At 68.0% G+C, this 57536-nt stretch carries 49 protein-coding genes and 1 other RNA gene (1 of these 50 running past the window's edge); 28 read left to right on the top strand and 22 right to left on the bottom strand.

Annotation, left to right across the window (positions count from 1 at the left end):
* From LK533_RS13095 to LK533_RS13075, 5 genes are all read right to left on the bottom strand, one after another.
* Positions 1 to 800, bottom strand: partial view of an ammonium transporter gene (locus LK533_RS13095; protein WP_229363488.1) — the 5' portion only. 556 nt of this gene lie to the left of the window's left edge; the window shows 800 of its 1356 coding nt (coding positions 1-800); it begins with the start codon at positions 798 to 800; the stop codon falls past the left edge of the window.
* Between the two features lie 14 nt (positions 801 to 814).
* On the bottom strand, positions 815 to 1153 hold the full coding sequence (locus LK533_RS13090; protein WP_229363487.1) for a P-II family nitrogen regulator: 339 nt from the start codon (positions 1151 to 1153) through the stop codon (positions 815 to 817).
* Between the two features lie 219 nt (positions 1154 to 1372).
* Positions 1373 to 1576, bottom strand: coding sequence for a DUF2007 domain-containing protein (locus LK533_RS13085; protein WP_229363486.1), 204 nt, complete (start codon positions 1574 to 1576; stop codon positions 1373 to 1375).
* A complete protein-coding gene (gene tldD / locus LK533_RS13080; protein WP_229363485.1) occupies positions 1576 to 3000 on the bottom strand; it encodes a metalloprotease TldD in 1425 nt (474 codons plus the stop codon). The genes LK533_RS13085 and tldD overlap by 1 nt, the downstream gene beginning before the upstream one ends.
* A 19-nt stretch (positions 3001 to 3019) precedes the next feature.
* Positions 3020 to 3247, bottom strand: a complete 228-nt coding sequence (locus LK533_RS13075; protein WP_229363483.1) for a zinc-finger domain-containing protein — start codon at positions 3245 to 3247, stop codon at positions 3020 to 3022.
* A 114-nt stretch (positions 3248 to 3361) separates the two neighbouring features.
* On the opposite strand from LK533_RS13075, the gene LK533_RS13070 reads away from it, so the two are divergent.
* The 5 genes from LK533_RS13070 (at position 3362) to LK533_RS13050 (ending at position 11880) form a co-directional block, all read left to right on the top strand.
* Positions 3362 to 4282, top strand: a complete 921-nt coding sequence (locus tag LK533_RS13070) for an ABC transporter ATP-binding protein (protein WP_229363482.1) — start codon at positions 3362 to 3364, stop codon at positions 4280 to 4282.
* Positions 4279 to 5871, top strand: a complete 1593-nt coding sequence (gene nadB / locus LK533_RS13065) for an L-aspartate oxidase (RefSeq protein ID WP_229363481.1) — start codon at positions 4279 to 4281, stop codon at positions 5869 to 5871. Before LK533_RS13070 ends, nadB begins: the two co-directional genes overlap by 4 nt.
* 239 nt (positions 5872 to 6110) lie before the next feature.
* Positions 6111 to 7154 carry a serine hydrolase gene (locus tag LK533_RS13060; protein WP_420705863.1) on the top strand — a complete coding sequence of 348 codons (1044 nt, stop codon included), beginning with the start codon at positions 6111 to 6113 and terminating at the stop codon, positions 7152 to 7154.
* 263 nt (positions 7155 to 7417) lie between these two features.
* Positions 7418 to 10189: a DNA polymerase I gene (gene polA / locus LK533_RS13055; RefSeq protein WP_229363479.1), complete on the top strand. Its 2772-nt coding sequence runs from the start codon at positions 7418 to 7420 to the stop codon at positions 10187 to 10189.
* 158 nt (positions 10190 to 10347) lie between these two features.
* Complete coding sequence (locus LK533_RS13050; RefSeq protein WP_229363478.1) at positions 10348 to 11880, top strand: lipopolysaccharide biosynthesis protein; 1533 nt, start codon at positions 10348 to 10350, stop codon at positions 11878 to 11880.
* A 239-nt stretch (positions 11881 to 12119) separates the two neighbouring features.
* Here LK533_RS13050 and purH read toward each other — a convergent pair whose 3' ends face one another.
* From purH to LK533_RS13030, 4 genes are all read right to left on the bottom strand, one after another.
* A complete protein-coding gene (gene purH / locus LK533_RS13045; RefSeq protein WP_229363477.1) occupies positions 12120 to 13706 on the bottom strand; it encodes a bifunctional phosphoribosylaminoimidazolecarboxamide formyltransferase/IMP cyclohydrolase in 1587 nt (528 codons plus the stop codon).
* Between the two features lie 197 nt (positions 13707 to 13903).
* Positions 13904 to 15655 carry a heparinase II/III family protein gene (locus tag LK533_RS13040; protein ID WP_229363476.1) on the bottom strand — a complete coding sequence of 584 codons (1752 nt, stop codon included), beginning with the start codon at positions 15653 to 15655 and terminating at the stop codon, positions 13904 to 13906.
* Positions 15652 to 16314 carry a ribulose-phosphate 3-epimerase gene (rpe, locus tag LK533_RS13035; RefSeq protein ID WP_229363475.1) on the bottom strand — a complete coding sequence of 221 codons (663 nt, stop codon included), beginning with the start codon at positions 16312 to 16314 and terminating at the stop codon, positions 15652 to 15654. The genes LK533_RS13040 and rpe overlap by 4 nt, the downstream gene beginning before the upstream one ends.
* Before the next feature lie 206 nt (positions 16315 to 16520).
* Positions 16521 to 17786, bottom strand: a complete 1266-nt coding sequence (locus tag LK533_RS13030) for an RsmB/NOP family class I SAM-dependent RNA methyltransferase (protein WP_229363473.1) — start codon at positions 17784 to 17786, stop codon at positions 16521 to 16523.
* Between the two features lie 106 nt (positions 17787 to 17892).
* On the opposite strand from LK533_RS13030, the gene LK533_RS13025 reads away from it, so the two are divergent.
* Positions 17893 to 18054 carry a DUF1674 domain-containing protein gene (locus LK533_RS13025; RefSeq protein ID WP_229363471.1) on the top strand — a complete coding sequence of 54 codons (162 nt, stop codon included), beginning with the start codon at positions 17893 to 17895 and terminating at the stop codon, positions 18052 to 18054.
* Positions 18055 to 18119: 65 nt separating this feature from the next.
* Here the strand turns inward: LK533_RS13025 and LK533_RS13020 are convergent, their stop codons facing one another.
* Both LK533_RS13020 and LK533_RS13015 read right to left on the bottom strand, forming a co-directional pair.
* Positions 18120 to 18998 carry an LOG family protein gene (locus tag LK533_RS13020; protein WP_229363469.1) on the bottom strand — a complete coding sequence of 293 codons (879 nt, stop codon included), beginning with the start codon at positions 18996 to 18998 and terminating at the stop codon, positions 18120 to 18122.
* A 236-nt stretch (positions 18999 to 19234) separates the two neighbouring features.
* Positions 19235 to 19921, bottom strand: a complete 687-nt coding sequence (locus LK533_RS13015) for an extensin family protein (protein WP_229363468.1) — start codon at positions 19919 to 19921, stop codon at positions 19235 to 19237.
* 213 nt (positions 19922 to 20134) lie between these two features.
* Here LK533_RS13015 and LK533_RS13010 point away from each other — a divergent pair, with 213 nt between their 5' ends.
* From LK533_RS13010 to LK533_RS13000, 3 genes are all read left to right on the top strand, one after another.
* Positions 20135 to 21307: a phosphoserine transaminase gene (locus LK533_RS13010; protein ID WP_229363660.1), complete on the top strand. Its 1173-nt coding sequence runs from the start codon at positions 20135 to 20137 to the stop codon at positions 21305 to 21307.
* Positions 21308 to 21427: 120 nt separating this feature from the next.
* Positions 21428 to 23005 (top strand): phosphoglycerate dehydrogenase, encoded by a 1578-nt coding sequence (gene serA / locus LK533_RS13005; RefSeq protein ID WP_229363466.1) that lies wholly within the window; start codon positions 21428 to 21430, stop codon positions 23003 to 23005.
* 144 nt (positions 23006 to 23149) lie between these two features.
* Positions 23150 to 24250, top strand: coding sequence for an ATP phosphoribosyltransferase regulatory subunit (locus LK533_RS13000; RefSeq protein WP_229363465.1), 1101 nt, complete (start codon positions 23150 to 23152; stop codon positions 24248 to 24250).
* Positions 24251 to 24441: 191 nt separating this feature from the next.
* Here LK533_RS13000 and LK533_RS12995 read toward each other — a convergent pair whose 3' ends face one another.
* Complete coding sequence (locus LK533_RS12995) at positions 24442 to 25608, bottom strand: PQQ-dependent sugar dehydrogenase (RefSeq protein WP_229363464.1); 1167 nt, start codon at positions 25606 to 25608, stop codon at positions 24442 to 24444.
* 230 nt (positions 25609 to 25838) lie between these two features.
* On the opposite strand from LK533_RS12995, the gene rimP reads away from it, so the two are divergent.
* The 15 genes from rimP (at position 25839) to LK533_RS12920 (ending at position 39796) form a co-directional block, all read left to right on the top strand.
* Positions 25839 to 26381, top strand: coding sequence for a ribosome maturation protein RimP (gene rimP / locus LK533_RS12990; protein ID WP_229363659.1), 543 nt, complete (start codon positions 25839 to 25841; stop codon positions 26379 to 26381).
* Positions 26382 to 26385: 4 nt separating this feature from the next.
* Positions 26386 to 28002, top strand: coding sequence for a transcription termination factor NusA (gene nusA / locus LK533_RS12985; protein ID WP_229363462.1), 1617 nt, complete (start codon positions 26386 to 26388; stop codon positions 28000 to 28002).
* Entirely contained in the window at positions 28002 to 28241 is a 240-nt protein-coding gene (locus LK533_RS12980; protein ID WP_229363460.1) for a tautomerase family protein, read from the top strand. The genes nusA and LK533_RS12980 overlap by 1 nt, the downstream gene beginning before the upstream one ends.
* Entirely contained in the window at positions 28222 to 29025 is an 804-nt protein-coding gene (locus LK533_RS12975) for a DUF448 domain-containing protein (protein WP_229363459.1), read from the top strand. Before LK533_RS12980 ends, LK533_RS12975 begins: the two co-directional genes overlap by 20 nt.
* A 3-nt stretch (positions 29026 to 29028) precedes the next feature.
* A complete protein-coding gene (infB, locus tag LK533_RS12970) occupies positions 29029 to 31938 on the top strand; it encodes a translation initiation factor IF-2 (protein ID WP_229363457.1) in 2910 nt (969 codons plus the stop codon).
* 58 nt (positions 31939 to 31996) lie between these two features.
* Entirely contained in the window at positions 31997 to 32398 is a 402-nt protein-coding gene (gene rbfA / locus LK533_RS12965; RefSeq protein WP_229363456.1) for a 30S ribosome-binding factor RbfA, read from the top strand.
* Positions 32399 to 32429: 31 nt separating this feature from the next.
* The gene (locus LK533_RS12960) at positions 32430 to 32693 is read left to right on the top strand and encodes an AbrB/MazE/SpoVT family DNA-binding domain-containing protein (protein ID WP_229363455.1); all 264 of its coding nucleotides are present in this window, start codon (positions 32430 to 32432) and stop codon (positions 32691 to 32693) included.
* Positions 32690 to 33013 carry a type II toxin-antitoxin system VapC family toxin gene (locus LK533_RS12955; RefSeq protein ID WP_229363453.1) on the top strand — a complete coding sequence of 108 codons (324 nt, stop codon included), beginning with the start codon at positions 32690 to 32692 and terminating at the stop codon, positions 33011 to 33013. The genes LK533_RS12960 and LK533_RS12955 overlap by 4 nt, the downstream gene beginning before the upstream one ends.
* A 61-nt stretch (positions 33014 to 33074) precedes the next feature.
* Positions 33075 to 33647 (top strand): thymidine kinase, encoded by a 573-nt coding sequence (locus LK533_RS12950; protein ID WP_229363452.1) that lies wholly within the window; start codon positions 33075 to 33077, stop codon positions 33645 to 33647.
* Between the two features lie 97 nt (positions 33648 to 33744).
* Positions 33745 to 34431: a site-2 protease family protein gene (locus LK533_RS12945; protein WP_229363450.1), complete on the top strand. Its 687-nt coding sequence runs from the start codon at positions 33745 to 33747 to the stop codon at positions 34429 to 34431.
* Between the two features lie 3 nt (positions 34432 to 34434).
* Positions 34435 to 35328: a tRNA pseudouridine(55) synthase TruB gene (truB, locus tag LK533_RS12940; protein ID WP_229363449.1), complete on the top strand. Its 894-nt coding sequence runs from the start codon at positions 34435 to 34437 to the stop codon at positions 35326 to 35328.
* An 11-nt stretch (positions 35329 to 35339) separates the two neighbouring features.
* Positions 35340 to 35609, top strand: a complete 270-nt coding sequence (gene rpsO, locus LK533_RS12935) for a 30S ribosomal protein S15 (protein ID WP_125962122.1) — start codon at positions 35340 to 35342, stop codon at positions 35607 to 35609.
* 250 nt (positions 35610 to 35859) lie between these two features.
* Positions 35860 to 38190, top strand: coding sequence for a polyribonucleotide nucleotidyltransferase (gene pnp / locus LK533_RS12930; protein ID WP_229363448.1), 2331 nt, complete (start codon positions 35860 to 35862; stop codon positions 38188 to 38190).
* 144 nt (positions 38191 to 38334) lie between these two features.
* Positions 38335 to 39360, top strand: a complete 1026-nt coding sequence (locus LK533_RS12925; protein ID WP_229363447.1) for a sensor histidine kinase — start codon at positions 38335 to 38337, stop codon at positions 39358 to 39360.
* 67 nt (positions 39361 to 39427) lie between these two features.
* The gene (locus tag LK533_RS12920; protein WP_229363446.1) at positions 39428 to 39796 is read left to right on the top strand and encodes a DUF4440 domain-containing protein; all 369 of its coding nucleotides are present in this window, start codon (positions 39428 to 39430) and stop codon (positions 39794 to 39796) included.
* Between the two features lie 8 nt (positions 39797 to 39804).
* Here LK533_RS12920 and ssrA read toward each other — a convergent pair.
* Positions 39805 to 40183: a transfer-messenger RNA gene (gene ssrA / locus LK533_RS12915) on the bottom strand.
* A gap of 48 nt (positions 40184 to 40231) precedes the next feature.
* On the opposite strand from ssrA, the gene LK533_RS12910 reads away from it, so the two are divergent.
* The gene (locus tag LK533_RS12910) at positions 40232 to 40663 is read left to right on the top strand and encodes an RrF2 family transcriptional regulator (protein ID WP_125962126.1); all 432 of its coding nucleotides are present in this window, start codon (positions 40232 to 40234) and stop codon (positions 40661 to 40663) included.
* Positions 40664 to 40721: 58 nt separating this feature from the next.
* On the opposite strand, the gene LK533_RS12905 is transcribed toward LK533_RS12910, so the two are convergent.
* Positions 40722 to 41777, bottom strand: coding sequence for a mannose-1-phosphate guanylyltransferase/mannose-6-phosphate isomerase (locus LK533_RS12905; RefSeq protein WP_229363445.1), 1056 nt, complete (start codon positions 41775 to 41777; stop codon positions 40722 to 40724).
* Between the two features lie 172 nt (positions 41778 to 41949).
* Between LK533_RS12905 and LK533_RS12900 the strand changes: the two genes are divergently transcribed.
* The 3 genes from LK533_RS12900 to prsR are packed head-to-tail and all read left to right on the top strand — an operon-like array spanning position 41950 to position 46733.
* Positions 41950 to 43338, top strand: a complete 1389-nt coding sequence (locus LK533_RS12900; RefSeq protein ID WP_229363444.1) for a TIGR03013 family XrtA/PEP-CTERM system glycosyltransferase — start codon at positions 41950 to 41952, stop codon at positions 43336 to 43338.
* Positions 43339 to 45384, top strand: coding sequence for an XrtA/PEP-CTERM system histidine kinase PrsK (prsK, locus tag LK533_RS12895; RefSeq protein WP_229363442.1), 2046 nt, complete (start codon positions 43339 to 43341; stop codon positions 45382 to 45384).
* Positions 45381 to 46733, top strand: coding sequence for a PEP-CTERM-box response regulator transcription factor (gene prsR / locus LK533_RS12890; RefSeq protein WP_229363441.1), 1353 nt, complete (start codon positions 45381 to 45383; stop codon positions 46731 to 46733). The genes prsK and prsR overlap by 4 nt, the downstream gene beginning before the upstream one ends.
* 167 nt (positions 46734 to 46900) lie before the next feature.
* Here prsR and lpdA read toward each other — a convergent pair whose 3' ends face one another.
* The 8 genes from lpdA to LK533_RS12850 form a co-directional block, all read right to left on the bottom strand.
* A complete protein-coding gene (gene lpdA, locus LK533_RS12885) occupies positions 46901 to 48295 on the bottom strand; it encodes a dihydrolipoyl dehydrogenase (RefSeq protein ID WP_229363439.1) in 1395 nt (464 codons plus the stop codon).
* A gap of 128 nt (positions 48296 to 48423) precedes the next feature.
* A complete protein-coding gene (gene odhB, locus LK533_RS12880) occupies positions 48424 to 49659 on the bottom strand; it encodes a 2-oxoglutarate dehydrogenase complex dihydrolipoyllysine-residue succinyltransferase (RefSeq protein ID WP_229363438.1) in 1236 nt (411 codons plus the stop codon).
* A gap of 49 nt (positions 49660 to 49708) precedes the next feature.
* The gene (locus LK533_RS12875) at positions 49709 to 52684 is read right to left on the bottom strand and encodes a 2-oxoglutarate dehydrogenase E1 component (RefSeq protein ID WP_229363437.1); all 2976 of its coding nucleotides are present in this window, start codon (positions 52682 to 52684) and stop codon (positions 49709 to 49711) included.
* Positions 52685 to 52790: 106 nt separating this feature from the next.
* Positions 52791 to 53675 carry a succinate--CoA ligase subunit alpha gene (gene sucD, locus LK533_RS12870; protein WP_229363436.1) on the bottom strand — a complete coding sequence of 295 codons (885 nt, stop codon included), beginning with the start codon at positions 53673 to 53675 and terminating at the stop codon, positions 52791 to 52793.
* A gap of 55 nt (positions 53676 to 53730) precedes the next feature.
* Positions 53731 to 54027 (bottom strand): GIY-YIG nuclease family protein, encoded by a 297-nt coding sequence (locus LK533_RS12865; protein ID WP_229363435.1) that lies wholly within the window; start codon positions 54025 to 54027, stop codon positions 53731 to 53733.
* Positions 54028 to 54100: 73 nt separating this feature from the next.
* Positions 54101 to 55063, bottom strand: coding sequence for a malate dehydrogenase (gene mdh, locus LK533_RS12860; protein WP_229363434.1), 963 nt, complete (start codon positions 55061 to 55063; stop codon positions 54101 to 54103).
* 316 nt (positions 55064 to 55379) lie between these two features.
* Positions 55380 to 56498: a cell division protein ZapE gene (zapE, locus tag LK533_RS12855; RefSeq protein WP_229363433.1), complete on the bottom strand. Its 1119-nt coding sequence runs from the start codon at positions 56496 to 56498 to the stop codon at positions 55380 to 55382.
* A gap of 130 nt (positions 56499 to 56628) precedes the next feature.
* The gene (locus LK533_RS12850) at positions 56629 to 57414 is read right to left on the bottom strand and encodes a succinate dehydrogenase iron-sulfur subunit (RefSeq protein WP_229363431.1); all 786 of its coding nucleotides are present in this window, start codon (positions 57412 to 57414) and stop codon (positions 56629 to 56631) included.
* Positions 57415 to 57536 lie beyond the last annotated feature (122 nt).

Genomic DNA, 57536 nt, shown 5'->3' with positions numbered 1-57536 from the left:
AGCGCGGAGCCCGCGTTGAAGCCGAACCAGCCCACCCACAGCAGGCCGGTGCCGGCCATGGTGAGCGTCAGGCTGTGCGGCGCCATGCGCTCGGTCGGGAAGCCGATGCGCTTGCCGATCAGCATCGCCAGCACCAGCGCGGAGACGCCCGCGTTGATGTGCACCACCGTGCCGCCGGCGAAGTCCAGCGCGCCCAGGTCGAAGAACCAGCCCCCCGTTGCCCAGACCATGTGTGCGATCGGCAGGTAGACGATCGTGAGCCACACCAGCGCGAACAGCATGACGGCGGAAAACTTGATCCGCTCGACCACCGATCCCAGCACCAGTGCGATGGTGATGGCGGCAAAGGTCATCTGGAAGCAGATGAAGACATATTCCGGGATCTCGACGCCCGGCGTGAAGGTCGCCGCCTGCGACGCCGGCGTGACCCCGGCGAGGAACGCCTTGCCAAAGCCTGCGATGAACTTGGCCGGCAGTGCACCTTCCGGTCCGAAGGCGAGGCTGTAGCCGTAGATCACCCACACCAGCATCGCCAGGCAGGCGACGGCGCCGATCTGGGTCATCACCGACAGCATGTTCTTGGTGCGGGCAAGGCCGCCGTAGAACAGCGCCAGGCCGGGCAGGATCATCGCCAGCACCAGGACGGTGGAGGTCATCATCCAGGCGGTGTCGCCCTTGTTGACGGTGGCCGCCGATGCGGCGGCGGCCGGTGCCTGCAAGGCCGCGTCCTGCGCCCAGGCCGGCAGTGCGGCAAAGAGTGTCGTGCCCGCGGCAGCCGCGAGCGTCGTCCGAAGCTTCATGATGTCCCCCATCCTCACAGCGCGGTCTCGTCGGTTTCGCCGGTGCGGATGCGCACCGCCTGGCCGACGTCGAGCACGAAGATCTTGCCGTCGCCGATCGCGCCGGTGTTGGCCGAGACCTGCACGGCCTCGATGACGCGCGATGCCATGTCGGACGCGCAGACGATCTCGATCTTGATCTTGGGCACCATGTTGGTGCTGTACTCGGCACCCCGATAGATTTCGGTCTGCCCCTTTTGCCGCCCGAATCCCTTGACCTCGGTGACGGTCATGCCCGCCACGCCGATTTCGGTCAGTGCCTCGCGCACGTCGTCAAGCTTGAACGGCTTGATGATGGCGATAACGAGTTTCATGCCCTAGCCCCCCGCTATGGTCCCTGGGGAATGCTTAGCAAGCGGCGTGCCAAATGCGGCGTCGGGGGGAGAATACGGCGTCATAGCCTGCGCCGATCCGTACATCCGGCTTGTCCGGAGCACGGATCGAAACACCCTGGAACGGGTGATCCGGTCCCTGCGGATGCGCATGGCGACCTAGCTTTAGGCAGCTGCCCAAAAATCAGGCAGCTGCGCGCATCATTCCGGGCATTCGGCGATGGCGCGGGCGGCGGCGAGGTCGTCCTCGTCCACCATCACGCGCGTGGGGATCAGCAGCCAGCTGCCGTCGGCGATGCTCGCCTCGCCGTCGAAGGCGACCGCCGGGATGCCCTCGCTCTCCAGCCGGCCGACCAGGATCTGCGCCTCGATGCGGGCGAAGCGGCCGACTTCGGCGAGGGCCATCAGGCGGCCGTGCCGCCGACGGTGAGCCCCTCAACCAGCAGGGTCGGCTGACCGACGCCGGCGGGCACGCTCTGCCCACCCTTGCCGCACATGCCGACGCCCTCGTCGAGCGCGAAGTCGTTGCCGATGCCGGTCACCTTGGTGAGCACGGTCGGGCCGTCGCCGATCAGCGTCGCGCCCTTGATCGGCGCGCCGAGCTTGCCGTTCTCGATGCGGTACGCCTCGGTGCAGGAGAAGACGAACTTGCCCGAGACGATGTCGACCTGGCCGCCGCCGAACGACTTGGCGAAGATGCCCTTCTTCACCCGCGACAGCAGTTCCGAGGGATCATCGTTGCCGCCGCGCATGAACGTGTTGGTCATGCGGGGCATGGGGGCGTGGGCGAAGCTCTCGCGCCGGCCGTTGCCGGTCGGCGCCACGCCCATTAGCCGGGCGTTCAGGCGATCGTGGATATAGCCCTTGAGGATGCCGTCCTCGATCAGGATGTTCTCCTGGGTCGGCGTGCCCTCGTCGTCGATCGACAGCGATCCGCGACGATCGGCGATCGAGCCGTCGTCGACCACCGTCACGCCGGGTGCCGCGACGCGCTCGCCGATGCGACCCGAAAAGGCGCTGGTACCCTTGCGATTGAAGTCGCCTTCCAGGCCGTGGCCGATCGCCTCGTGCAGCAGCACGCCGGGCCAGCCCGGTCCGAGCAGCACCGTCATCTCGCCGGCCGGCGCATCGACGGCATCCAGGTTCACCAGAGCCTGCGCGAGCGCGGTGTCGATCGCCCGGTTCCAGGTCTCGGGCAGGAACAGGTCGTCGTAAAGGTAACGGCCGCCGATGCCGAAGCTGCCCGTTTCGCGCCGGCCGTTCTGTTCGACCACCAGCGAGACGTTCAATCGCACCAGCGGACGCACGTCGGTGGCGACGAAGCCGTCCGGGCGGACGATCTCGACCACGCTCCACGAGCCGCTCAAGCTCACGCTTGCCTGCACGACCCGGGGATCGCGTGCGCGGGCGGCGGCGTCGATCGTCTGGCAGAGGTTCACCTTGTCGGCGAATGGCACCAGGTCGAGCGGGTCGGCGGCGGTATAGAGGTGGCGGTTATTGCCGCGCGGCGGCGGCGCCTTGGCACCCTTGGCCGGGTCGATCAGCGCCATGGTCTCGCCCGCGCGCAGGATCGCGGCTTCGCTGATCTCGTTCGCGTGGGCGAAGGCGGTGGTTTCGCCCGACACGCCGCGCAGGCCGAAGCCCGAGGCGGTGTCGTAGCTCGCCGTCTTCAGCCGCCCGTCATCGAAGCCGAATGCCTCGGACCGGCGATATTGCAGGTAGAGCTCTCCGTCGTCGGCCTGCGCGAGCGTGCGCGCGGCGAGGCGGGGGGCAGCGGCGGGGTCGAAGCCGTCGCGGTAGAGGAAGGCGCGGGGATCGGAGGCTGTCATGCCCTCCGATATAGGCGCGTCAGACGCTGGCGCCAGACGGGATGTCGCGCAGCGTCGCTGGGTCGACGCCGTCGGCGGGGCCGCCGATCAGCACGAAGCGGCGGTCGCAATAGCCGCAGTCGACATAGCCATGCTCGTCGATCTGCAGCCACACGCGCGGATGGCCGAGCGCGGGGGCGATCTCCCCGGCACCGTCGCAGGCGACGCGGGGAGTGGTGACGCGGATGAGTTCAGACGGCGGAATCATGGGCAAACCCGTAGCAAGGCGCTCGGCGCTCGACAATGCTGCAGGTCAGCCGACCGAGAGGGTTTCGCACGCCAGGGATTGGCGATCGATGCGGCTACGCCTATCCGCATGGCCATGACTCAGGCCGCCATCAGCATCCGAGACCTCTGCAAGACCTATGCGGGGGGCAAGCGCGCGCTCGACGGTGTCACGTTCGACGTGCCACGCGGGGAGATCTTCGGACTGTTGGGTCCCAATGGTGCGGGCAAGTCGACGCTGATCAACACGCTGGCCGGGCTGGTGCGCAAGACCAGCGGGACGGCCGAGATCTGGGGCTTCGACATCGACCAGCACCCGCGCAATGCCAAGGCGTCGATCGGCATCGTGAACCAGGAGATCACCTTCGATCCCTTTTTCACGCCGTCGGAAACGCTGGAGAACCAGGCGGGCCTCTACGGCATCCCCAAGGCCCGGCGCCGGACCATGGAACTGCTGCGTGCAGTGCATCTGGAGGACAAGGCCGACGCCTATGCCCGGAGCCTCTCGGGCGGCATGAAGCGGCGGCTGATGGTTGCAAAGGCGATGGTCCACACCCCACCGGTGCTGGTGCTCGACGAGCCGACGGCGGGCGTGGACATCGAACTGCGCCAGCAGCTGTGGGCTTATGTCCGCCAGTTGAACGACGCCGGGGTGACGGTGGTGCTGACCACCCATTATCTCGAGGAGGCCGAGGAGCTGTGCGATCGCATCGCGATCATCAATCACGGCCGGCTGATCGCCAACGAGCCTACTCGCGCGCTGGTCGGCATGGCGCAGGAAAAGCAGGTCGAGGTGACGGTCGACCGCGACATCCTCACCCCACCGGAGGCGAGCTGCTTCAGCAAGGTGGAGCGCAAGTCCGACCGCGTGCTGGCGATCACCTATCGAAAGGACATCGCCAACGCGGGCGAGGTGCTCGCGGCGGTGACGCGCGACGGCTATGGCATCGTCGACGTCTCCACCAAGGAGGCCGATCTGGAGGACGTGTTCCTCAACCTGACGCGCGCCCACGGGTGAGCGATCCCCGTAGCAGCGACGTCCTGATCGTCGGATCAGGGGCGGCAGGGCTGACCGCGGCGCTCAACCTGGCGCAGCGGTTCCGGGTGACGGTGCTGGCCAAGGGGCGGCTGGACGAGGGATCGACCGCCTGGGCGCAGGGCGGCATCGCCGCGGTGCTGGAGCCGGGCGACACCTTCGAGAACCACATCGAGGACACGATGGTGGCCGGTGCCGGCCTCAACGACCGCGCCACCGTCGAGTTCGTGGTCGAGAATGCCCCGGCGGCGATCGAACGGCTGGCGGAGCTCGGCGTGCCGTTCAACGACGGCGACGGCGACGAGCGCTGGCACCTGACGCGCGAGGGCGGGCATTCGCATCGACGCATCGTCCATGTCGACGACGCCACCGGCCGCGCTGTGCAGGAGGCGCTGATCGCCGCCGCCCAGGCGCATCCCAACATCACGCTGGTCCCCGACATGGTCGCGGTCGACCTTGCCACCAGCCGCCACGAGATGCGCTACTCGGGCGCCGGCCGGGTGTGGGGCGCCTATGCGCTCGACCGCAATACCGGGCGGGTAGCGCTGTTCACCGCCCGCGCGACGATCCTTGCCACCGGCGGGGCGGGGCGCACCTATCTGTTCTCCACCGCACCGGGCGGGGCGACCGGCGACGGCATCGCCATGGCGTGGCGGGCGGGGTGCCGCGTCTCCAACATGGAGATGATGCAGTTCCACCCGACCTGCCTCTATAATCTGGAGGTCAAGAACTTCCTGATCACGGAGGCCGTGCGCGGCGAGGGCGGGCGATTGTGCAACCCGCGCACCGGCCACCGCTTCATGCCCGACATCGATCCGCGTGCCGAGCTTGCACCGCGGGACGTGGTGGCGCGCGCGATCGATGCGGAGATCAAGCGTTTCGGCCTCGACTATGTCCACCTCGACATCAGCCACATGGCCCCGGAGTTCGTGCGCGGGCATTTCCCCAACATCCACGACAAGCTGCTGGGGCTTGGCATCGACATGACGCGCGAGCCCATCCCGGTGGTGCCCGCGCAGCATTATACCTGCGGCGGGATCGTCGTGGACCTCGACGGATGCACCGACCTGCCGGGCCTCTATGCCGCGGGCGAGTGCACCGAATCCGGGCTGCACGGCGCGAACCGCCTCGCCTCCAACTCGCTGCTCGAATGTTTCGTGTTCGGAGAGGCAGCGGCCCGGCACATCGCCGCGCATTGGGACGAGCTCGCACCGCCGCCGCCGATCCGGCCGTGGGACGAGAGCCGCGTCGCCGATTCGGACGAGGAAGTGGTCATCAAGCAGAACTGGACCGAGATTCGCCGGTTCATGTGGAATTACGTTGGCATCGTGCGAACCACCAAGCGGCTGGAGCGCGCGCAGCACCGCATCGCGATGCTGACCGAGGAAGTGAACGACTATTACGGCCACTTCCGGGTGACCCCGGACCTGGTCGAGCTTCGCAACCTGCTTCAATCGGCCGAGCTGATCGTGCGATCGGCGCTGCATCGCAAGGAAAGCCGCGGGCTGCACTATACGCTCGACTATCCCGAGACCCTGCCGGACGCGACCGATACGGTGCTGGTGCCCTGAGTCTCTGAACGGATGTAAGGGACGGAAGCCCTTGGAATTCGGGCTGGTTTCGCGCGTCCCCACCGTTCGGCGCGCCAATCCCGGCGTTCACCGCAAGCGGCAGATGGCGATGCTTGCCGGGGTGCATCCCGGCACACCATGGTCGCACGGTGCGAGGGGCCCAGAACATCGTGACGTCCGGTCAGCAATTCACCGCTACCCAACGGGTCCTGATCCTGCTCGCGTCGGCGCCGTTCGTGATGATGGGCTGCGCGGTCCATGAGGCGAGCCAGCAGACTGCAGCGATGCTGCCGCCCCCAGCCGCCGGTCCCAGCTATCGGGTCGCCGTGCCGGTTCCGCCACCTCCGCCGCCGCTGCCGCAGGCGCCGGCCGAACTGAACCGCACGATCACCACGCTGCTCGCCAACTTCAACGGCACCGCGGCCGCTGCCATCACCAGCGTCGATCAGGGCTGGGCCGTCACCTACAACGGCGCCCGCCCGATGCCGCAGCAGAGCGTGAGCAAGCTGTGGGTGTCGATGACGGCGCTCGACCTGCTCGACCAGGGCCGGCTTACGCTTGAGGATCCGGTGGTGGTCCGGGCGGAGGATCTGACGCTGTTCCACCAGCCGATCGCCGCGCTGGTGAAGGGCGACGGCTATCACACGACGGTCGGCGAATTGATGCGTCGCGCCCTGACCATGAGCGACAATACCGCCAACGACCGGCTGCTGACCTATGTCGGCGGGCCGAATGCGGTGCGGGCGTTCCTGGCGCGGCACGGCATTGCGAACATTCGCTTCGGCCCGGGCGAACGGCTGCTGCAGAGCGGCACCGCGGGGCTGACGTGGCGGCAGGAATATGCGCAGGCGGGCGGCTTCAACCAGGCCCGCAACGCCTTGCCGCAGAGCGTGCGTCAGGCTGCCTTTGAAGCCTATGTCGCGAACCCGCCGGACGGCGCAGGGGCTGCGGCGATTGCCGATGCGCTGGCGCGGCTGAAGCAGGGGCGGCTGCTGTCGCCGGCGTCCACCCGCCACCTCCTCGACACGATGGCGGCGTCGCGGACCGGACGTGCGCGGCTGCACGCCGCGCTGCCGCCCGGCTGGACGCTGGCGCACAAGACCGGCACCGGCCAGGATCTCCTGTCGCGCAACGCCGGCTTCAACGACGTCGGCGTGCTGACCGCGCCGGATGGGCGCAGCTATGCGGTGGCGGTGATGATCGGCGACACGCGTGCCCCGATGCGCGACCGCCAGGCGCTGATCCAGCAGGTCGTCCACGCGCTGGTGGCGGAGCACGGCTGAGGGCGGCGCCTTCCTGACCCATTCCTCAAGCCGCCCCGTTCGTCCTGAGTAGCCATTGAGCAAAGTCGAAGCGGCGTATCGGAGGACCGCCACAGGTGCTTCGATACGGGTCTTCGACTTCGCTCAGCCCCGACTCAGCACGAACGGGAGGGAAGGCGCCGCTCACTCCGAGCTGTCGGACGCGTCAGCATGACGGCGAGGCGTTGCGCCGACAGCACCCGCACCCCTCGTAACCAGCCCGCCGCGCTGCTATCTCCGCGGCCATGCCCCATCTCTACCTCGTCGACGGCTCCGGCTACATCTTCCGCGCCTATCACCGGCTGCCGCCGCTCACCAACAAGCATGGCGAGCCGGTGGGCGCCGTCTATGGCTACACCACCATGTTGTGGAAGCTGGCCGACGAGCTCCACAAGGCGGAGGGCCCGACGCACATGGCGGTGATCCTCGACAAGTCGTCGAGCACTTTCCGCAACGCGATGTACGACCAGTACAAGGCCCATCGTCCGCCGCCGCCGGAGGACCTGAAGCCGCAGTTCCCGATGATCCGCGATGCCACCCGCGCCTTTTCGCTGCCGTGCATCGAGGAGGAGGGCTGGGAAGCCGACGACCTGATCGCCAGCTATGCCAAGGCGGCGCTGGCGCAAGGGTGGCAGGTGACGATCGTCAGTTCCGACAAGGACCTGATGCAGCTGATCGAGGACGGCAGCCTCGACATGCTCGACACCATGAACAACCGCCGGCTGGACTCCAGCCACGTGGTCGAGAAGTTCGGCGTGCCGCCCACGCAGCTCGGCGAGGTGCTGGCGCTGATGGGCGACAGCGTCGACAATGTGCCCGGCGTCCCCGGTATCGGTCCGAAGCGCGCGGCCGAGCTGATCACCGAATATGGCGATGTCGAAGCGGTGCTCGCCGCTACCGGTTCGATGAAGAAGTCGAAGATGCGCGACAATCTGGTCGAGCATGCCGAGGCTGCGCGCATGTCGCGCAAGCTGGTGACGCTCGCCTGCGACGTGCCGCTGCCTGAGCCGCTCGATGGACTGGAACTGCAGGGCATCCCCGATGCGCCGCTGCGCGCGTTCCTGGAGCATCACGGGTTCCGCACGCTGCTCAACCGGCTGTCGGCAGTCGCCGATCCGCCCGCCGAGGCGCCGGTCGCGCCTGTCGACGACGATGCCGACGCGCCATGCAACCACGACGGCTATGAAACGGTGGTGGACGAGGCAGCGCTTGACCATTGGATCGAGCGTGCGCGGCACCAGGGCTGGGTCGCGGTGGATACCGAGACGACGGGCCTCGACGCGACCCGCGCGGAGCTGGTCGGCATCAGCCTGGCGCTGCACCCGAACCTCGCCTGCTACATTCCGCTCGGCCATGGCGGGCAGGATCTGCTGGCCGAGGTGCCCGAGCAGCTCGACCGCGCGGTGGCGCTCGCCAAGCTCAAGCCGCTGCTGGAGGACCCGACCGTCCTCAAGATCGGCCACAACCTGAAGTACGACATGATCGTGCTCGCGCGCTGTGGCGAGGGCGGCATCCGCGTCGCGCCCTATGACGACACGATCGTCATGAGCTTCGACCTCGATGCTGGGCGCCACGGCCATGGCATGGACGAGTTGGCGGCGACGCATCTGTCGCACAGCTGCATCGCCTACAAGGAGGTCGTCGGCACGGGGAAGAACCAGCGTGGCTTCCACGAGATCGACCTCAAGTCCGCCACCCGCTACGCCGCGGAGGACGCGGACGTGACGCTCCGGCTGTGGCGGCGGTTCAAGCCGCGGCTGCCCTATGAGTCCGCGACGCGCGTGTACGAAATGGTCGACCGGCCGCTGGTGCAGGTGCTCGCCGACATGGAGTGCCGCGGGGTCAAGGTCGATGCGGGCGCACTCGCGAAGCTGTCGGAGGAATTCTCCGGGCAGATCGCGGGGCTGGAGACGGAGATCCACGCGCTCGCCGGCGGCCCGTTCACCATCGGCAGCCCCAAGCAGCTGGGCGACGTGCTGTTTGATCGTCTTGGCCTGAAGGGCGGGCGCAAGGGCAAGTCGGGCGTCTACTCGACCGACGTCAACGAGATGGAGCGGCTGGCGGCCGACAAGGACCAGCCCCAGGGTGCCGAGATCGCGGGCAAGGTGCTGGAGTGGCGCCAGCTGACCAAGCTCAAGAACACCTATACCGACGCGCTGCAGGCGCAGATCAACCCGGCGACCGGCCGCGTCCACACCAGCTACTCGCTGACGGGTGCGCAGACGGGGCGATTGTCGTCGACCGATCCCAACTTGCAGAACATCCCGATCCGCACCGAGACGGGCCGCCAGATCCGCGACGCGTTCGTGGCGGAACCGGGCAACGTCATCCTGGCGGCAGACTATTCGCAGATCGAGTTGCGGCTCGCCGCGCATATCGCCGACGTGCCGCAGCTGCGCGAGGCGTTCGCGCGCGGCGACGACATCCACTCGCTGACTGCCACCGAGCTGTTCGGCGAGGTCAACCGCGACACCCGCGCGCGCGCCAAGACGATCAACTTCGCGATCCTCTACGGCATCTCGCGCTGGGGCCTGGCGGGTCGGCTCGACGTGTCGGCGGACGAGGCGCAGGGCATGATCGACCGCTATTTCGATCGTTTTCCCGGCATCAACCGCTACATCGCGGAAACGCTGGAGGGCGTGAAGGAGCGCGGCTTCACGACGACGCTGTTCGGCCGCAAGACGCACTTCCCGCGCATCAAGTCCAAGAACCAGGCCGAGCGTGCGGGCTCGGAACGCGCGGCGATCAACGCACCGATCCAGGGCACCAGCGCCGACATCATCAAGCGCGCCATGATCCGCATGGAGCCCGCGCTGGCGGAGGCGGGGCTGGGGCATGTACGCATGCTGATGCAGGTGCACGACGAACTGGTATTCGAGCTGCCCGAAGCCGATGCCGAGGCGGCGCGCGCGGTGATCGAGCGGGTGATGGCGACTGCGGCCGAGCCAGCGGTTACGTTGACGGTGCCGCTGGCTGTGGAGATCGGCGTTGGCCCGAGCTGGGGCGCCGCGCACTAAGGCGCCTTTGGGATCGCCGTTCCGGTTCTGTAGGATCCTGTGTTCCCGGGTGCGCGGGAACACAGGACTTCGCCGGGACCGTCACCTGAAAGCCGCAGCGCGGTGTCTTTCTGCATCAAGGGCTTATGCGTTGCGCTCCCCTTGCTTATGGGGCGCGCATGAACCGCGCAGACGGACCGACGACTTCTTCTTCCGATGGTGACATCGCCGCGCTTGCCAAGGGGGGCCGCACCAATGTGTTCGGCTTTGTCCTGCGGCTGCTCGCGCGCCTGCCGTTCCTGTTCATCGCCGGTCGGGTCTATGGGCCGGACACCGTAGGCCGGTTCGCGCTTGCGGTGCTGGTGGTCGAACTTGCGGCGCTGCTCGCGACACTGGGGCTGAAGCGCGGGCTGGCGCAGGCACTGTCCTCGACCGACCGGCCGCACGTCCATGTCGTATGGGATGCGATGGTGGTCGCATTCGTCGTGTCGATGGTCGCCAGTGCGGTGCTCTTCGTCTTCCCGCAGATCATGTATCCCAACAGCCAGATCATCGGGTTCGAACGGCTGCTGCCGCTGATCGTGTTCGCGATCGCCTGGTCGGACGTCAGCCTGGCGGCACTCGCCTACCGGCTGAACGTGAAGGCGGCGGTCACGGCGCGCGCGGTGGTGGAACCCTGGACGATCTCGATCGCCGCCTGGGCGCTGTCCTATGTCTCGACCCGCGACGGGCTGATCCTGTCCTACGTGCTGTCGATGGCGGCGGCGCTGGTCGCGTCGCTGGTGCCGTTCCTGCGCAGCTATGGCCTGCCGCGCGGCTGGACGCCGCACCTGCGGCCGATGCTGGCGCTCGCCAAGCAGAACATCCCGCTCGCCGGTGCCGATGCGGTGGAATGGGGATCGCGCAACGTCGATCGCTTCATCCTGGGCGTGCTGTTCCCGCCCGCGATCGTCGGCGTCTACTACATGGCGCAGCAGGTCTCCTCACTGCCGCAGAAGCTCAAGACCAGCTTCGACCCGGTGCTCGGCCCGGTCATCACCAAGAGCCTGGCAGAGGGCGACAAGGCGGCGGTCGCGCGCCAGGTGCTGCAGGTCGGCTTCTGGATCATGGCGGCGCAGGCGGCGCTGGCGCTGGCGGGATCGATCCCGGCGGAAGGCGTGATGGGCATCGTCGGGCCGCAGTTCGTGAGCGGTGCGGGCGCACTGTCGTTCCTGCTGGTCGCCGAAGTGCTCGCCTCGACCGGCGCCGTGTCGGAGGCTGCGCTCGTCTATGTCGCGCGCCATCGCAACCTGATGTTGTCGATCGGCCTGCTCGCCTTCCAGGTGGTGCTGAGCTTTGCGCTGGTGTTGCTGATGCGCTGGCTGGGCTTTCCGCAGCCATGGCAGGCGGCGGGACCGGCGGTGGCGCTCACCATCTCGGTCACCTGCAGTTCCTGGCTGAAGTCGCGGCTGCTGGCCCGGATTCTGGACCATCGGGTGGCGGAGATCCGCCGGCCGTTCGTGGTCGCGATCGCGGCGGGTTCGGCCGTGGGCTCGGTGATCATGCTGCTGCCGCCGCGGCTGGAATGGGCGGAAATGCTGTTCGGCATCCCAGCGATCCTGCTCGCCTATGGTTTTGTGCTGTGGCGCTGGGCGTTCGGCCCCGCCGACCGCGCGCTGTTCCACAAGGCGCCCATAACGGCGACCATCCCGACCGAGAAGCACAAGAGCTAGGGGGGCGGCGACGGCGGGTACACCCGTCCGTCCGTGCCATCAGGCGCACTCGAATGGCGTACTGAGGGACTGCCGGCGGTGCTTCGATACGGGTCTTCGCCAGGCTCAGCCCCTACTCAGCACGAACGGCTCCACTGGAGGTCACCCGGCTCCGGCGCGATCCGCGTTCCTGCTGGCGGCGGACACAAAAAAAGGGGCGCCCGCGGGCGCCCCTTTTCGCGTGCTGGTGGTGCGCCGTCTCAGTGGCGGAAATGGCGCATGCCGGTGAAGACCATCGCCAGCCCTGCTTCGTCGGCCGCCGCGATCACTTCTGCGTCGCGGATCGAGCCGCCCGGCTGGATCACCGCCGTGGCGCCGGCTTCGACCGCAGCAAGCAGGCCGTCGGCAAATGGGAAGAAGGCGTCGGATGCGACGGCGGAGCCGATCGTGCGCGGCTCGGCCCAACCGGCCTTGTCGGCAGCGTCCTTGGCCTTCCACGCGGCGATGCGGGCGGACTCCAGGCGGTTCATCTGCCCGGCGCCGACGCCGGCGGTGCTGCCGTCCTTGGCATAGACGATGGCGTTCGACTTGACGTGCTTGGCGACCGTCCAGGCGAAGCGGCAGTCGGCGAGTTCCTGCTCGGTCGGTGCGCGCTTGGTGACGACCTTCAGTTCCTCGGCCGCCAGCAAGCCGTTGTCGCGCGACTGGACCAGCAGGCCGCCGGCGATCGACTTGATCGCAAGGCCGCCGCGCGCCGGATCGGGCAGCTCGCCCGTCACGATCAGGCGCAGGTTCTTCTTGGCGGCGAAGACAGCGCGCGCTTCCTCGTCCGCGTCGGGTGCGCACACCACTTCGGTAAAGATGCCGCTGATCGCGCGGGCGGTCTCGCCGTCGAGCGGGCGGTTGAGCGCGATGATGCCGCCGAACGCCGAGACGCTGTCGCAGGCGAGGGCCGCCTGATAGGCCTCCAGCAGCGTTTCACCGGTGGCGACGCCGCAGGGGTTGGCGTGCTTGACGATGACGACGGTCGGCGGGCCGTCGCGGAACTCGGAGACGAGTTCGAGCGCAGCGTCGGCGTCGTTGTAGTTGTTGTAGCTCAACTCCTTGCCCTGGAGCTGCTGGCCCTGGGCAATGCCGCGGGTGGCGCCGGTGTTGGGCAGGTAGAGCGCCGCGGTCTGGTGCGGGTTCTCGCCATAGCGCAGCGTGTCGGCGCGGGTGAAGGCGAGCGGCAGCGTCTGGGGCAGGGTCTCGCCCTGATCGACGCTGGCGAACCAGCCCGCGATCGCCGAGTCATAAGCGGCGGTGGCGGCATAGGCCTTGGCGGCGAAGCGGCGGCGGGTGTCGAGGCTGGTGGCGCCGGCGTTGGCGTCGAGTTCCTCGACCAGTGCTGCATAGTCGGCAGGATCGGTGACGATCGCGACGTGGGAATGGTTCTTGGCGGCGGAGCGCACCATCGAGGGGCCGCCGATGTCGATGTTCTCGATGATCTCGTCGCGGTCGGCGCCCTTGGCCACCGTCTGCGCGAAGGGATAGAGGTTCACCACCACCAGGTCGATCGGGCCGATGCCGTGCTCGGTCATCGAGGCGACATGCTCGGGATTGTCGCGGACCGCGAGCAGGCCGCCGTGCACCACCGGGTGCAGCGTCTTCACCCGGCCATCCATCATCTCCGGGAAGCCCGTCAGGTCGGAGATGTCGCGGACGGGAAGCCCCGCCTCGCGGATCGCCTTGGCGGTGCCGCCGGTGGAGACCAGTTCCACCCCATGGCGGTCGAGCGCCCGGGCGAGGTCGAGGATGCCGCTCTTGTCGGAGACCGAGAGCAGCGCGCGCGTGACGGTGACGTTCATGGCCGGCTCCTTTGCCCCGATTCGCCGGGGAGGCAAGGGGGATGGGCTCCTGATCCGCTCACCCGACCGTTTGTCCTGAGTAGCCGTTGAGCGGAGGCGAAACGGCGTATCGAAGGACGGCTCGGAGTGCTTCGATACGAGACTTCGACAACCTCAGCCGCTACTCACCAGAGAGGGGGTTGGGGGAGGCCGCCCGCCTACCGCGCCCGGTGGAATCGCCAGCCGACACCAACACCGCCGGGCTGGGCCACGCCGGTCAGCACCAGCTGGCGGGTGCCGTGCGGCTGCCCCTCGCCGTCGATCCACAGGCTGTCCTCGACGGCGAGCGCAGCGCCGCGGCAGCGGAACTGCCAGACCGCACGCCCGTCGGGCAGGCGGAGAAAGGCGGCGAGGCCATCGGCGGTCGGCGCGACCTCAACGCCGAGCCCCAGGTGGAAGCGGATGGCAAAGCCCACGTCGCCGTGCTTGCCGCCGCTGCCGCCGCGCGCGGACGCGGCGAGCAGCGTATCCTCGCCCACCAGGTCGCGGCCGTCGGTGGACAAAGTGATGCAGCGGCGATGGATGAGCCCCAGGCGGCGGACATAGCCGTCGTGGCTCGCCTCGATGCGGCTGAGTTCGTCGGTTTCCTGGCGGCTGAGCTCGACTTCGCCGACACCACGGCCCAGCGCGCCATCGGCATGGATCGCGGTCGAGTTGGAGTCGCCCAGCACCAGCGTGGAATGTGCAGCAGTGGTGCGCAGCGCCGGGGCGAGGCCGGGCGGCAACGTCAGCAGCGCACCATTGGCGCCGCCGCAGTTGACGACGATGCGCTGCCCGGCGTCGGAAAGCTCAAAGGCGAGGGTGGAGGCGCAGCCGCCGGTCGCCTGGCGGTTCGCAGGCGGCGGGGCGGCATCGAGCACCACCACCGTCTTGCCGGCCGACAGGCGCTGATAGCCCCAGTCGCGCGCCTGGCGTAAGGGACGCGTGCGCACGCCGGTCGCCTCGACGATCTGCTCGATGCGCTCGCCCGGGATCGGCACCGATCCCTGCCAGCTGCCCAGACCCCCATCCGAGTGGCAGACGCCCAGCAGCGCCGCCACCAGCCGCGTCAGCGTGTCGCCGAGCATGTCGGGCGCCTCCATGCGCCGCGCGGCATAGGTCTCGCGCAACATGGTGAGCAGCTGGATCAGGTCGAGCTGGTCGGCGGGCGAGCGGCCAAGCGTGCCGCCGTCCTCGAACACCGCCGTGCCCAGCGCGCGGGCAAGCCCGGCCTCTCCGAACACGCGGCGCGGGTCGCCGCCCGGGATCATCAGCCCGGCCGCGACCACGCCGCACCAGGCGGCAACCCGCGGCACGCCGGCGGCAACCTTGGCGGCGCTGTTGTCGAGGTGACGGGCACCACGCGCGAGCGCGTGCAGCACCTTGGAGCGATAGACGAGGTCGGTGCTGGACAGGATCAGCGGTGCATGCGCGGTCCAGAACAGCAGGCGCCGGCCCCACAGGTCCGCGCGCCAGGCCGGGTCGGAGACCCTGGTTTCATGCGCCGCCAGCCACTGGCGCATGATGGCTTCGGCAATCGGTGCAGCGGTGGCGCGGGTGGCGACGCTCGACAGGTCGCGCAGCCAGGCGAAGCTGTGGAGATATTCGGCAAACGGCGTGGAAAAGCTTGGGCGCGGCAGCGACAGCGCGGCGATCGGCACCGCCTCGCCCCGGAACAGCACCACGCCGTCGAGCAGCGCATGGCCGCGCTCGACTTCGCCGAAAAACGGGTCGTCCGCGACCGCGATCAGTTTCAGCGGATGCTTGCCGCGCAGGCGCAGCGCGTGGAACGGAGTGCGCCAGGTCAGCCGCTCGAGCCGTTCGGACAGCCGCTCCGCCAGCGACAGCCCCTTGCCACCGCTCTGGCGGATGAGCCGCTTGCCCGCTTCGATCCCGTCGGGCGCGGTGTCCTCGGGAAGCGGGTCGGTCACGCGCCTTTCAGCGCCCGGATGTTGTCGGCATAGGCGGCAGGCCCCCCGGTGAAGGTGGCGGTGCCGGCGACCAGCACATTGGCGCCCGCCTCGACCGCGAGCGGCGCGGTCACCCGGTCGATGCCGCCGTCGACCTCCAGGTCGATATCGCGGCCGGTGGAATCGATCCGCTGGCGCAGTGCCGCGATCTTCGCGAGCTGGCTCGACAGGAATTTCTGTCCGCCAAAGCCCGGATTGACGCTCATCACCATGATGAGGTCAACCAGGTCGAGCACCGGGTCGACCATCTCGACCGGGGTGGCGGGGTTCAGCACCACGCCCGCGCGCTTGCCGAGCGCCTTGATCGCCTGAAGCGAGCGGTGGAGGTGGGGCCCGGCCTCGGGATGGACCGAGATGATGTCGGCGCCGGCCTCGGCAAAGGGCTGGAGCAGCGGATCGGCGGGCGCGATCATCAGGTGGACGTCAAAGGGCTTGGCGCTGTGCTGGCGCAGCGCCTTCACCACCATCGGCCCGATGGTGAGGTTGGGCACGAAATGCCCGTCCATCACATCGACATGGATCCAGTCCGCGCCGGCGGCGTCGATCGCGCGCACCTCCTCGCCCAGGCGGGCGAAGTCGGCGGAAAGGATCGAGGGGGCGATGCGGACGGGTCTGCTCATGATCGAGCGACCTCTAGCATGGCAGCCCCCGCCCGCAACCGGGTGCGGGTGGCGGCTGGCGATTTCCGGGGGCGGGCTGTCGCGGCGGAGGCCCTCTGCACACTCGTTGTGCCCCGGCGGGGGTCGGGGCACAGTTGGGGTGGTGTCCGATTGGGCACCTGGGCCCCGGCGTTCACCGGGGTACAGAAGAACGCGAAAGCGCCCGCTCAGCCCACCCGATCGAGCCGCGCGATGAAAAAGCCGTCCAAGCCGCCCTGTTCGGCAAGCATCCCAGGCAAGGTGCGCACCCAGCCCTTCGGATCGGGCGCGATGCCCTCCGGCAGCAGCTCGGGCGCGACCGGCACCAGACGATAATCGCCGCGGTCGGCGAGGAAGCGTTCGACCTGCGCCTCGCCTTCGGCGCGCTCCAGCGAGCAGGTGGCGTAGACCAGCCGCCCGCCGGGCTTCACCCAGTCGGCGACGCGCGCGAGCAGTTGCGCCTGCAGCTCGGCGGCCTCGGCGATCACCGCCGGGCGGACGCGATGGAGCACGTCCGGGTGGCGGCGGAAGATGCCGGTCGCGCTGCACGGCGCATCGAGCAGCAGCGCGTCGACGGCTGCGTCCGGCTTCCAGCGCAGCGCGTCGGCGGCGACGACCCTGGCGGACAGTCCGGTGCGCTCCAGATTCTCCGACAGGCGCGCGAGTCGCTTCTCGGAAACGTCGAGTGCGGTCACGTCCCAGCCGGCGGCGGCGAGCTGCAGCGTCTTGCCGCCGGGCGCCGCGCACAGATCGAGCGCGGTGCCCGGCCCGTCGCCGATCAGCCGCGCCGGCAGCGAGGCGGCGAGATCCTGCACCCACCATTCGCCCTCGGCAAAGCCGGGAAGCTCGGGCACGGTTGCGAAGGCTGGCAGGCGGCGGTGGCGCGGCAGCAGGGTCGTGCCCTCTGCGGCGGTCGTGTCGCCGCGCAGGCTGAGGTCGATCGGGGGCGGCGCGGCGATGGCGACGCGGGCGGCCTCGGCAACGTCCTCGCCCCAGGCGGCTTGCCAGCGCAGCCAGACGGCGGCGGGCAGTTCGGGAAGGTCAGGCAGCGCCGCGTTCCGGCGCATCAGCGTGCCGAACACGCCATGCACCAGCTTGCGCGGACCGCCGTCGACCAGCGGCAGCACGGTTGCGATCGCGGCATGCGGCGGCGTGCCGAGCGCCAGCGCCTGAACGAGCGCGATGCGCAACGCAAAGCGCGCCTTGGCATCTTCGGGCAGCGGTCGGGCGGTGGCCGAGTCGATCAGCGCGTCGAGGTCGGGGAGCCGGCGCAGCGCCTCGCTGACGATGGCATGGACCAGGCCGCGATCCTCCCGCCGGTCGAGCTCGGCGGTGGCACGGTCGAGTGCGGCTTCGAGCGCCAGACCGCGGCGCAGCACCGCGTCGAGCAGGCGGAGCGCGGCGCGCCGGGCGGGAACGCCGGGCGGTTCGGGCGCAAGCTGGGGCCGCGCCATCAGTGCCGCCGTCCGGGTGCGCGCTGCCGCATGGTGTTGCTGTCGTTCACTTGATCCCGAGCCTTTCGCCGCCAATGTGGGGGCTGAATCATCATCGGAGAGTCCCATGGGCCAGCGACCGCCCCACGTGAAGCCACCCGAGCATCTTTCGGAAAGTCCGCCGGTGCCCACGCCCGAGCCGGTGGTGCCGCCGACCGACGACCCGCTCGGCAACAATCCGGTGCGCTATGGCGACTGGGAGCTGAAGGGCGTCGCCGTGGACTTCTGACCTCCGGGTTGGAGGCATGGTGCTCCTGCCTGTGCAGGAGCACCCGTTGAACTACGGCGTTCCGTTTACATCGGCAGTTCGTCGCCGCGGGCCTTGTAGAACGCCTTGACCGCGTCCCAACCCTCTTCCGCGGTTTCGCAGAAGGTGATGAGGTCCAGGTCCCGCGGCGAAATCACGCCTTCGTCGCACAGCGCCTCCAGGTTGATGACGCGCTCCCAGAATTCGCGGCCGTAGAACAGCACCGGGATCGGCTCGATCTTGCCGGTCTGGATCAGCGTCAGCAGCTCGAAGCTCTCGTCAAAGGTGCCGAAGCCGCCCGGAAACACCGCCACGGCGCGGGCGCGCAGCAGGAAGTGCATCTTGCGCAGCGCAAAATAATGGAACTGCATCGACAGCGACGGGGTGACGTACGGGTTCGGCGCCTGCTCGTGCGGCAACACGATGTTCAGGCCCACCGACTCGGCGCCGGCTTCGGTCGCACCGCGGTTCGCCGCTTCCATGATCGACGGCCCACCGCCCGAGCACACCACGAAGTGGCGCTTGCCGTCCTCGGCCAGCGGGAAGTTGCTGGCGAGACCGGCGAGCTCGCGGGCGACGTCATAATATTTGGACTTGGCGATCAGCCGCTCGGCGATGCGCTTGGCGCGATCGTCCTGGGCGAGGTCGAGCAGCGCCCCGGCCTTGCTAGGCTCGGGGATACGCGCCGAACCGTAGATCACGAAGGTGGAGGCGATGTTGGCCGCGTCGAACACCAGTTCCGGCTTCAGCAGTTCGAGCTGGAAGCGTACGGGACGCAGGTCCTCGCGCAGCAGGAAGTCCATGTCCTGGAATGCGAGGCGGTAGGAGGGATGCTCGGTCTGCGGCGTGGAAACCTGGGTGCGAGCACTTTCCGCTTCGCGCTTGGCGTCGCGAAACACGCGCGACGGGACTCGGGTATCGGTCATGAAACTTCCTGCAACAGCCGGGGCAAACGGAACGCGCGCCGGACGAAAGCGGACCAATCTAGAGCGGCTGCCGCGCGGCGCAAGCGGGGCAGTGCGGGTAGGTGGAGGCTGTTCTGGCACTCGCTTCCTTCTTCGTGCTCCCGCGCCGGCGGGAGCTTGGGGCCGCGGACGCCGCCGGGCACCGGTCTGCGTGGCACTCGGTCTCCGCCTGCGCGGGACCCGGGATGCGGAGCCTTTCACCGGCAGAAGCCGCCGCGACCGCCCATGTCGAAGTGCAAATGGTTGTAATGCGCGGCGTTATAGTCGGGCCCGAGCACCGTCTTGAAGCGCCTGCAGGCGGAGCGATGCACCACCTGCAGGAACTGCTGCACCGCCGGGTCGCTCGATCGCCAGTCCCGCTCGATGCTGATGCGACGCCCGTCGGCGAGCACGAAGCCGCCGATGTCGATGGCGTTGGCAAGCCCGTGCTGCGACAGCTTGGCCGAACCCGCTGATCCCTGGCCGACGATGCCGCGACAGACATAGCTGCCATAGCTTTCGATCCGCACCACGTCGCTGCCCAGGATCTGGCGGGCGGCCGGCCCGACGCCGTGCTGGACCCAGCCGACAAAGGCGCGGGCGGTGGGGCAGCGGATCGCCTTCAGGCCTGCGGTCGGCGTGCCGAAGTCGATCAGCTGCACCGCGCCCAGCACCAGGCAGCCGCCGCCATAGTCGCGGTCGGGTAGCGGGCTGAACCGCACGCCCGCGCGTGACAGGTCGGCATAGCATTGCTGGGTATCGCGCGGCGTCTGACCGACCACCGTCACCGGACCGCTGCCGCGCGGACGCGGGGCCGGGCGGCGCTCCTCCCGTCCTCCGCCGAAGATGCACCCTGCGAGCATCAGGGGCAGCAGCAGGGCGAGGAACCGACGCAAAACGAGCATGGCCGGCGGTGTAGCGGAGTGGACGCCATCCGCGCCACCCGCCGCTTCCCGGCTCGCGCGGGCGGAGGCTCGCCCCGTCGCCTTTGCGGGCAAGTTCGTCCGGTTCGGACGTGCCACCGTTGACAAGCCTCGTCGCGCCGCTAGGGCCGTCGGCGGGCCACGCTGTCCCAACGCAGCGCGTGCTCTCTGTGAGGAGAGACTATTTTGACGGATATGATTTCGGTTCCCGCCACCGGTGCGTCCACCGCACCCGCGAAGCCCGCCACCAAGCCGGCGCGCCCCCATTTTTCCTCTGGTCCCTGCGCCAAGCCCCCGGGCTGGTCGCCCGAGAAGCTCGCCACCGAGGTGCTCGGCCGCTCGCACCGCTCGAAGCTCGGCAAGGCGCGGCTCCAGCGCGCGATCGACCTGACCCGCGAACTCCTCCAGGTCCCCGACACCCACCGCATCGCCATCGTTCCGGGCTCCGACACGGGTGCCGTCGAAATGGCGATGTGGTCGCTGCTCGGCGCACGCCCGGTGACGCTGCTCGCCTGGGAAAGCTTTGGCGAGGGCTGGGTGACCGATGCGGTCAAGCAGCTCAAGATCGAGCCCAACGTGCTCAAGGCACCCTATGGCGAGATCGTCGACCTGACGCAGGTCAGCCCCGAGCATGACGTGATCTTCACCTGGAACGGCACCACCTCGGGCGTGCGCGTGCCGAACGGCGACTGGATCGCGGACGACCGCGGCGGCCTGACCATTGCAGACGCGACCTCGGCCGTGTTCGCGATGGACCTGCCGTGGGACAAGCTCGATGTGGTCACCTTCTCGTGGCAGAAGGTGCTGGGCGGCGAGGGCGCGCATGGCGTGCTGATCCTGGGCCCGCGCGCGGTCGAGCGGCTGGAGAGCTACACCCCGGCCTGGCCGCTGCCCAAGATCTTCCGCATGACCAAGGGCGGCAAGCTGATCGAGGGCCTGTTCAAGGGCGAGACGATCAACACGCCGTCGATGCTGGCGGTCGAGGACGCGATCTTTGCGATGGAATGGGCGCAGCACGCCGGCGGGCTCAATGGCCTGATCGCGCGCTCCACCGCCAATGCCACCGCGCTTGGCCGCATCGTCGAGGCGCGTGACTGGCTCGACCATCTGCCGGCGGATCCTGCGATCCGTTCGAACACCAGCGTCTGCCTGAAGCTCGTCACCGATGCGGATGCCGAGGCCCAGGCTGCGATGGTCAAGAAGATGGCCTCGCTCCTGGAAGCGGAAGGTGCTGCGTTCGACATCGCCGGCTATCGCGACGCCCCGGCGGGCCTGCGCATCTGGTGCGGCGCGACCGTCGACACCGCCGATGTCGAGGCGCTTGGCCCGTGGCTCGACTGGGCCTGGGAACAGGTCAAGCCCGCCTGATCCTGCGCGCTCTGACGTGCTCCTGCGAAGGCAGGAGCCCAGGGCCACACGCGTCTCGCTTGAAAACTCTAGGCTCCTGCCTGCGCAGGAGCACTGCACAAAATTTCCAAGGACCGACCCATGCCCAAAGTCCTCATCTCCGACAAAATGGATCCCAAGGCCGCCCAGATCTTCCGCGAGCGCGGGGTCGAGGTGGACGAGATCACCGGCAAGACGCCCGACGAACTGAAGGCCATCATCGGCCAGTATGACGGCCTCGCCATCCGCTCCTCGACCAAGGTGACGCAGGAAATCCTCGACGCTGCGACCAACCTCAAGGTGGTCGGGCGCGCCGGCATCGGCGTCGACAATGTCGACATCCCCGCCGCCTCCGCCCGCGGCGTGGTGGTGATGAACACCCCGTTCGGTAACTCGATCACGACCGCCGAGCATGCCATCGCGCTGATGTTCGCGCTCGCCCGCCAGCTGCCGGAGGCCGACGCCTCGACCCAGGCCGGCAAGTGGGAAAAGAACCGCTTCATGGGCGTCGAACTGACCGCCAAGACGCTCGGCCTGATCGGTGCGGGCAACATCGGCTCGATCGTCGCCGACCGTGCGCGTGGCCTCAAGATGAAGGTCGTGGCATTCGATCCGTTCCTCACACCGGAGCGCGCGATCGAGATGGGCGTGGAGAAGGTCGACCTCGAAACGCTGCTCGCGCGTGCCGACTTCATCACGCTGCACACCCCGCTCACCGACCAGACCCGCAACATCCTGTCGGCCGAGAATCTTGCCAAGACCAAGAAGGGCGTGCGCATCATCAACTGCGCGCGCGGCGGCTTGATCGACGAGGCGGCGCTGAAGCAGGGGCTCGACTCGGGCCATATCGCAGGCGCCGCGCTCGACGTGTTCGTGACCGAGCCGGCCAAGGAATCGCCGCTGTTCGGCACACCCAACTTCGTGTCGACGCCGCATCTGGGCGCGTCCACCACGGAGGCGCAGGTCAATGTCGCGATCCAGGTCGCCGAGCAGATGGCCGACTTCCTGGTATCGGGCGGCGTCACCAACGCGCTCAACATGCCGTCGCTGTCGGCTGAGGAAGCGCCCAAGCTCAAGCCGTACATGGCGCTGGCCGAAAAGCTCGGGAGCCTGGTGGGGCAGCTGGCGCATGGCGCACTCAGCTCGATTTCGATCGAGGTCGAGGGTGCGGCCGCCGAGCTCAACCAGAAGCCGATCACCGGCGCGGTGCTCGCGGGCCTGATGCGCGTCCATTCGGACACGGTGAACATGGTCAACGCGCCCTTCCTTGCCCGGGAGCGCGGGCTGGAAGTGCGCGAAGTGCGCAATGAGCGTGAGGGCGACTATCACACGCTGGTGCGCGTGACGGTGCGGACCGAGGCGGGTGACCGTTCGGTCGCAGGCACGCTGTTCGGCAACCAGGCGCCGCGTCTGGTCGAACTGTTCGGCATCAAGGTCGAGGCCGATCTGGCCGGGCACATGCTCTACATCGTCAACGAGGACGCGCCGGGCTTCATCGGCCGCCTGGGCACCACGCTGGGTGAGGCGGGCGTCAACATCGGCACCTTCCACCTCGGCCGCCGCAATGCGGGTGGCGAGGCGATCCTGCTGCTGTCGGTCGACGAGCCGGTGACGCCGGAGCTTGCCACCAGGGTCCGCAGCCTGCCGGGCGTGCGCACCGCGATGGCGCTGGCGTTCTAAGGAGCAACCTAGCATCGTACCCCGGCCTTCGCCGGGGTACGGGCCTGCAAGGGGTGGCCGCGCCGACCAAGCTTGTCGGGCGCGCATGCATCCCGTAGCTGGCCGAGGCGCGCCGATCGGGGCTGCGCCCAACAGGATTTTGCGATGACCGGCCTTTTGCCCGAAGGGTTCCACGACCGCCTGCCGCCCGCTGCCGATGCGGTGGCGCGGTTCGAAGGGCGCGTGCTGTCGGTCGCGCGCAGCTATGGCTATGAACAGGTCGATCCGCCGCTTGCCGAATATGAGGACGCGCTCGGCCGCCGGCTGAAGGCGGCGCGCGCGCAGGATGCCGTCCGCTTCGTCGATCCGGTGTCGCAGCGCACGCTGGCGATCCGCCCTGACATGACGGCGCAGGTCGGCCGCATCGCCGCGACTCGCATGGGCCATCACCCGCGTCCGGTGCGGCTGTGCTACGCTGGCCCGGTGCTGCGGCTGCGCGCCGCCGATCTCGACCAGCGCCGGGCGCTGCGCCAGATCGGTGCCGAGCTGATCGGCCTCGACAGCGTGGCGGCGGTGCGTGAGGTGGTGACCGTCGCCGTGGAGGCACTGGCGGCTGCCGGGCTTTCGGACGTGTCGGTCGACTTCACCCTGCCGGACCTGCTCGACGCGCTGGCCGGCGACACGCTGGCGCCCGAGCAGCTGACCGCGCTGCGCGAGGCGCTCGACGGCAAGGACGCCAGTGCGGTCGCGGCGATCGACCCGGCCTATCTGCCGCTGATCCAGGCGGCGGGGCCGTTTGACCAGGCGCTCGCCGGGCTGCGCGCGAGCGATGTGGCGGGAACGCTGCGCACCAGGCTCGACGGGCTGGAGGCGATCGCCGAGGCGATCCGCGGCAGCGCGGCGCTGACGCTTGATCCGACGGAGCGGCATGGATTCGAATATCAGAGCTGGGTCGGCTTCTCGCTGTTCGCGCGCGACCTGCGCGCACAGATCGGCCGCGGCGGCGCCTATGCCGTGGTCGGCGAGGACGGCCGCGCCGAGCCGGCGGTGGGCTTCTCGCTCTATGCCGACGTGCTGCTCGACGCGGGCATCGGCGCGGACGCGCGGCGGCGGCTGTTCCTGCCGTTCGGGACGCCGGTCGCAGCCGGCGCGGCGCTCAGGGCCGAGGGCTGGGTGACGGTCGCGGCGCTGACCGCAGACGACACGCCCGAGGCGCAGCTGTGCACGCATCGGCTAGGGGATGCAGGCCCGGTCGCGCTGGGGTGAGAGGTTTTCCTCCCTTTCCCCGTTCGTGCCGAGTAGAGACCGAGTAGCTCCGTAAGGAGCGTATCGGGGGCTCGTATCGAGGTGCCGCCCGGGGAGGCGACCTCTCGATACGCCGTCTCAATACGCTGCTTCGCAGCTACTCGACGGCTACTCGAGGCAAATGGAAGGGGGGCTGCGTGAGCCTCCCGGCCTCATCCCGCCTTTGAAAGCTTCAGCAGCCGGCCGCCTTCGCCGTCCTCCAGCAGCCAGATCGCGCCGTCCGGGCCCTGCTCGACGTCGCGGATGCGCTTGCCCATCGGCCACTGGTCGCCCTTGGCTGCGTCGGTGCCGTTCACGTCGACATGCACGAGCGACTCGCTCGACAGTCCGCCGATGAACAGATCGCCCTGCCATTCCGGGAACATCGCGCCCGAATAGACCATCAGCCCGCCCGGCGAGATCACGGGGTTCCACCAGACCTTGGGCGGTTCGAAGCCGTCGCCGGGCTTGTGGTCCGGGATGTCGCGGCCATCATAGTGGCTGCCGTTCGACGCCTTGGGCCAGCCATAGTTGCGGCCGGGCAGGACCAAATTCACCTCGTCGCCGCCCTTGGGACCCATCTCCTGCTCCCACAGATTGCCCTGGGCATCGAAGGCGAGGCCGAGCAGGTTACGATGGCCATAGGACCAGACCGCGGGGTGGAAGCCGCGCGCGGTGAGGGCGGGATCGCCGGCCGGCTTGCCGTCCAGGGTCAGGCGCAGGACCTTGCCGAGCGTGGCCTTGGGGTCCTGGGCGGGATCGAACTTCTGCCGCTCGCCGTTGGTGAAAAACAGGTGCTTGCCGTCGGGCGCAAAAGCGATACGGCCCGAGTAGTGGCCGTCGCCCGGGACAAAGGGCGTTGCGCTGAACAGCTCGGTGACGCCCTCCAGCCGCGCGCCCTGCTCGGCATCATGCACGAAGCGGCCGCGCCACAGCTTGACTCCCTTGCCGCCGGGGCCGGTCACCGAGCCCGAGAAATAGACGAGCTTGCTGCGCACGAAGTCGGGGGCAGCGACCACGTCCATGAGGCCGCCTTGTCCTTCGCTGTCTGTGGCGGGAATGCCGGTAACCGGCCAAGTAACCGTGTTGCTTCCGCTGGCCTGCTGCACCAGCAGCATGCGGCCGCCCTTTTCGGTCACCAGCATCCGTCCGTCCGGCAGGAAGGTCATCGCCCAAGGGGAGTCCAGGCTGGTGACGGGGGTCACCTGAAAGGGGCGACCCTCTGCCGTGCCGGCAGCCTGAGGTGCGGCGGTGTTGCCGCCGGCGTTGGCCGGATCATTGGGAGTGCCGCATGCGGCGACCAGGATAGCGGCGGTGGTGCAGGCGATGAATCGGCGCATGAAGATCTCCCTGTTGGTGCCTCAACGCGGGCGGCGCTGCGGCGTTGCGCGGATCCCCGCGCGTTTCGCGCTTGTCCTGATCCGGCGAACGCCCTATATCGCGGCTGTTCTCGACATTGGAAACCTTGGCGAGGTCGGACCCCACGGGTCCGGCGACGACGGGGCGTACCTTGGTTCGAACCGACTTTGGAGGACCGGCGACTGCCGGCCGCAACGAACTGGAGCGTGGATTGGCGGACATCGCCGAACTCAACCGGCTGATCGAGCCCGAGGCGAAGGCCCTGGGGCTGGCGCTGGTGCGCGTGAAGATGTTCGGCGGCAAGTCGGACCCGACGCTGCAGGTCATGGCCGAGCGCCCCGACACCCGCCAGCTGACAATCGACGACTGCGCCACGCTGTCGCGGCGCCTGTCGGACGTGTTCGACGCGCTGGAGGCCGAGGGTCGCGACCCGATCGAGGGTGCGTATCGGCTGGAGGTCTCCTCGCCCGGCATCGACCGTCCGTTGACGCGGCTTCAGGACTTTGCCGACTGGGCAGGGCAGGAAGCGCGCATCACGCTGGTCGAGCCGATCGAGGGCCGCAAGCAGCTGACCGGCGATCTCGTCGGGGTCGAGGGCGACCAGATCACGATCGACGTCCGCAAGTTTCGCGCGATGACGATCCCGTTCGCCGCGGTCGCCGACGCCAAGCTCACCATCACCGACAAGCTCCTCGCCGCCACCCAGCCGCTCGACGCGAGCGGGGCGGACGACATCATCGAAGTAGAAGGGTAAGCCCATGGCCACTGCCGTTACCGCCAACCGCGCCGAACTGATCGCCATTGCCGATTCGGTCGCGCGCGAGAAGCTGATCGACAAGGGCATCGTCATCGAGGCGATGGAGGACGCGATCCAGCGCGCCGCCCGCGCGCGCTATGGCGCCGAAAACGACATCCGCGCCAAGCTCGATCCGAACACCGGCGACCTGCGCCTGTGGCGCGTGGTCGAGGTGGTCGAGGCCGTCGACGATTATTTCAAGCAGGTCGACGTCGCCCAGGCGCAGAAGCTCCAGAAGGGCGCGGTCGTCGGCGACTATATCGTCGATCCGCTGCCCCCGATCGAGTTCGGCCGCATCGCGGCGCAGGCCGCCAAGCAGGTGATCTTCCAGAAGGTCCGTGACGCTGAGCGCGAGCGCCAGTTCGAGGAATTCAAGGACCGCGTGGGTGAGATTATCACCGGCGTCGTCAAGCGTGTCGAGTTCGGTCATGTCGTGGTCGACCTGGGCCGCGCCGAGGGCGTGATCCGCCGCGACCAGCAGATCCCGCGCGAAGCAGTTCGCGTCGGCGATCGCACCCGCTCGCTGATCCTGAACGTCCGCCGCGAGAACCGCGGGCCGCAGATCTTCCTCAGCCGTGCGCACCCCGACTTCATGAAGAAGCTGTTCGCGCAGGAAGTGCCCGAGATCTACGACGGCATCATCGAAATCAAGGCGGCCGCCCGCGATCCGGGCTCGCGCGCCAAGATCGGCGTCATCAGCCGCGACAGCTCGATCGACCCGGTCGGCGCGTGCGTCGGCATGAAGGGCAGCCGCGTTCAGGCGGTCGTCCAGGAAATGCAGGGCGAGAAGATCGACATCATCCCCTGGTCGGAAGACACGGCGACCTTTGTGGTCAACGCGCTGCAGCCGGCGAACGTCAGCCGCGTCGTGATCGACGAGGAAGAGGATCGCATCGAGGTGGTCGTCCCTGACGATCAGCTTTCGCTGGCGATCGGCCGCCGCGGCCAGAACGTGCGCCTGGCCAGCCAGCTGACTGCCAAGGCGATCGACATCCTGACCGAGGCCGATGCGTCGGAGAAGCGCCAGAAGGAATTCGTCGAGCGTTCGGCGATGTTCGAAGGCGAGCTGGACGTCGACGAGACGCTGGCTCAGCTGCTGGTGGCCGAAGGCTTCGGCGCACTGGAAGAAGTTGCCTATGTCGAGGTCGACGAACTCGCCGCGATCGAGGGCTTCGACGAGGATCTGGCCGCCGAGCTGCAGAACCGCGCCCAGGAAGCGCTCGAGCGCCGCGAGGAAGCCAACCGCGAGGCGCGCCGCGCGCTGGGTGTCGAGGACGCGCTGGCCGACATCCCGTACCTGACCGAGGCCATGCTGGTGACGCTCGGCAAGGCGGGCATCAAGACGCTCGACGATTTGGCCGATCTCGCCACCGACGAGCTGGTCGAGAAGAAGCGCGCCGAGCCGCGTCGCCGCAACGACGATGCCGCCAAGCGCAGCGAGCCCAAGGGCGGCATCCTGGCCGAATATGGTCTCAGCGACGAACAGGGCAACGAGATCATCATGGCCGCGCGTGCGCACTGGTTCGATGACGAGGAGGCTCCGGCCGAAGCGTCCACCGGCGAGGAGGCCGAGGCCTGATGCCGTTCGTCGACATTCGCCTGGCCGGCGCCGCCTCGCGCGAGCAGAAGGCGGCGATTGTCGCCGACGTCACGCGTTCGCTGGTCGAGCGGCTGGGCAAGAACCCGGCCGCCGTCCAGATCAACATCACCGAACTGTCCACCGAAAACTATGGTGCCGGTGGCCAGCTGATTGCGGATCGCGACGCCGGCAAGGTGTCCCAAGCGGGGGAGGACGCGCATGCGGAACCCTCGCAATGATGCCGCTTCGGTAACTCCGCGCGCCTCCGGGCACCGCGGCCAGCGCAATCCTGCGACGCCCCGTCCCCCGCGCGAACCGCACGAGGGGCCGGAGCGCAGCTGCATCCTCACCCGCGAGACGGGCGCGCGCGACGCGCTGGTCCGCCTGGCACTGTCTCCCGATGGGGAAGTGCTGCCCGACGTCCATGCCAAGGCGCCTGGACGCGGCGCCTGGATCGGCGTCGATCGTGCAGCACTGGACGCGGCAATCGCCAAGGGCCGGCTCAAGGGCGCATTGTCGCGAGCCTTCAAGACGCAGGCGATCACCATTCCGGACGATCTGTCCGACCGCATCGAGCAGGCGCTGCAACGCGCGGCACTCGAACGGCTCGGGCTGGAGGCGCGTTCGGGCAAGCTGGTGACGGGCGGCGAGCGGATCGTGAAGGCGGCGCGCAGCGGCCAGCTGCACGCGCTCTACCATGCCTCCGACGCAGGTGCCGATGGGGCGGGCAAGCTCGCCCAGGCATGGCGCGTGGGGTCCGATCGCGAAGGTAGCGGCGTCAGGGGATTGGAATTGCCCGTCGGGCGCACCATATTGTCCTTGGCGCTGGGGCGCGAAAATGTGGTACATGTCGGCGTGACCGACAGACCAGCGGCCAGTCGGGTCGGCGACGTGATCGCCCGATGGCTGCACTTTATCGGACCCGTACCCTCCTCCGTGTCTTGCGAAACCGAATCGCAGGGCGCATCGGCTGCCGGAACCTCGGCCGCCGCACAGACGACGACGAAGCAGGAATTCAGGTAACGCATGAGCGAGACGGACAACGACAAGCCGAAGCTGGGCGCGCGGGCACCGCTGGGGCTGAAGCGCACGGTGGAGACGGGCAAGGTGAAGCAGAGCTTCAGCCATGGCCGCTCCAACACCGTGGTCGTGGAGGTCAAGCGCCGCCGCGTGCTCGGCCGCCCGGGCGAAGAGCAGCAGCAGGGTGCACCTGTCGCTGCTCCGGAGGCTGCACCTGCGGCTGCTCCGGCACCGGCACCCGCTCCGGCGGCACCGCGTGCGCCCGCGCCGAACCCGGTTGCGGCGAACGCCGGCCTGTCGCGCCACGAGATCCAGGCAAAGCTGCTGCGGGAGGCCGAAGAGGCCCGCATGACCGCGCTTGAAGAGGGTCGCCGTCGTGACGAGCGCCTGCGCCAGGAAGCGCTGGAGCAGGAACAGCGCCGCGCGGAGGAAAACCGTCGTGCCGTGGAAGCGCCCGCGCCGGCACCTGCCGCACCGGCGGCTCCCGAACCTGCGCCCGAGCCCATGGTCGAGGCAGCGCCTGCCCCGGTTGCGACTCCGGCCCCCGCACCGGCAGCACCCGAGGTGCCGGCTCCGGTTGAGGCGGCACCTGTCGCGCCGACGCCTGCACCGGCACCTGCCGCGCCGGCCCCGGCGGCGGCTCCGGTAGCACAGGCTCCGAAGCCGGCGGCACCCGCACCGGCAGCACCCGCACCGGCGGCTGCCAGGCCCGCGGCGCCTGCCGCCCAGGCGCCGCGTCGCCCGGCCGCACCGCAGCGTCCGCCACAGCCGGCGCAGCCCGTGACGGTGCAGTTCGACTCGTCGCTGCCGGCGCCGCGTCGCTTCACTCCGGTGCAGCGTCCCGAGATCCCGAAGCCCGAGCCCAAGCCGGCTCCGGCCCCCACGCCAGCGCCGAGTGCTTCGCCTGCTTCGAACAACGCGTCGCCTGCCGCTAACCGGACGGGCGCAGCCCTGCCGCCGCGCCGCAACGATGCGCCGAGCCGGCCTGCGCCGTCACGCGACCGCAAGGGCGACGATCGTCGCCAGTCGGGCAAGCTCACCGTTACCCGCGCGCTGGGCGATGGTGATGGCGCGCGTGCGCGTTCGCTCGCTGCGCTGAAGCGTGCCCGCGAAAAGGAAAAGCGTCACTACGGCGGCCCGCGTGAACCGCAGGCCAAGCAGGTCCGCGACGTCAAGGTTCCGGAGGCGATCACCGTCCAGGAACTCGCCAACCGCATGGCGGAAAAGGGCGCCGACCTCGTCAAGACGCTGTTCAAGATGGGCATGCCCGTCACCATGACGCAGACCATCGACCAGGATACGGCCGAACTGCTGGTGACCGAGTTCGGGCACAACATCGTGCGCGTGTCGGACGCCGACATCGACCTGTCGATGGACACGACCGAGGATTCGGCCGAGCAGCTGAAGCCGCGTCCGCCGGTGGTCACGATCATGGGCCATGTCGACCACGGCAAGACCTCGCTGCTCGACGCGCTGCGCGGCACCGACGTGGTGCGCGGCGAGGCCGGCGGCATCACGCAGCACATCGGTGCCTATCAGGTGACGCTCAAGGACAAGTCGAAGATCACCTTCCTCGACACGCCGGGCCATGAAGCCTTCACCGAGATGCGTGCACGCGGTGCCGACGTCACCGACATCGTCATCCTGGTGGTGGCGGCCGACGACGGGCTGATGCCGCAGACGATCGAGGCGATCAACCACACCAAGGCGTCGGGCAAGCCGATGATCGTGGCGATCAACAAGATCGACAAGCACGAGGCGAACCCGCAGCGGGTGCGCGAGCGTCTGCTCGAGCACAACGTCCAGGTCGAGGAAATGGGCGGCGAGACGCAGGACGTCGAAGTCTCCGCGCTCAAGAAGATCGGTCTCGACACGCTGATCGAGAAGATCCAGCTGCAGGCCGAGCTGCTTGAACTGCAGGCCAACCCCGACCGTCAGGCCGAGGGTGCGGTGATCGAGGCGAAGCTCGACAAGGGCCGTGGTCCCGTCGCGACGATCCTCGTCAACCGCGGCACGCTCAAGGTCGGCGACGTGTTCGTCGTCGGCGCCGAGAGCGGCAAGGTCCGCGCGCTGATCGACGACAAGGGTCGCCAGGTGAAGCAGGCAGGGCCTGCGATGCCGGTCGAGGTGCTGGGCCTGTCGGGCGTCCCGATGGCCGGGGACCTGCTGCAGGTGGTGGAGAACGAGGCGCGTGCCCGCGAGGTCGCGGAATATCGTGCCGGCGTGATCCAGCAGAAGCGCACCACCAATGCACCCGCGAGCCTGGAGAGCATGTTCTCCGCGCTCAAGGACAAGCAGGCGATCGAATATCCGCTGGTGGTCAAGGCCGATACCCAGGGTACGGTCGAGGCGATCGTGGGCTCGCTCAACAAGATCTCGACCGACGAGATCCGGGTGCGCATCCTGCACTCGGGCGTCGGCGGCATCACCGAGAGCGACGTCACGCTGGCGGGTGCGTCCGGCGCGCCGATCATCGGCTTCAACGTCCGCCCGAACAGCAAGGCGCGCGAGATCGCCGAGCGGAACAAGGTGGCACTGAAGTATTACGACGTCATCTACGACCTGGTGGACGAGATCCGCGCCGGCATGGCGGGCGAGCTCGGACCCGAGGCGTTCGAGACCGTCGTCGGCCGCGCCGAGATCCGCGACGTCTTCTCCGCGGGCAAGACCGGCAAGGCTGCCGGTCTGCTGGTGGTCGAAGGGGTCATCCGCAAGGCGCTCAAGGCGCGCATCACGCGCAACGACGTCATCATCTACCAGGGCGAAATTGCCTCGCTCCGCCGGTTCAAGGATGATGTCGCCGAGGTTCGCGCTGGCCTGGAATGCGGTGTGACGTTCACGCAGAACTTCACCGACATCAAGGCCGGGGACTTCCTCGAGACCTTCGAGGTCGAGATGCGCGAGCGCACGCTCTGAGTATCCGTGTCACCCTGGTGGAAGCCGGGGTGACACGCCTTTTTGCTAAGATTGCATCATGAAGAACGAACCGCAGGAACGCTCCGTCCGCACGCTTCGCGTGGGCGAGCAGGTGCGCCATGTCCTGTCCGAGATCCTGCAGCGCGGTGACGTCCATGACGAGACGCTGGCCAAGCACATGGTATCGGTGACCGAGGTGCGCATGTCCCCGGACCTGCGCCACGCGACCGTGTTCGTGAAGCCGCTGCTGGGCAAGGACGAGGAAGCGGTGCTGAAGGCACTGCGCACCAACACCGCCTATCTCCAGCGCGAAGTCGCCCATCGGGTGAAGATGAAGTACGCGGCCAGGCTCAAGTTCCTGGCCGACGACAGCTTTGAGGAAGCCAGCCACATCGACGCGCTGCTGCGCGCGCCCAAGGTGGCGCAGGATCTGGGCGACGAGACCAGCGGCGACGATTGACGGCGCCGCCGGTAAGACGCATCTTACCAACATGGGCGCGCATACTCGGATCTCCGAAAAGGGGCAGGTGGTGGTGCCGAAGGCGGCGCGGGACCGCCTTGGGTGGATTCCCGGCACCGAACTGGAAATCGTCGAGACAACCGATGCGATCACATTGCGTCCGCGCCGCTCTGGTGGCCGGCTTGGTGTGGAGGAGGCGATCTCGCGGCTGCGTCAGCTGTACCAGCATGAGGGACCGCCGGTCGCCACCGACATGCTGAGCTGGTCCCCGGATGTGGATGACGATCCGGCGTGAAGGCAGTCGACACCAACGTCCTTGCCCGACTGATCCTGCAGGACGAGCCGAACCAGGCGCGGCTTGCCGAAACCGTTGTGCGGGAGCCGATATGGGTGTCGCACACGGTGTGGATCGAGCTCGGCTGGGTGCTCGGCAGGCGGCTTCGACTCGACCGTGTGATCGTGGCTGATGCGCTGGAAACGCTGCTGATGCTGGAGACCGTTCATGTCGCCGATCGCGACGGCCTGCTCTGGGCGGTCGATCGGTATCGCAAAGGCGCAGACTGGGGTGATGTCTCCATCTGGTCGCCGCCCGCGGAGTCGCCGACCGCTTCGTGACCTTTGACCAGGCGATCTCCGGGATCGAGGCGCCGCCCCTTTCGATCGAGACCCTCGCCTGATGGCCAAGCTGTATTTCTACTACGCGTCGATGAATGCGGGAAAGTCGACCACGCTGCTCCAGGCCGACTTCAACTATCGCGAGCGGGGGCTCACCACGCTGTTGTTCACCGCGGCGCTCGACGACCGGGCGGGCGCGGGGACGATCGGGTCGCGGATCGGGCTGTCGGCACCGGCTGCGATGTTCGATGCGGCGACCGACCTCCACGCCGCGGTGGCCGCCGAACCCCAGCCGGTCGGCTGCGTGCTGGTAGACGAGGCGCAATTCCTGGTTCCGGGGCAGGTCGACCAGCTTGCGCGCGTGGCCGACGAACTGGGCGTGCCGGTGCTCGCCTATGGCCTGCGCACCGATTTCCAGGGCGTGCTGTTCCCTGGCTCTGCACGGCTGCTCGCGATCGCCGATGCGCTGGTGGAGATCAAGTCGGTGTGCGTGTGCGGGCGCAAGGCGACCATGAACCTGCGCGTCGACGCGGCGGGGCGCGCGGTGCGCGAAGGCGCGCAGACCGAGATCGGCGGCAACGACCGCTACATCGCGCTCTGCCGCCGGCATTTCTGCGAGGCGATGCGGGGTTAGGAGCGACCGACGCTCCTCCCCCGTTTGCCTCGTGTAGGGATCGAGCTTGTCGAGAGCCTTGCGGCGGGTGCCGCGCATCGCCACTGACAAACCCATCATGGACATTGCACAAACCGCCTGGACCATTGCCGTGTGGCTCGTGCCGCTGGTGATCGCCATCGTCTTTCACGAGGTCGCGCATGGCGTGGTCGCCAACTGGCTGGGCGATCCGACCGCGGCCGAGCAGCGGCGGCTGACCCTCAACCCGATCCGCCACGCCGACCCGATCGGCACCGTCGCCTTGCCGCTGGTGCTGGCGGTGTCGGGCGCGCCGGTGTTCGGCTGGGCGAAGCCGGTGCCGGTCGACGCGCGGCGGTTACGCAATCCGCGCTGGCACATGGTGCTGGTGGCGCTTGCCGGACCGGGCATCAACCTGCTGCTGGCACTCACCGCCGCGTTGCTGATCGCGGTGGTGTCGAGCGTCACTGGCGGTGAGGCGGGGGCGGTGACCCGCTTCATCGTCAGCAACCTCATCAACTTCGTGCTGATCAACCTCTTCCTGGCGGTGTTCAACCTGCTGCCGGTGCCGCCGTTCGATGGCGGGCATGTCGTGCAGGGGCTGCTGCCGCGGTCGCTCGCCTGGCGCTATGCGCAGCTCGGGCGCTTCGGCATGCCGTTGCTGCTGATCCTGCTGCTGGTACTGCCGATGCTGTCGCCGCAGTTGAACGTGGTTGAGCGCGTGGTCTCGCCGATCGTGTTCGGCCTGGCCGAGGGGCTGCTGCGCCTCGTCGGGCTGGGGGGCTGAGCGATGCACGGTTGGATCTTGCTCGACAAGCCGCTGAGGCTCGGATCGACCCAGGGGGTGAGCGCGGTCAAACGCGCGCTGCGCGACGGCGGATATGGCAAGTTCAAGGTGGGTCACGGCGGCACCCTCGACCCGCTCGCGACCGGCGTGCTGCCGATCGCCTTGGGAGAGGCGACCAAGCTTGCCGGGCGGATGCTCGACAGCGACAAGGTCTATGACTTCACCGTGCAGTTCGGCGCGCAGACCGACACGCTCGACCTGGAGGGCGCGGTAATCGCGGAGTCGGACGTGCGCCCGACCCGCGCCGCGCTGGAGGCGGTGCTGGGGCGCTTCACCGGCCCGATCGCCCAGGTGCCACCCGCTTATTCGGCGCTCAAGGTGGACGGACAGCGCGCCTATGATCTCGCTCGTGCCGGCGAGGAGGTGGTGCTCAAGAGCCGCGACGTCACCATCCACGCGCTGACGATCGCCCAGGCGGGCGCGGGCGCGCTGGAGGAGGCAACCCTTACCGCCCATGTGTCGAAGGGCACTTATATCCGAAGCCTTGCGCGCGACATCGCGCTGGCGCTCGGCACCGTCGGGCATGTGACGATGCTGCGCCGGGTGAAGGCGGGGCCGTTCGGGCTGGAAACGGCCATTTCGCTGGACAAACTGGCGGAACTCGGTAAGGGCCACGCGCTTGCACAAGCGCTTCTGCCATTGAGGGCAGGGCTGGACGACATCCCGGCTTTTTCCCTCACCCCCGACCAGGCAGGGCGGCTCCGCCAGGGGCAGCAGTTGGTCGGGATCGCCGCTGACGATGGTCAGGCCTTTGCGACGCTGGACGCGGTTCCGGTCGCCCTGGTCGAGGTCCAGCACGGGGTCGCCCGTGTCGTTCGCGGCTTCAACCTCGAATAGAAAGGACGACGATGTCGATCACCCCGGAGCGCAAGGAAGCGCTGATCAACGAACACGCCCGCGAGAGCGGGGACACCGGCAGCCCCGAGGTTCAGGTCGCGATCCTGACCGAGCGGATTTCCAACCTGACCGAGCACTTCAAGACCCACGCGAAGGACAACCATTCGCGCCGCGGTCTGCTGATGCTGGTCAACAAGCGTCGTTCGCTGCTCGACTACCTCCGCAAGAAGGATGCCGAGCGCTACACCGCGCTGATCGCGAAGCTGGGTCTTCGCAAGTAAGGAACGGCGCCCCGCGGGGCGCCGTTTTCTTATCCCCAGACTGCCGGGGATATGGCACAAGGGCGTCGCCGCCTTCGGCGGTACCCACAAAATTCCTCCGACGTCTCTCTGCTGAAGCAGGACACGAAGGAGCAAGCAGGACCGGGCGCAATCCGGCGATCTGGTCCCGAGCCCTACGCGGCTCATCCCTGCGGGCGGTGCCCGCAAGCTGCCCCGGCCGGCATCGGGCCGCCGGAGTGAAGGAAACGACATGTTCGATATCAAGAAGACCAGCATCGAGTGGGGCGGCAAGACCCTGACGCTCGAGACGGGCCGCGTCGCCCGCCAGGCCGATGGCGCGGTGATCGCGACCCTCGGCGAGACGGTGGTGCTGTGCGCCGTGACCGCCGCGCGCTCGGTGAAGGAAGGCCAGGACTTCTTCCCGCTGACCGTTCACTATCAGGAGAAGTATTCGGCTGCGGGTCGTATCCCGGGCGGCTTCTTCAAGCGTGAGCGCGGTGCGACCGAGAAGGAGACGCTGACCAGCCGCCTGATCGATCGCCCGATCCGTCCGCTGTTCCCGGAAGGCTTCTACAACGAGATCAACGTCATTGCTCAGGTGCTGAGCTATGACGGCGAGAACGAGCCGGACATCGTCGCGATGATCGCCGCGTCGGCCGCGCTCACCATCTCGGGCGTGCCGTTCATGGGCCCGATCGGCGCTGCCCGCGTCGGCTACCAGGACGGCGAGTACATCCTCAACCCGACGCTGGAGCAGACCAAGGCCGGCGAGCTCGACCTGGTTGTTGCCGCCACCGGCGACGCGGTGATGATGGTCGAGTCCGAAGCCAAGGAGCTTTCGGAAGAGGTCATGCTGGGCGCCGTCGTGTTCGCGCATGACGCGTCGAAGAAGATCGTCAACGCGATCATCGACCTGGCCGAGCAGGCTGCCAAGGACCCCTGGGAGCTGACCCCGGTCGCCGACCAGTCCAAGCAGAAGAAGAAGCTCAAGGACCTGATCGGCGCCGATCTGGCCGCAGCCTACAAGCTGACCGGCAAGCAGGACCGTCAGAACGCGATCAACGACGCCCGTACCAAGGCGCGCGAAGCATTCGCGGACCTGAAGGAAAGCGATCCCGCGCAGTATCTGGGCGTCCTCAAGCTCGTGAAGAAGCTCGAGGCGGACGTGGTGCGCACCGCGATCCTGAAGGACGGCCGCCGCATCGACGGCCGCGACACCAAGACGGTGCGTCCGATCGAGGCGATGGTGCACTTCCTGCCGCGCACGCACGGTTCGGCACTGTTCACCCGCGGTGAGACCCAGGCGATCTGCTCGACCACGCTTGGCACCAAGGACGCCGAGCAGATGATCGACGGCCTGAACGGGCTGCACTACGAGCACTTCATGCTGCACTATAACTTCCCGCCCTATTCGGTCGGTGAAGTGGGCCGCTTCGGTGCGCCGGGTCGTCGCGAAGTCGGCCACGGCAAGCTCGCCTGGCGCGCGCTGCACCCGGTGCTGCCGACGAAGGAAGAGTTCCCCTACACGATCCGCGTCCTGTCGGACATCACCGAGTCCAACGGCTCCTCGTCGATGGCGACGGTGTGCGGCGGTTCGCTGTCGATGATGGACGCGGGCGTGCCGCTCAAGCGTCCGGTCTCGGGCATCGCGATGGGCCTGATCCTGGAGGGCAAGGACTTCGCCGTGATCTCCGACATCCTGGGTGACGAAGATCACCTGGGCGACATGGACTTCAAGGTGGCGGGCACGTCGGAGGGCATCACCAGCCTTCAGATGGACATCAAGATCGCCGGCATCACCGAGGAGATCATGAAGGTCGCGCTGGCACAGGCCAAGGAAGGCCGTGCGCACATCCTGGGCGAGATGAACAAGGCCCTGGGTGAGACCCGGACCGAGCTTTCGGCCCATGCCCCGCGCATCGAGACCTTCACGATCGACAAGTCGAAGATCCGTGACGTCATCGGCACCGGCGGCAAGGTGATCCGCGAGATCGTCGCCACCACCGGCGCCAAGGTCGACATCGACGACGAGGGCGTGATCAAGGTCAGCTCGTCCGACACCGCGCAGATCGAGGCCGCGATCAACTGGATCAAGGGCATCGTCGAAGAGGCCGAGGTCGGCAAGATCTACACCGGCAAGGTCGTCAACATCGTCGACTTCGGTGCGTTCGTGAACTTCATGGGCGGCAAGGACGGCCTCGTCCATGTCTCCGAGATGAAGAACGAGCGCGTCGAGAAGCCGGGTGACGTCGTCACCGAAGGCCAGGAAGTTAAGGTCAAGGTCCTCGAAGTCGACCAGCGCGGCAAGGTTCGCCTGTCGATGCGCGTCGTCGACCAGGAAACCGGTGCCGAGCTGGAGGACACGCGTCCGGCCCGCGAACCGCGCGAGCCGCGCGGCGATCGCGGTCCGCGCCGTGAGGGTGGTGACCGTGGCGACCGCGGCCCCCGCCGCGAGGGTGGCGAGCGTGGCGGCGAGCGCCGTCGCGAGCGCGGCCCGCGCCGCGAGCGCAGCGAGGGTGAAGGCCAGGGCGGCGACAACGGTGGCGACATCGGCCTGCCGTCGTTCATCACCGACAAGTGATCGTCTGATCTCCTGTCCTGAGAAGGGGGCCTGCGGCGACGCAGGCCCCTTTTTCATGAAAGGGGCCGCGGCGGCCTGCGCGGGCGGGAGATTGCCCGCAGGCTCCGGCTCGGGCAGGAGTGGTACAAAGGGGGAATGGGAACAATGTCGACACAGCGGGCGCCGCAAAGCCCGACGACTCGCCTGCTGGAGCGGCTGCCCATTGCGGCGGATCGGCCATGGATCGGCGTGTCGGTGACGCTGGTGAGCGTGGTGATCGGCTTTGTGGTGCGGTGGGTTGCCGATCCGGTGCTGCCGTCCGGCTTTCCCTTTGTCAGCTTCTTCCCCGTCGTGATCCTCATCTCGTTCCTGTTCGGGGTGCGGTTCGGGACCCTGGCAGCGGTGCTGTGCGGACTGCTGGCGTGGCGGTTCTTTATCCCGCCGTACGACACCTGGGCGCTGACGCCCGGCTCCACGCTTGCGCTGCTGTTCTATGTCTTCGTGGTCGTGACCGACATGGCGCTGGTCCACTGGATGCAGCGCGCGAACCGAAATCTGGCGCGCGAACGCGAGCTCAGCCGCGCGCTTGCCGATACGCGCGAGCTGCTCTTCAACGAACTGCAACATCGGGTTTCGAACAATCTGCAGGTCGCAGCCGGCCTGTTGTCGATCCAGAAGCGGCAGGTGTCCGACAGCGCCGCGCGCGCCGCGCTGGACGAGGCGGCACGCCGGCTCGCGCTGATCGGCCGGATCAGCCGCCAGCTCTACGATGCGGGCGGTGCCACCCGGACGATGCGCGAGTTCCTGGAACCGCTGTGCGCCGATGTGATCGAGGCAAGCGGGCGTACCGGCATCCGCTGCACGATCGATGTCGCAGCGGACGCGCCCCTGTCGCCGGATGCCGCCGTGCCCCTGGCGCTGATCGTGGCGGAGGCGATGGCCAACGCCATCGAACATGGTTTCCGCGACCGCGCGACGGGCCATATCGAGGTGCATCTGGCGCGGGATGGCCGGGACATGGTGAAGGTCGAGGTCCGCGACGATGGCCACGGCCTGCCGGAAGGGTTCAACATCGAGGCATCGGACAGCCTGGGCCTCAGGATCGCGACCATGCTAGCGAGCCAGCTCAACGGACGGTTCGACCTCGTCCGGGAGAAGGTGACCACCGCACGCCTGTTGCTGCCGGCCTGAACTGCCAAGGGAACTGCGCACCCGCCCATGCGCTGACCGCGAACACCCTTATCGAAGGAGGCGCGCCGTGGACGACGAACGGGTCTGGCAATTTGAGGAAAGCCTGTGGACGGGAGATGCGGAGCATTATCGCGCCTCCATCGACGACGAGAGCGTGATGGTGTTACCCGCCAAGCCGTTCGTGGTCACCGGCGCACAGGCTGCGGACGCGGTTTCGGATACGCCGCGGTGGGAATCCGTCGCCTTCTCCAACCAGCAGGTCATGCGGCCGCAGGAAGGCCTGATCGTGATCGGCTATACGGCAGAGGCTGTGCGGGGCGAGGAGCGTTATGTCGCGCACTGCACCTCGACCTATCGCCGCCTGGCGCACGAGGAGTGGCGCGTGGTCCAACATCAGCAGACGCCGCCGCCGGTCGCGGAGGCCAGGGAAGGCTGAAGGTGGTGAGTGGGGAGCTTCTGTTGCCCGGTGCTCCCCGTACCGCTGGAATCCGCTTCTGTTGCCCGGTGCGGTCCAACCGCGCATTTTAGTCTAACCTTAGGCCGTTAAGCCGTGGGGTTAGGCCGCAATAGCGAGTGCTTCGTTATCGTTGGCACTTGTGTAATGGGCCGTTGCGGTGGTCCCATTCCGAGCGAAAACAGCGCCTTTCAACACACGTCGATCCTGGTTCGGCCCCGTCAGGACCGGCCTGGAAGGCTGGTTCTGGTGGAGCCGCCGGGTACTGCCCCCGGGTCCGCTGCGCCTAGTCTACGCCGCAGTTTATCGCCATATCCGGCCGAAGCCGACAAAGCGCATATAGCGGCTCGGTTCGGTTAATTAAAGCCTGCGATGGTCTTTTCACGGCCACAATGCGCTGGCATGGGCTTCTGTAAGATGTTGACCCAGCGTTCCCGTTATGCGCTGCGCGCAATGTTGTTCCTGGCCGCCCAACCGCCGAGCGTCGCACCCACCCCGATGCACCGGATCGCGACCGGGGCCAATGTGCCGCGCAAGTTCCTTGAGCTGATCCTGGCGGACCTGCGCGAGGCCGGTTTCCTTTTGTCCACGCGTGGCAAGGCCGGCGGCTATCGGCTCGCCCGTCCCAGCCACCTGATTTCGCTGGGCGAGATCATCCGCGTGATCGAAGGGCCGCTCGCTCTGGTGCCCTGCGTCAGCCGTACTGCCTATCGGCCGTGCAACGACTGCAAGGACGAGGCGGCCTGCGCCATCCGCATCGCGATGGCGCGCGTGCGCGACGAGACTGCGCGCATTCTCGACGGCACCAGCCTGGCCGACGCCACGGCCGAGGAACTGGCAGCCGCCTGAGCCCCGCGCCGGCCCGGGCGGGAGCCCGGCTCACGGCCTGCGAGAGCCCGGCGGACGCTCAGATCTCCTTCATCGCTTCCAGCAGCCGCTTCACTTCCTGCGAGCGGCCGCGCGGCAGGATCAGAATGTCCTCGCCGTTAGCGACCACGATCAGGTCCTTCACGCCGACCATGGCGATGCGGGCGCGGTCTGTGCGGACCAGGCAGCCGCTGGTGTCGAGCGTCAAAACCTCGCCGCCACAGACATTGTTGTTCTCGTCGCGCCGGCTGATCGCGTGCAGCGCGTCCCAGCTGCCGACGTCGCTCCAGCCCATGGCGACCGGCACCACTGCCACGCGCTCCGCCTTTTCCATCACCGCATAGTCGATCGACTGGGCAGGCGAGGCGGAAAACGCCTCTGCATCGGGATAGACTCGCTTGCCCTCATGCCGGGCGCGGCGCATCGCGGTTTCGGCTGCTTCCCGCATATCGGGCGCATAGGTGCCGAGCGCTTCCAGATACATGTCGGCGCGGAACAGGAAGATGCCCCCGTTCCACGCATGGTTGCCGTCCGCCAGCATCGCCTCTGCCCGCTCCAGCGCAGGCTTTTCAACGAAGCTTTCGACGCGATGCGCGCCGGGCGCGATCTCCTCGCCGACCTTGATCCAGCCATAGCCCGTTTCCGCAGCATCGGGCGCAATACCAAAGGTGACCAGCCACCCTTCGGAAACCAGCGGCAGCGCCGCCTCGATCGCCGCGTGAAAGGCCGGTACGTCGGCGATGACGTGGTCCGACGGCATCACCAGCAGCGGCGTGGCGCCGCTCCCAGCTGCCGCGGCGGCAAGCGCGATTGCGGGTGCGGTGTTGCGGCCAGCCGGCTCCAGCACCAGCGCCTGTGCGGCGGCGCCGACCTCGCCGAGCTGCTCCTCGATCTCCTGGGCATGAGCGACATTGGCGACAACGATCGGTGCGCCGAATCGCGGGCCCGACGCACGGCGTGCGGTCAGCTGGAGCATGGTTTCTTCCGCCGTCAGGCTCAGCAACTGCTTGGGCCGGTCGCTCGTGGATATCGGCCACAGCCGTGTCCCGGATCCTCCCGACAGGATGACGGGGACGATCGCGGTCTGTGAAGGCATGTGGCGTTCTCCAGTGAGAAAAGGCGGTCGCTATGGTAAGCGCCTTATTAGACGTCAGGATGACGCGCTGCACAACGCCTGGTTGGCCCGTCTGTTCAGCGTTTCTTTGCGTCTTGGTGCAACAGGGAAGGGGTGCCGGCCGAGGAAGTCTTCGGCCAGGAAACCGGGCGTCATGATCAGGCTGTTCAAACACTATATTCCCTATGCCGTGCTGTTGCTCGGCCTGCTGGATTTCGCGCTGCTGATGGGGGCGGCGGAGCTCGGCTGGATCGTGCGTGCGGGGCAGATCGGCATGGCGGTGGAGCCGATCCAGACCCGGATCCCCAGGCTGTTGAGTTTCGCAGGCGCGCTCGAGCTCGCGATGATCGCGGTTGGCGTCTATGGCGCCGAGGCACTGCAATCGCTGCGCTTTGCGGCGGCGCGGCTGCTGGTCGCCATCGGTCTCGGCGCGATCGTGCTGGCGGTGCTGTTCTTTGTGATGCCGGCGATCACCTTCTGGCGATCCAACCTGCTCTATGGGCTGGGTTTTGCGGCGCTGTTGTTGATGTTGCTGCGCATCCTTCTCGGACGGACCCTCGGGGGCCATGCGTTCAAGCGCCGGGTGGTGGTGCTGGGGGCCGGTCCTCGCGCGGCGCGGCTGAAGGCCCTGGCCGCGTCGCCCGGCGCTGCGTTCGTGGTCGTCGGCTATGTCGGCATGGGCGAGGCGAAGCCCGCCATGGCTGAGGCGATCGGGCGGGAAGCGATCAACAACCTGGCCGATCACGTCGTGCTGCTCAACGCGGGCGAAGTGGTGCTGGCGCTGGAGGAGCGGCGCAATTCGCTGCCGCTGAAGGACCTGCTGCGGATCAAGACCACCGGCGTCCATGTGAACGAGCTGTCGACCTTTCTGGAGCGGGAGACCGGTCGCGTCGATCTCGACAGCGTGAACCCGTCCTGGCTGATCTTTTCCGACGGTTTCTCGTCCGGGCGCATGTTCTCCAGCATGTTCAAGCGGCTGTTCGACGTGACGGTCAGCCTGTTGCTGCTGGTGCTCGTGTTTCCCGTGCTCATCGTGGCGGCGCTTGCCATCAAGCTCGATAGCCGCGGCTCCGTCTTCTATCGTCAGCGCCGGATCGGCCTGTATGGCATCGCCTTCAACATCCTGAAGCTGCGCTCGATGCGGGTCGATGCGGAGACCGGCGGCAATGCGGTCTGGGCCGAAAAGGACGATCCGCGCATCACCCGCGTCGGCCGCGTCCTGCGCAAGCTGCGCATCGACGAACTCCCCCAGTGCTGGAGCGTGCTGAAGGGCGACATGAGCTTCGTCGGCCCGCGTCCGGAACGGCCCCAGTTCGTCGACGATCTGGAGCAGCAGCTGCCCTATTATGCCGAGCGCCACATGGTGAAGCCGGGCATTACCGGCTGGGCGCAGATCAACTATCCCTATGGCGCCTCGATCGAGGATGCGCGCCAGAAGCTGGAATACGACCTCTACTACGCGAAGAACTACTCGCCCTTTCTGGACCTGCTGATCCTGTTGCAGACGGTGCGCGTGGTGATCTGGCCCGAAGGGGCGCGCTGAGTGCTGCCCAACCTCATCCTGTGGAGCCATGCGCTTGCGGCGCTGCTGTTCGGGATGCTGGCCTTGCTGGCGGCCCGCGCTTCGGAACTGCCCCGGGCGATCCGGGTGAACTTCGCCGCCGCCCTGGTGCTGACCGGGCTGTGGGCGCTCGCCGTCGCCGGCATCGGCACCGAGGATCCGGTAACGCTGGTGATGGAGGGCGCGCGCAATCTTGCGTGGTTGTCGGTGATGCTGGTGATCCACCGCTGGGGCGGCGCTCGCTTCCTGACGCTGCCGGTCGCCTATGGCATGGTGGCGCTGGTCGTGGTGCTGCAGATCATCCTGCAACTGCTCGCCACGGGATCGCAATCCGAGGCGGCTGGCGTCGGGCTGATGCGGACCGCGCTGCTGATGCGGGCGTTGGCGGCCGCCGGCGGGCTGGTGCTGCTCTATGGCCTGAGCACGGGGCTCGGCCGTTCGGGGCTCCGCCTGCCGATGACGGCGATCGGCGCGCTCTGGCTGATCGACGTCAATCTGAGCGCAGTACGCTATCTGTCGGGCCAGGCACCGCAGGAATTCCAAGCGATGCGCGGCTTCGCGCTGGCGCTTCTCGCCGGGGTGATCGCGCTTGCGTTCCACCGCAGCGGTGGGCGGGAGCTGCGGGTGTCGCGCAAGGCGACCCTGCACTCGCTCTCCGCCCTCGGGCTGCTCGGCTATGTGCTGATGATGGTGGTCGGCAACAGCGTGCTGGCGGCCATCGGCGGCGTACATGCCCGCCTGCTGCAGACCGCGTTCGTGTTCGGGGCAAGTGCTGCGATCCTGACCCTCATGTCCTCGACCTGGTTGCGTGCCTGGATGCGGGTGATGCTGACCAAGCATCTGTTTCAGCACCGCTATGACTATCGTGTCGAATGGGCGCGCTTCACCGAGACGCTGGGCAGGCCGCAGGGCGGCGCACCGCTTGCAGAGCGCGTGGCCAAGGCGATCGCCGACCTGACCGAGTCGCCCGCTGGCATGTTGTTGATCGCGGGCGATGAGGGGCTGGAGCGGGCGGCCGGCTGGAACTGGCCCGCGGACGGTTCCGCTCCGGAACCTGCCGGCGCACTTGCCCGCCATCTGTCCGACACCGGGCGCGTGCTCGAACTCGACGCCGTTCGCGCCGGCACCGCCGAGGCGATGGACGCGCAAGCGATCCCGGCGTGGATGCTGGACCTGCCGGATGCGTGGGTGCTGGTCCCGCTGCCGCATCTGGGGCAGCTCGTGGGCGTGATCCTGCTGGCGCGGCCGCCGCTCGGCCGCGCGCTCGACTGGGAGGACTTTGATCTGCTCAAGATCGCCGGGCGCCAGGTGGCAAGCTATCTGGCCGAGGCGCGCGCGACCGAAGCCTTGCTGGAGGCGCAGCGCTTCGACGAGTTCAACCGGCGCTTCGCGTTCATCCTCCACGACCTGAAGAATCTGGTGAGCCAGCTGAGCCTGGTTGCGCGCAATGCCGAGCGGCATGCGGATAACCCCGAGTTTCGCGCCGACATGGTGGCGACGCTGCAGGAATCGGCTGCGCGCATGAACGATCTGCTCGGCCGGCTTGCCCAGCGCCAGCCGACGCCGGCGGGAGCCCCGCGGCCGGTCGACCTGGCGGCGGTGGTCCGCACCATGGCGGAAGCACGGCGCGCGCAGCACCCCGTTCTCGCCGAGGTGCCGGAACCAGTGCGCGCCGTCGCCGATGCCGCGCGGCTGGAGCAGCTGCTCGGGCATCTGGTGCAGAATGCGATCGATGCGAGCGCGCCGGACGCCCCGGTGTTGCTGCGCGTCGGCCATGTCGAGGAAATGGCGCTGGTCGAGGTGATCGACCAGGGCCGCGGCATGTCGCCGGCGTTTGTGCGCGATCGGCTGTTCAAGCCGTTCGTCTCGTCCAAGCCCAACGGCTTCGGTATCGGGGCGTATGAGGCGAACCAGCTCGCGCAGGCGATGGGCGGGCGGATCGAGGTCATGAGTCGCGAAGGGCAGGGATCGACGTTTCGCGTGTTGCTGCCGCGCGTACGCCAAGCGAGCATGGAGGAGGCGGCATGAGTGCCGAGACGCGACGGCTGCTGATCGTGGAAGACGATCTGGGCCTCCAGCGCCAGCTGCGCTGGGCGTATGAGGGCTATGCGATCACCGCCGTCGGCGACCGGGAGGCGGCGCTGGCTGCCCTGCGCGCGGAGGAGCCGGCGGTGGTGACGCTCGACCTGGGACTGCCACCCGATCCGGACGGCACCAGCGAGGGCTTCGCCACGCTGGAGGCGATGCTGGCGCTCAAGCCCGACACCAAGATCATCGTCGCGTCCGGCCACGGGGCTCGGGAAAGCGCTTTGAAGGCGATCGCAATGGGGGCGTTCGATTTCTACTCCAAGCCGATCGACATCGACACGCTGGGGCTGATCGTCGCCCGCGCCTTTCACGTCCATGCGCTGGAGGCGGAGAACCGCCGGCTCGCCGCGCGGATCGAGGGGGAAACGGCACTGGGCGGCATGCTGACCGCGGCGCCCGAAATGCTGAAGGTCACCCGCACCATCGAGCGGGTAGCGCCGGCCGACGTGTCGGTGCTGCTGCTCGGCGCATCGGGCACCGGCAAGGAACTGCTGGCCCGCGGGCTGCATGACTCAAGCCCACGCGCCAAGGGCGCGTTCGTCGCGATCAACTGCGCCGCGATCCCCGAGACGTTGCTCGAAAGCGAGCTGTTCGGGCACGAAAAGGGCGCGTTCACCGGCGCGATCAAGACCACCGCGGGCAAGATCGAGAGCGCGCATGGCGGTACCCTGTTCCTGGACGAGATCGGCGACGTGCCGCTGCCCTTGCAGGTCAAGCTGCTGCGCTTCCTGCAGGAACGGGTGATCGAACGCATCGGTGGGCGCAAAGCCATCCCGGTCGACACCCGCATCGTGTGCGCGACGCACCAGGATCTCGACGCGATGGTCGCGGACGGGCGGTTCCGCGAAGATCTCTACTATCGCCTGGCCGAGATCGTGGTGCGCATCCCCTCGCTGGCCGAACGGCCGGGCGATGCCGCGCTGCTCGCGCGCCATTTCCTGCGTCGCTACGCCCGCCAGATGAACGCAGGGGTGAAGGGCTTTGCGGCCGATGCGCTGGCGGCGATCGACGCCTGGGGCTGGCCCGGCAACGTCCGCGAGCTGGAAAACCGGGTGAAGCGCGCCGTCATCATGGCCGACGGCAAGCAGGTCACCGCCGCCGACCTCGACCTGGACGACCGCGAGGCGGAACCGATCAACCTGAAGGCGATCCGCGAGGAGGCCGACCGCCGGGCCATCCGCCACGCGCTGGCACGGGCGCAAGGCAACATCTCCGGCACGGCGCGACTGCTGGGGATCAGTCGGCCGACGCTCTATGATCTGATGAAGGCGTATGACTTGCAGCCATGATGGCGGCACTGCCTAACGCCTGCGCAGCCTCGCAGATCATCAGATTTCCGCAGGAGCAGGGAAAATGAGGGGCGGGCACCTGCACCCGTAAACGCGGGGGTGCTGATACAGAAACGGCGCCGGTGGGGTACCACCGACGCCGTTTCGCTAGATCAGAGGCTCCACGATCACATGTGGATCGGCTTGCCCTGCACGGCCATGGCCGCTTCCTTGATCGCTTCTGAGTGGGTCGGGTGCGCGTGGCAGGTGTAGGCGATGTCCTCGCTGGTGGCGCCGAACTCCATCGCCTGCGCGGCCTGGGCGATCATGGTGCCGGCGACCGAGGTGATGATCCAGACGCCGAGCACGCGGTCGCTTTTGGCATCCGCGATCACCTTCACGAAGCCCGCGGTGTCGTCGATCGCCTTGGCGCGGCTGTTCGCCATCATCGGGAACTTGCCGACCTTGATCTCGCCGCGCTCCTTGGCCTGCTCTTCGGTCAGGCCGACGCCGGCGATTTCCGGGTGGGTGTAGACGACGCCGGGGATGACGTCGTGGTTCACGATGCCGGTCTGGCCAGCGATGTTCTCGGCCACCGCGACGCCCTCGTCCTCGGCCTTGTGCGCGAGCATCGGGCCCGGGATCACGTCACCGATCGCCCACACGCCGTCCACGGCGGTGCGGAAGTCATGGTCGGTCTCGATCTGGCCGCGCTGGTTCAGTTGGAGGCCGATCTTGTCGAGGCCGAGGCCCTCGGTGTTCGGGCGGCGACCGATCGCGACGAGCACGGCGTCCGCTTCGAGGGTTTCGGCAGCACCGCCTGCTGCCGGCTCGACCGTCACGGTCGCGCGGCCGCCGTCAACGGCGACGCCGGTGACCTTGGTCGACAGCTTGAGCTCCATGCCCTGCTTCTTGAAGATCTTGGCGGCCTCCTTGCGGACTTCGCCGTCCATGCCCGGCAGCAGCTGGTCGAGATATTCGACCACGGTCACCTTGGCGCCCAGGCGCTTCCACACCGAACCCAGCTCCAGGCCGATCACGCCGCCGCCGATGACGACGAGGTGCTCGGGCACCTTCTCCAGCGTCAGCGCGCCGGTCGAGTCGACCACGACCGTCTGGTCGATGGTCACGCCCGGCAGCGGGGTCACCGACGAGCCGGTGGCGATGACGATGTTCTTGGCAGTGACGGTGCGGTCGCCGACCTGGACGGTGTGCGCGTCCTGGAAGGTGGCGAGACCCTTCACCCACTCGACCTTGTTCTTCTTGAACAGATACTCGATGCCGCCGGTCAGGCCGGTCACGGCCTTGTCCTTGTCGGCCATCATCGCCGACAGGTCGAGCTCGACGCCCGAGAACTTGACGCCATGCTTGGCGAGCACGCCCGACATCGCTTCGTCGAACTTCTCGGACGCGTTCAGCAGCGCCTTGGACGGGATGCAGCCGACGTTGAGGCAGGTGCCGCCCAGCGTCTCGCGCGCCTCGGCGCAGGCGGTCTTGAGGCCGAGCTGTGCGGCGCGGATCGCGGCGACATAGCCGCCGGGGCCGGCACCGATCACGAGAACGTCGAAGTCGTATTCAGCCATTGTTCTCTTCCTTGTACCCCGGCGCAGGCCGGGGCCCAGTTTCGAGACGTATCTGGGGCGCGTCTCGTGTCGTTACAAACAGCGGCGCAACTGGACCCCGGCCTTCGCCGGGGTACGGTTGCGGGAGCTTACAGGTCGATCAGCAGGCGGGTCGGGTCCTCGATCGCGTTCTTGAGCGCGGCGAGGAAGGTCACTGCCTCACGACCGTCGATGATGCGGTGGTCGTAGCTGAGGGCGAGGTACATCATCGGGCGGACGACGACCTGGCCGTTGCGGACCACGGGGCGCTCCTCGATGCGGTGGAGGCCCAGCACTGCCGACTGCGGCGGGTTGATGATCGGGGTCGACATCAGCGAGCCGAACACGCCGCCGTTGGAGATGGTGAAGGTTCCGCCCTTCATCTCGTCCATCTTGAGCGCGCCTTCCTTGGCGCGCTTGCCGAAGTCGCCGATCGTCTTCTCGACCTGCGCCACCGACATCTGGTCGGCCGAGCGGATCACCGGCACGACCAGGCCCTGCGGCGCGGAAACCGCGACCGAGATGTCGGCATAGTCGTGATAGACGATCTCGTCGCCCTCGATATAGGCGTTGACCGAGGGGATGTCCTTGAGGGCCATGCAAGCGGCCTTCACGAAGAAGCCCATGAAGCCCAGGCGAACGCCGTGCTTCTTTTCGAACAGGTCCTTGTACTTGGCGCGCGCTTCCATGACGGCGGTCATGTCGACGTCGTTGAAGGTGGTGAGGAGCGCGGCGGTGTCCTGCGCCTCCTTCAGGCGGCGGGCGATCGTCTGGCGCAGGCGCGTCATCTTGACGCGCTCCTCGCGACGGTCACCGCCGGCCGAGACCGGGGCTGCTGCCGCAGGAGCTGCGGCCGGAGCAGCCGCGGGGGCGGCGGCCGGCTTGTTCGAAGCGGCAGCGACGATGTCTTCCTTGGTCAGGCGACCGTCCTTGCCGCTGCCCTTTACGCTCGCGGGATCAACGCCATGCTCCAGGATCGCGCGGCGCACCGACGGGGAGAGCGCGGCGGCGTCGACGCTGCTGCCGGCCTCCGGCGCTGCGGCCGGAGCGGCCGCAGGGGCGGCGGTGCTGCCAGCCTCCGGAGCTGCGGTCTTGGCCGGGGCGCCGTCGCCCGCGTCGATGGTGGCGATCAGCGCGCCGACCGAGACGGTGTCGCCCGGCTGGACGGCATGGGCGCCCATCACGCCCGCGACGGGCGAGGGGACTTCGACCGACACCTTGTCGGTTTCAAGGCTGGCGATGGGCTCGTCGGCCTGCACCGGGTCGCCCGGCTGCTTCAGCCATTCGCCCAGCGTGGCTTCGGTGATCGATTCGCCCAGTACGGGAACAAGGACTTCGGTTGCCATGGGTCTTCCTCTTGGTTCCCCGCCAGGGGACGCAGACATTGGGTTCGGATCAGGACGTCGGCTTGCCGACGACGGGTTCGTCGGACTTGCGCGTGCGGCGGATTTCCTCGCGCACATTGTGGCCGAGCGCGTCTGCCACCAATGCACCCTGCTCTGCAGTGTGACGCTTCATCAGGCCGGTCGCAGGCGAGGCTGCGGCCGAGCGGCCCGCATAGCGGGCACGCGGCACGCGAGTGCCGGCCTTGCCGAGTGCTTCCTCGATCAGCGGCTCGACAAAGAACCAGTAGCCGTTGTTCTTCGGCTCTTCCTGCGCCCAGACCACGTCCTGGAGGTTCGGCATCCGCTTCAGGCGCTCGACCAGCGGCTCGCCCGGGAAGGGATAGAGCTGCTCGACGCGCACGATCGCGGTGTTCTTGTCGCCGGCCGCGTCGCGTGCCTCGATCAGGTCGTAGGCGACCTTGCCGGTGCACAGCACCAGGCGGGTGACGTCGGTGTCGGCCGGAGCCGAGGGATCCGACAGCAGGCGGTGGAACTGGCTGCTGCCCAGGAACTCGTCCGCCTTCGACACGGCCATCTTGTGACGCAGCAGCGACTTCGGCGTCATCAGCACCAGCGGCTTGCGGAAGGCGCGGTGCATCTGGCGACGCAGCAGGTGGAAGTAGTTCGCCGGCGAGGTGACGTTGGCGACCTGCATGTTGTCCTGCGCGCACAGCTGCAGGAAGCGCTCGGGGCGTGCGGAGCTGTGCTCCGGACCCTGTCCTTCATAGCCGTGCGGCAGCAGCATCACGAGGCCGTTGGCGCGCAGCCACTTGGACTCTCCGCTCGCGATGAACTGGTCGATCATGATCTGCGCGCCGTTCACGAAGTCGCCGAACTGCGCTTCCCACAGCACCAGCACCTTCGGATCGGTCAGCGCATAGCCATATTCGAAGCCGAGCACGCCGTACTCGGACAGCGGCGAGTCGAGCACCTCGAACCGGCCGTGCTCGACCTGCTGGAGCGGCACGTACTTGTGCTCGTCCTTCTGGTCGACCCAGACGGCATGGCGCTGCGAGAAGGTACCACGACCGGAGTCCTGGCCCGACAAGCGGACGCCGAAGCCCTCCGACAGCAGCGAGCCGAACGCCAGCGCCTCTGCCGTCGCCCAGTCGAAGCCCTCGCCAGCCTTGAACATCTGGCGCTTGGCCTCGATCACGCGGCCGAGCGTCTTGTGGATCTCCAGGTCGGCCGGAACTTCAGTCAGCGTGCGGCCGAGCGAGTCGAACAGCTTGCCCTCGATGCCGGTGTCGGCGGTGCGACGCGCGGTTTCCGGGTCGGCCGGCATGTGCAGGCCCGACCAGCGGCCCGCGAACCAGTCCGCACGGTTCGCCTTGTAGCTCTTGGCGCTTTCGAACTCGCCTTCCAGCAGCGTGGTGAACTCGTGCGTCTTGCCGTCGACGAACGCCTGGTCGACCACGCCCTCGGCCAGCAGGCGCTTGGCATAGACTTCCGAGACCGGCGGGTGGTTCTTGATCTTGGCGTACATCAGCGGCTGGGTGAACGAGGGCTCGTCACCCTCGTTGTGGCCGAAGCGGCGATAGCACCACATGTCGATCACGACGTCGCGCTTGAAGGTCTGGCGGAACTCGATCGCGACCTTGCACGCGAAGGTCACGGCTTCGGGATCGTCGCCGTTGACGTGCAGAATCGGCGCCTGGACGCCCTTGGCGACGTCCGACGGATAGGGCGAGGAACGCGCGAACTGCGGGCTCGTCGTGAAACCGACCTGGTTGTTGATGACGAAGTGGACGCAGCCGCCGGTGTTGTAGCCGCGGATGCCGGAGAAGCCGAGGCACTCCCAGACGATGCCCTGGCCGGCAAAGGCCGCGTCGCCGTGGATCAGCACCGGCAGCACCTGCTCATGCTTTTCCAGGTCCTTGCGGACCGTCTGGATCGCGCGCGACTTGCCGAGCACGACCGGGTTCACCGCCTCAAGGTGCGAGGGGTTGGCGACCAGCGACATGTGGACGGTGATGTCGTCGAAGCTGCGGTCGGTGGAGGTGCCGAGGTGGTACTTCACGTCGCCCGAGCCGCCGACGTCCTCCGGGTTGGCCGAGCCGCCCGAGAATTCGTGGAAGATCACGCGGAACGGCTTTGCCATCACGTTGGCGAGGACGTTCAGGCGGCCGCGGTGGGCCATGCCGTAAACGATCTCGCGGACGCCCATCTGGCCGCCGTACTTGATCACCGACTCCAGCGCCGGGATCATCGACTCGCCGCCGTCCAGGCCGAAGCGCTTGGTGCCGACGTACTTGCGGCCCAGGAACTTCTCCCACTGCTCGGCCTCGATGACCTTGGAGAGGATCGCCTTCTTGCCGTCGACCGTGAACTGGATGGCCTTGTCCTTGCCCTCCATGCGGTCCTGGAGGAAGCGGCGCTCCTCCACGTCGGCGATGTGCATGTATTCGAGACCGACGTTGCCGCAGTAGTTGGCGCGAAGGATCGTCACCAGCTCGCGGATGGTCGCGGTCTCAAGGCCCAGCGCCCCGCCGAGATAGACCGGACGGTCGATCTCGCTGTCGGCAAAGCCGTAATATTCGGTGGTGAGGTCCGCCGGCAGCTCGCGATGCGGCGACAGGCCGAGCGGATCGAGGTTCGCCGCCAGGTGACCGCGCACGCGATAAGTGCGGATCAGCAGCTGGGCGCGGATCGCGTCGCCGGCTGCCTTGGCGATGTCGGCGGTGGAGGCCTGCGCAGGGGCCGCGGCCGGTGCCGGCGCGGGCTTGCCGCCGCCCTTTGCGGGCTTGGGCGCGGGCTCCATCTGGGTGGGATCGAGGGCTGCGGTCAGCGCATCGGTTTCGGTGAGCGGCCAGCGCTTGCTCTGCCAGCTGGGGCCGGAGACTGCACCCTCGAGCCCGTCGAACCACTGGCGCCAGCCAGCGTCGACGCTGGCGGGATCCGCCTTGTAGCGGGTGTAGAGCGTCTCCACGAACGCCGGGCTGACGCCGGCTGCGATATCGGAGAAATCCTGGCCTTCGTAGCCCATGGTGCGTCCTGTCCGTCCGTTCGTCCCGAGAAACCGTCGAGGGACGTGCCGCGCGCTCCGGCGTGTTCTTGGCGAACACGCAAGATGGGAACACGCGGCGGTGTCTTTAACCCTTCAGCACTTCCAGCAGCGTCGAGCCGAGCTCGCTGGGAGACGCCGCGACCTTGATGCCCGCTGCTTCCATCGCCGCGATCTTGTCCTCGGCGCCGCCCTGGCCGCCCGAGACGATCGCACCGGCGTGGCCCATGCGGCGCCCCGGAGGCGCCGTGCGGCCGGCGATGAAGCCTGCCATCGGCTTCTTGCGGCCGCGCTTGGCCTCGTCGAGGAGGAACTGCGCCGCCTCTTCCTCGGCCGAGCCGCCGATCTCGCCGATCATGATGATCGACTCAGTCGCGTCGTCGGCCAGGAACAGCTCGAGCACGTCGATGAAGTTGGTGCCGTTGACCGGATCGCCGCCGATGCCGACGGCCGTGGTCTGGCCGAGGCCTGCGTTCGAGGTCTGGAACACCGCCTCATAGGTGAGGGTGCCCGAGCGCGACACGACGCCGACCGAGCCCTTCTTGAAGATCGAGCCCGGCATGATGCCGATCTTGCACTCGCCCGGCGTCAGCACGCCCGGGCAGTTCGGGCCGATCAGGCGCGACTTGGAACCCGACAGCGCGCGCTTGACGCGGACCATGTCGAGCACGGGAATACCCTCGGTGATGGCGACGATGAGCGGGATCTCCGCGTCGATCGCCTCCAGGATCGAGTCGGCCGCGAAGGGCGGCGGCACGTAGATGACCGAGGCGTCGGCGCCGGTCTTCGACTTGGCTTCGGCGACGGTGTTGTAGACCGGCAGGCCGAGGTGCTCGGTGCCGCCCTTGCCCGGCGTCACGCCGCCGACCATCTGGGTGCCATATTCCAGCGCCGCCTTGGTATGGAAGCTGCCGGTCTCGCCGGTCATCCCCTGGGTGATGACCTTGGTGTTCTTGTTGACGAGGATGCTCATCTAGTCTCTCGCTCCACTTGCACCCCGGCGGAGGCCGGGGCCCAGTTGGGAAAGGTCAGGGGCGGGCGATGTGCTCGAAAAGATCATCCCAGTCCGGGTTGAGCCCTTCGATCTCCCGCAACTTCCAGTCCCGTTTCCATTCCTTCATCTGCCGCTCGCGAAGCCTCGCAGCGTCGATGTCCTCGCACGCCTGATACCAGACCAAGCGCTTGCACCCATGCTGCCGCGTGAAACCCGCGACGGCGCCGGTGCGATGTTCCCAGATGCGCTTCGCGAGATCGCTGGTGCACCCGATGTAGATCGTGCCGTTGCGCCGGTTCGCCACCATGTAGACGTAGCCGGCACGATCCATCTCCAACCGCTCCCAACTGGACCCCGGCCTTCGCCGGGGTACGGCGAGGACCGGGAGAAGGGCAGGATGGACCTTAGTTCAGGCTGGAGTCGATGCCCTTGCACGCGACCAGCAGTTCCTTGACCGCGTCGACCGACACGGTGAGGTTGGCCTGAGCCTCCTCGGAGAGCTTGATCTCAACGATCTTCTCGACGCCGTCCTTGCCGATGATGATCGGCACGCCGACGTAGAGGTTGTCGATGCCGTACCGGCCCGTCAGATGGGCTGCGGCCGGCAGGACGCGCTTCTTGTCGTAGAGATAGCTCTCGGCCATCGCGATCGCGGAAGTTGCGGGCGCGTAGAAGGCGGAGCCGGTCTTGAGCAGGCCGACGATCTCGCCGCCGCCCGAACGGGTGCGCTGGACGATCGCGTCGATGCGCTCCTTGGTCGAGAAGCCCATCTCGATGAGGTCGCTCACGGGGATGCCCGAGACGGTCGAATATTCGAGCACGGGCACCATGGTATCGCCGTGGCCGCCGAGCACGAAGCTGTTCACGTCCTTGACCGACACCTTGAACTCTTCGGCGAGGAAGTGGCTGAAGCGTGCCGAGTCGAGCACGCCGGCCATGCCGACGACCTTGTTGTGCGGAAGGCCGGAGAATTCGCGCAGCGCCCACACCATCGCGTCGAGCGGGTTGGTGATGCAGATCACGAATGCGTCGGGTGCGTTGGCGGCAATGCCCTCGCCGACGGCCTTCATGACCTTCAGGTTGATGCCCAGGAGGTCGTCGCGGCTCATGCCCGGCTTGCGAGCGACACCGGCGGTGACGATGATGACGTCCGCGCCCGCGATGTCGGCATAGTCGTTGGAGCCGGTGATCTGAGCGTCGAAGCCTTCGACCGGGCCGCACTGGCTGAGGTCGAGCGCCTTGCCCTGCGGAACGCCTTCGACGACGTCGAACAGGACGATGTCACCAAGGTTCTTGAGGGCAGCGAGGTGGGCGAGCGTGCCGCCGATGTTACCAGCGCCGATAAGCGCGATCTTCTTGCGGGCCATGAATCCTCCCGGTGGATGCGACGGTTCAGACCGAACCGCAGTCGGCCAGCGCATTACCCGGTTTGCGGAAGGCGAACAACCCGCCAAACCGACTATCTTTGCGACTGCGAAGTATTCGCAATAAGCATCATCCGCCCCGGAAAACCGAAGCTTACTGGCTGGTGAATAACGCGCGGCGGTGGGTTCGGTTGCCTCTCCGGCGTGGTGTATGGCTCCCCCTGCCAAGCGCGTCGTGGGGACAAAAGCCGGCGTGAGACGTTCACCGGCAGCGGGGAAGAATCCTGCCCAACGTCCCATGACCGCGAAAGGCGGAGGGTCAGTCGCTCTCGCCCTCGCCGTGGCCGGCCGCGAGATAGTCTTCCGATCGCATCTCGTTCAGGCGCGAAACGGTGCGCTCGAACTCGAAGGCGCCATCGCCCTGCTCATAGAGGTGCTCGGGCACGGCATCGGCAGCGGCGAGCAGCTTCACCTTGTGCTCGTAGAGCGCGTCGATGAGGGTGACGAAGCGGGCCGCCTCGTTGCGGTTCTCCGGGCCCAGGCGCGGGATGCCGACGACGATGACCGTGTGATAGTGGCGCGCGATCGCGAGATAGTCGGGTGCGCCGCGTGCCTCGCGGCACAGCCGCTTGAAGCTGAACACGGCAACGCCCTTCAGCGACTTGGGCACGTGGAGGGTGCGGCCGCCGTGGACGGCAAGCTCTTCGCTCGGCACATGCTCGCGATCCTCGACGGGATAGTCGGTGAGGCGGAAGAAGGCGGCGGAAAGCTTGGCGGTCGCCTCCGGCCCGTTCGGCACCAGCCAGGTGTCCATCACGCCCAGGCGGTCGCGGCGATAGTCGACGGGGCCGTTGAGCGGCATCACGTCGAGCCGCTCCTTCAGGAGCGCGATGAAGGGCAGGAAGCTCTGCCGCTGGAGGCCGTTCTTGTAGAGATCGTCGGGCGGGCGGTTGGAGGTCGCGACCACGGTCAGGCCGTGCGTCATCATCTCGCTGAACAGGCGCGAGAGCACCATCGCGTCGGCGGTGTTGTTGATCACCATCTCGTCGAAGGCGAGCAGGCGCAGGCCCTCCGCCATCGCGGCGGCGACCGGGGGCACGGGATTGCCGGCCTCGCGCTTGCGCTCGACGTTGAGGCGGTCGTGCACCTCCAGCATGAATTCGTGGAAGTGGACGCGGCGCTTTTCCGGAATTGCGACGCAATGGAACAGCAGATCCATCAGCATCGACTTGCCGCGGCCGACCCCGCCCCAGAGATAGACGCCGCGGGGCGGCGGGGCGTGGCGGCCGGTGAGGCGCGCGAGCAGCCCCCGCGCGGGCGGGGCTTCGAGTTCGGTGGCGAGGCGATCCAGGCGGACGGCGGCGGCGCGCTGATCGGGATCGGCGCGCAGTTCGCCGGCGGCGATCAGCGAGTCGTAGCGGGCGAGAACCTGGGACAAGCGGGACACTCCCGCACCGCCGGTTCGCGCAGTCGGCAACGGTGCGTCGGGCGCCGCCAAGCGGGCGCTAGGTGTCGCGACTGCGACCGACAAAAGGGAAAGGGGCCGCCCGCAGGCGGCCCCGAGAGGATCAGAGCGTGCGCTCGAGTTCCAGCTTCTTGACCTCGGCGATCGCCTTGGCCGGGTTCAGGCCCTTGGGGCAGACGTTCGCGCAGTTCATGATCGTGTGGCAGCGATAGAGGCGGAACGGATCTTCCAGCTCATCGAGTCGCTCGCCCGTCATCTCGTCGCGGCTGTCGGCGAGCCAGCGATAGGCCTGGAGCAGGATCGCCGGACCCAGGAACTTGTCGCTGTTCCACCAGTAGCTGGGGCACGAGGTCGAGCAGCAGGCGCACAGGATGCACTCGTAGAGGCCGTCGAGCTTCGCGCGGTCCTCTGGCGACTGCAGCCGCTCCTTGCCCGAGGGGGCGGGGGTGACCGTCTGCAGCCACGGCTTGATCGAGCTGTACTGCGCGTAGAAGTGGGTGAAGTCGGGAACGAGGTCCTTGATCACGTCCATGTGCGGCAGCGGCGTGATCTGCACCTCGCCCTTGATGTCCTCGATCGCGGTGGTGCAGGCGAGGCCGTTGCGGCCGTCGATGTTCATCGCGCACGAGCCGCAGATGCCCTCACGGCACGAACGGCGGAAGGTGAGCGACGGGTCCTGCTCACTCTTCATCTTGATGAGCGCGTCGAGCACCATCGGGCCGCACGAATCGAGGTCGATCTCGAACCGGTCGTAGCGCGGGTTCTCGCCCGTCTCCGGATCGTAGCGATAGACCTTGAACTTCTTGACACGACCGGCGTCGGGAGCCGCCTTGTGCTCGCGGGACTTGCCGGTGATCTTGCTGTTCTTGGGCAGGGAAAATTCGGCCATTGCGCGGATTCCGTCAGCTCTGGATGCAGTGGGGCGACGCGGGCGCCCCGGGGCGATTTGGGTTTCCGATACATGACCCCTGCCGCCGCCGCAAACGGCAAGCGCGCTTTTCTGTGGCGGGG

Origin of the sequence: Sphingomonas sp. PL-96, assembly GCF_020707215.1 — a bacterium.
GTDB lineage: Bacteria > Pseudomonadota > Alphaproteobacteria > Sphingomonadales > Sphingomonadaceae > Sphingomonas.
This window is presented reverse-complemented; position numbering and strand designations above follow the sequence as displayed.

Excerpts from the sequence above, each read along its gene's own strand:
- LK533_RS13090 (WP_229363487.1), bottom strand. The coding sequence starts at position 1,153 with ATGAAACTCGTTATCGCCATCATCAAGCCGTTCAAGCTTGACGACGTG.
- LK533_RS13085 (WP_229363486.1), bottom strand. The coding sequence starts at position 1,576 with ATGGCCCTCGCCGAAGTCGGCCGCTTCGCCCGCATCGAGGCGCAGATC.
- tldD (WP_229363485.1), bottom strand. The coding sequence starts at position 3,000 with ATGACAGCCTCCGATCCCCGCGCCTTCCTCTACCGCGACGGCTTCGAC.
- LK533_RS13075 (WP_229363483.1), bottom strand. The coding sequence starts at position 3,247 with ATGATTCCGCCGTCTGAACTCATCCGCGTCACCACTCCCCGCGTCGCC.
- LK533_RS13070 (WP_229363482.1), top strand. The coding sequence starts at position 3,362 with ATGACTCAGGCCGCCATCAGCATCCGAGACCTCTGCAAGACCTATGCG.
- LK533_RS13060 (WP_420705863.1), top strand. The coding sequence starts at position 6,111 with ATGATGGGCTGCGCGGTCCATGAGGCGAGCCAGCAGACTGCAGCGATG.
- polA (WP_229363479.1), top strand. The coding sequence starts at position 7,418 with ATGCCCCATCTCTACCTCGTCGACGGCTCCGGCTACATCTTCCGCGCC.
- LK533_RS13050 (WP_229363478.1), top strand. The coding sequence starts at position 10,348 with ATGAACCGCGCAGACGGACCGACGACTTCTTCTTCCGATGGTGACATC.
- purH (WP_229363477.1), bottom strand. The coding sequence starts at position 13,706 with ATGAACGTCACCGTCACGCGCGCGCTGCTCTCGGTCTCCGACAAGAGC.
- rpe (WP_229363475.1), bottom strand. The coding sequence starts at position 16,314 with ATGAGCAGACCCGTCCGCATCGCCCCCTCGATCCTTTCCGCCGACTTC.
- LK533_RS13030 (WP_229363473.1), bottom strand. The coding sequence starts at position 17,786 with ATGGCGCGGCCCCAGCTTGCGCCCGAACCGCCCGGCGTTCCCGCCCGG.
- LK533_RS13025 (WP_229363471.1), top strand. The coding sequence starts at position 17,893 with ATGGGCCAGCGACCGCCCCACGTGAAGCCACCCGAGCATCTTTCGGAA.
- LK533_RS13020 (WP_229363469.1), bottom strand. The coding sequence starts at position 18,998 with ATGACCGATACCCGAGTCCCGTCGCGCGTGTTTCGCGACGCCAAGCGC.
- LK533_RS13015 (WP_229363468.1), bottom strand. The coding sequence starts at position 19,921 with ATGCTCGTTTTGCGTCGGTTCCTCGCCCTGCTGCTGCCCCTGATGCTC.
- LK533_RS13010 (WP_229363660.1), top strand. The coding sequence starts at position 20,135 with ATGATTTCGGTTCCCGCCACCGGTGCGTCCACCGCACCCGCGAAGCCC.
- serA (WP_229363466.1), top strand. The coding sequence starts at position 21,428 with ATGCCCAAAGTCCTCATCTCCGACAAAATGGATCCCAAGGCCGCCCAG.
- LK533_RS13000 (WP_229363465.1), top strand. The coding sequence starts at position 23,150 with ATGACCGGCCTTTTGCCCGAAGGGTTCCACGACCGCCTGCCGCCCGCT.
- LK533_RS12995 (WP_229363464.1), bottom strand. The coding sequence starts at position 25,608 with ATGCGCCGATTCATCGCCTGCACCACCGCCGCTATCCTGGTCGCCGCA.
- nusA (WP_229363462.1), top strand. The coding sequence starts at position 26,386 with ATGGCCACTGCCGTTACCGCCAACCGCGCCGAACTGATCGCCATTGCC.
- LK533_RS12980 (WP_229363460.1), top strand. The coding sequence starts at position 28,002 with ATGCCGTTCGTCGACATTCGCCTGGCCGGCGCCGCCTCGCGCGAGCAG.
- LK533_RS12975 (WP_229363459.1), top strand. The coding sequence starts at position 28,222 with ATGCGGAACCCTCGCAATGATGCCGCTTCGGTAACTCCGCGCGCCTCC.
- infB (WP_229363457.1), top strand. The coding sequence starts at position 29,029 with ATGAGCGAGACGGACAACGACAAGCCGAAGCTGGGCGCGCGGGCACCG.
- rbfA (WP_229363456.1), top strand. The coding sequence starts at position 31,997 with ATGAAGAACGAACCGCAGGAACGCTCCGTCCGCACGCTTCGCGTGGGC.
- LK533_RS12960 (WP_229363455.1), top strand. The coding sequence starts at position 32,430 with ATGGGCGCGCATACTCGGATCTCCGAAAAGGGGCAGGTGGTGGTGCCG.
- LK533_RS12950 (WP_229363452.1), top strand. The coding sequence starts at position 33,075 with ATGGCCAAGCTGTATTTCTACTACGCGTCGATGAATGCGGGAAAGTCG.
- LK533_RS12945 (WP_229363450.1), top strand. The coding sequence starts at position 33,745 with ATGGACATTGCACAAACCGCCTGGACCATTGCCGTGTGGCTCGTGCCG.
- truB (WP_229363449.1), top strand. The coding sequence starts at position 34,435 with ATGCACGGTTGGATCTTGCTCGACAAGCCGCTGAGGCTCGGATCGACC.
- rpsO (WP_125962122.1), top strand. The coding sequence starts at position 35,340 with ATGTCGATCACCCCGGAGCGCAAGGAAGCGCTGATCAACGAACACGCC.
- pnp (WP_229363448.1), top strand. The coding sequence starts at position 35,860 with ATGTTCGATATCAAGAAGACCAGCATCGAGTGGGGCGGCAAGACCCTG.
- LK533_RS12925 (WP_229363447.1), top strand. The coding sequence starts at position 38,335 with ATGTCGACACAGCGGGCGCCGCAAAGCCCGACGACTCGCCTGCTGGAG.
- LK533_RS12910 (WP_125962126.1), top strand. The coding sequence starts at position 40,232 with ATGTTGACCCAGCGTTCCCGTTATGCGCTGCGCGCAATGTTGTTCCTG.
- LK533_RS12905 (WP_229363445.1), bottom strand. The coding sequence starts at position 41,777 with ATGCCTTCACAGACCGCGATCGTCCCCGTCATCCTGTCGGGAGGATCC.
- LK533_RS12900 (WP_229363444.1), top strand. The coding sequence starts at position 41,950 with ATGATCAGGCTGTTCAAACACTATATTCCCTATGCCGTGCTGTTGCTC.
- prsR (WP_229363441.1), top strand. The coding sequence starts at position 45,381 with ATGAGTGCCGAGACGCGACGGCTGCTGATCGTGGAAGACGATCTGGGC.
- lpdA (WP_229363439.1), bottom strand. The coding sequence starts at position 48,295 with ATGGCTGAATACGACTTCGACGTTCTCGTGATCGGTGCCGGCCCCGGC.
- odhB (WP_229363438.1), bottom strand. The coding sequence starts at position 49,659 with ATGGCAACCGAAGTCCTTGTTCCCGTACTGGGCGAATCGATCACCGAA.
- LK533_RS12875 (WP_229363437.1), bottom strand. The coding sequence starts at position 52,684 with ATGGGCTACGAAGGCCAGGATTTCTCCGATATCGCAGCCGGCGTCAGC.
- sucD (WP_229363436.1), bottom strand. The coding sequence starts at position 53,675 with ATGAGCATCCTCGTCAACAAGAACACCAAGGTCATCACCCAGGGGATG.
- LK533_RS12865 (WP_229363435.1), bottom strand. The coding sequence starts at position 54,027 with ATGGATCGTGCCGGCTACGTCTACATGGTGGCGAACCGGCGCAACGGC.
- mdh (WP_229363434.1), bottom strand. The coding sequence starts at position 55,063 with ATGGCCCGCAAGAAGATCGCGCTTATCGGCGCTGGTAACATCGGCGGC.
- LK533_RS12850 (WP_229363431.1), bottom strand. The coding sequence starts at position 57,414 with ATGGCCGAATTTTCCCTGCCCAAGAACAGCAAGATCACCGGCAAGTCC.